This is a genomic window from Terrimonas sp., assembly GCF_003075435.1.
Taxonomy (GTDB): domain Bacteria; phylum Bacteroidota; class Bacteroidia; order Chitinophagales; family Chitinophagaceae; genus Agriterribacter.
Window position 1 is genome coordinate 1 of sequence record NZ_QCZJ01000039.1, and the last position, 43,018, is coordinate 43,018.

35 protein-coding genes are annotated in these 43,018 nt (G+C 37.8%); 22 read left to right on the plus strand and 13 right to left on the minus strand.

What is annotated here, in order from left to right; genetic code table 11:
• Window positions 1-22: 22 nt before the first annotated feature.
• Window positions 23-169, plus strand: a complete 147-nt coding sequence (locus DC498_RS26855) for a hypothetical protein (RefSeq protein WP_370443934.1) — start codon at window positions 23-25, stop codon at window positions 167-169.
• A gap of 376 nt (window positions 170-545) precedes the next feature.
• On the opposite strand, the gene DC498_RS24075 is transcribed toward DC498_RS26855, so the two are convergent.
• Together DC498_RS24075 and DC498_RS24080 are read right to left on the minus strand one after the other, a co-directional pair.
• The gene (locus tag DC498_RS24075) at window positions 546-2,450 is read right to left on the minus strand and encodes a cytochrome-c peroxidase (protein WP_116876679.1); all 1,905 of its coding nucleotides are present in this window, start codon (window positions 2,448-2,450) and stop codon (window positions 546-548) included.
• A 27-nt stretch (window positions 2,451-2,477) separates the two neighbouring features.
• The gene (locus DC498_RS24080) at window positions 2,478-3,818 is read right to left on the minus strand and encodes an alkaline phosphatase family protein (RefSeq protein WP_116876680.1); all 1,341 of its coding nucleotides are present in this window, start codon (window positions 3,816-3,818) and stop codon (window positions 2,478-2,480) included.
• A 371-nt stretch (window positions 3,819-4,189) separates the two neighbouring features.
• Here DC498_RS24080 and DC498_RS24090 point away from each other — a divergent pair, with 371 nt between their 5' ends.
• A complete protein-coding gene (locus tag DC498_RS24090) occupies window positions 4,190-5,401 on the plus strand; it encodes an MgtC/SapB family protein (RefSeq protein WP_165813948.1) in 1,212 nt (403 codons plus the stop codon).
• A gap of 57 nt (window positions 5,402-5,458) precedes the next feature.
• On the opposite strand, the gene DC498_RS24095 is transcribed toward DC498_RS24090, so the two are convergent.
• The 8 genes from DC498_RS24095 to DC498_RS24130 all read right to left on the minus strand — a co-directional run bounded on the left by DC498_RS24095 (window position 5,459) and on the right by DC498_RS24130 (window position 13,263).
• Complete coding sequence (locus DC498_RS24095) at window positions 5,459-6,052, minus strand: cytochrome b/b6 domain-containing protein (RefSeq protein ID WP_116876683.1); 594 nt, start codon at window positions 6,050-6,052, stop codon at window positions 5,459-5,461.
• 82 nt (window positions 6,053-6,134) lie between these two features.
• On the minus strand, window positions 6,135-8,612 hold the full coding sequence (locus DC498_RS24100) for a TonB-dependent receptor (RefSeq protein WP_116876684.1): 2,478 nt from the start codon (window positions 8,610-8,612) through the stop codon (window positions 6,135-6,137).
• 515 nt (window positions 8,613-9,127) lie between these two features.
• Window positions 9,128-9,607, minus strand: coding sequence for a helix-turn-helix transcriptional regulator (locus tag DC498_RS24105; RefSeq protein ID WP_116876685.1), 480 nt, complete (start codon window positions 9,605-9,607; stop codon window positions 9,128-9,130).
• A 261-nt stretch (window positions 9,608-9,868) separates the two neighbouring features.
• On the minus strand, window positions 9,869-11,638 hold the full coding sequence (locus DC498_RS24110; protein ID WP_116876686.1) for a DUF2326 domain-containing protein: 1,770 nt from the start codon (window positions 11,636-11,638) through the stop codon (window positions 9,869-9,871).
• The gene (locus tag DC498_RS24115; protein WP_116876687.1) at window positions 11,638-11,871 is read right to left on the minus strand and encodes an ABC-three component system middle component 8; all 234 of its coding nucleotides are present in this window, start codon (window positions 11,869-11,871) and stop codon (window positions 11,638-11,640) included. The genes DC498_RS24110 and DC498_RS24115 overlap by 1 nt, the downstream gene beginning before the upstream one ends.
• Window positions 11,868-12,329, minus strand: coding sequence for an ABC-three component system protein (locus DC498_RS24120; protein ID WP_116876688.1), 462 nt, complete (start codon window positions 12,327-12,329; stop codon window positions 11,868-11,870). Before DC498_RS24120 ends, DC498_RS24115 begins: the two co-directional genes overlap by 4 nt.
• Window positions 12,330-12,373: 44 nt before the next feature.
• Entirely contained in the window at window positions 12,374-12,811 is a 438-nt protein-coding gene (locus tag DC498_RS24125; protein WP_116876689.1) for a hypothetical protein, read from the minus strand.
• Between the two features lie 35 nt (window positions 12,812-12,846).
• A complete protein-coding gene (locus DC498_RS24130; protein ID WP_116876690.1) occupies window positions 12,847-13,263 on the minus strand; it encodes a helix-turn-helix transcriptional regulator in 417 nt (138 codons plus the stop codon).
• 208 nt (window positions 13,264-13,471) lie between these two features.
• Here DC498_RS24130 and DC498_RS24135 point away from each other — a divergent pair, with 208 nt between their 5' ends.
• The 4 genes from DC498_RS24135 (at window position 13,472) to DC498_RS24150 (ending at window position 16,829) form a co-directional block, all read left to right on the plus strand.
• Entirely contained in the window at window positions 13,472-13,927 is a 456-nt protein-coding gene (locus DC498_RS24135; protein WP_116876691.1) for a hypothetical protein, read from the plus strand.
• Window positions 13,924-14,796, plus strand: coding sequence for a HEPN domain-containing protein (locus DC498_RS24140; RefSeq protein ID WP_116876692.1), 873 nt, complete (start codon window positions 13,924-13,926; stop codon window positions 14,794-14,796). Before DC498_RS24135 ends, DC498_RS24140 begins: the two co-directional genes overlap by 4 nt.
• Before the next feature lie 159 nt (window positions 14,797-14,955).
• Entirely contained in the window at window positions 14,956-16,218 is a 1,263-nt protein-coding gene (locus DC498_RS24145; protein ID WP_133176966.1) for a hypothetical protein, read from the plus strand.
• A 2-nt stretch (window positions 16,219-16,220) separates the two neighbouring features.
• On the plus strand, window positions 16,221-16,829 hold the full coding sequence (locus DC498_RS24150; RefSeq protein WP_116876694.1) for a hypothetical protein: 609 nt from the start codon (window positions 16,221-16,223) through the stop codon (window positions 16,827-16,829).
• A 782-nt stretch (window positions 16,830-17,611) separates the two neighbouring features.
• On the opposite strand, the gene DC498_RS24155 is transcribed toward DC498_RS24150, so the two are convergent.
• On the minus strand, window positions 17,612-18,250 hold the full coding sequence (locus DC498_RS24155) for a response regulator transcription factor (RefSeq protein ID WP_116876695.1): 639 nt from the start codon (window positions 18,248-18,250) through the stop codon (window positions 17,612-17,614).
• Between the two features lie 338 nt (window positions 18,251-18,588).
• Between DC498_RS24155 and DC498_RS24160 the strand changes: the two genes are divergently transcribed.
• The 7 genes from DC498_RS24160 to DC498_RS24190 all read left to right on the plus strand — a co-directional run bounded on the left by DC498_RS24160 (window position 18,589) and on the right by DC498_RS24190 (window position 28,000).
• Entirely contained in the window at window positions 18,589-20,262 is a 1,674-nt protein-coding gene (locus tag DC498_RS24160; protein WP_116876696.1) for a vitamin K epoxide reductase family protein, read from the plus strand.
• Window positions 20,263-20,310: 48 nt separating this feature from the next.
• Entirely contained in the window at window positions 20,311-20,598 is a 288-nt protein-coding gene (locus tag DC498_RS24165) for a hypothetical protein (RefSeq protein ID WP_116876697.1), read from the plus strand.
• An 83-nt stretch (window positions 20,599-20,681) separates the two neighbouring features.
• Entirely contained in the window at window positions 20,682-21,005 is a 324-nt protein-coding gene (locus DC498_RS24170) for a hypothetical protein (RefSeq protein WP_133176967.1), read from the plus strand.
• Window positions 21,006-21,109: 104 nt separating this feature from the next.
• Complete coding sequence (locus tag DC498_RS24175) at window positions 21,110-22,606, plus strand: TlpA family protein disulfide reductase (protein ID WP_133176968.1); 1,497 nt, start codon at window positions 21,110-21,112, stop codon at window positions 22,604-22,606.
• A gap of 60 nt (window positions 22,607-22,666) precedes the next feature.
• Entirely contained in the window at window positions 22,667-24,190 is a 1,524-nt protein-coding gene (locus DC498_RS24180) for a DUF6734 family protein (protein WP_165813949.1), read from the plus strand.
• A 138-nt stretch (window positions 24,191-24,328) separates the two neighbouring features.
• Window positions 24,329-26,581: a peptidase domain-containing ABC transporter gene (locus tag DC498_RS24185; protein ID WP_116876701.1), complete on the plus strand. Its 2,253-nt coding sequence runs from the start codon at window positions 24,329-24,331 to the stop codon at window positions 26,579-26,581.
• Between the two features lie 75 nt (window positions 26,582-26,656).
• Window positions 26,657-28,000 carry an HlyD family secretion protein gene (locus tag DC498_RS24190; RefSeq protein ID WP_116876702.1) on the plus strand — a complete coding sequence of 448 codons (1,344 nt, stop codon included), beginning with the start codon at window positions 26,657-26,659 and terminating at the stop codon, window positions 27,998-28,000.
• A 320-nt stretch (window positions 28,001-28,320) separates the two neighbouring features.
• Here DC498_RS24190 and DC498_RS24195 read toward each other — a convergent pair whose 3' ends face one another.
• Together DC498_RS24195 and DC498_RS24200 are read right to left on the minus strand one after the other, a co-directional pair.
• Window positions 28,321-29,655: a site-specific integrase gene (locus DC498_RS24195; RefSeq protein WP_116876703.1), complete on the minus strand. Its 1,335-nt coding sequence runs from the start codon at window positions 29,653-29,655 to the stop codon at window positions 28,321-28,323.
• A gap of 130 nt (window positions 29,656-29,785) precedes the next feature.
• Entirely contained in the window at window positions 29,786-30,091 is a 306-nt protein-coding gene (locus DC498_RS24200; RefSeq protein ID WP_133176970.1) for a hypothetical protein, read from the minus strand.
• Between the two features lie 1,551 nt (window positions 30,092-31,642).
• Between DC498_RS24200 and DC498_RS24205 the strand changes: the two genes are divergently transcribed.
• The 9 genes from DC498_RS24205 to DC498_RS24245 are packed head-to-tail and all read left to right on the plus strand — an operon-like array spanning window position 31,643 to window position 42,928.
• Window positions 31,643-32,134 (plus strand): hypothetical protein, encoded by a 492-nt coding sequence (locus tag DC498_RS24205; protein WP_133176971.1) that lies wholly within the window; start codon window positions 31,643-31,645, stop codon window positions 32,132-32,134.
• Window positions 32,131-33,024: a hypothetical protein gene (locus DC498_RS24210; RefSeq protein ID WP_116876706.1), complete on the plus strand. Its 894-nt coding sequence runs from the start codon at window positions 32,131-32,133 to the stop codon at window positions 33,022-33,024. Before DC498_RS24205 ends, DC498_RS24210 begins: the two co-directional genes overlap by 4 nt.
• A complete protein-coding gene (locus DC498_RS24215; protein WP_116876707.1) occupies window positions 33,024-33,740 on the plus strand; it encodes an ABC transporter ATP-binding protein in 717 nt (238 codons plus the stop codon). The genes DC498_RS24210 and DC498_RS24215 overlap by 1 nt, the downstream gene beginning before the upstream one ends.
• A 14-nt stretch (window positions 33,741-33,754) precedes the next feature.
• Entirely contained in the window at window positions 33,755-35,899 is a 2,145-nt protein-coding gene (locus DC498_RS24220; RefSeq protein WP_116876708.1) for a TonB-dependent receptor plug domain-containing protein, read from the plus strand.
• A 5-nt stretch (window positions 35,900-35,904) separates the two neighbouring features.
• The gene (locus DC498_RS24225; RefSeq protein WP_116876709.1) at window positions 35,905-37,089 is read left to right on the plus strand and encodes a hypothetical protein; all 1,185 of its coding nucleotides are present in this window, start codon (window positions 35,905-35,907) and stop codon (window positions 37,087-37,089) included.
• A 36-nt stretch (window positions 37,090-37,125) separates the two neighbouring features.
• Window positions 37,126-38,541, plus strand: coding sequence for an ABC transporter permease (locus tag DC498_RS24230; protein ID WP_116876710.1), 1,416 nt, complete (start codon window positions 37,126-37,128; stop codon window positions 38,539-38,541).
• Window positions 38,542-38,551: 10 nt separating this feature from the next.
• Window positions 38,552-39,997, plus strand: a complete 1,446-nt coding sequence (locus tag DC498_RS24235) for a DUF3526 domain-containing protein (protein ID WP_116876711.1) — start codon at window positions 38,552-38,554, stop codon at window positions 39,995-39,997.
• A complete protein-coding gene (locus DC498_RS24240; protein ID WP_116876712.1) occupies window positions 39,997-42,171 on the plus strand; it encodes an outer membrane beta-barrel protein in 2,175 nt (724 codons plus the stop codon). The genes DC498_RS24235 and DC498_RS24240 overlap by 1 nt, the downstream gene beginning before the upstream one ends.
• A 22-nt stretch (window positions 42,172-42,193) precedes the next feature.
• The gene (locus DC498_RS24245) at window positions 42,194-42,928 is read left to right on the plus strand and encodes an MATE family efflux transporter (RefSeq protein WP_116876713.1); all 735 of its coding nucleotides are present in this window, start codon (window positions 42,194-42,196) and stop codon (window positions 42,926-42,928) included.
• Window positions 42,929-43,018: the final 90 nt, after the last annotated feature.

Sequence of the window (43,018 nt, forward strand, 5' to 3'; positions counted from 1 at the left end):
ATCAAAAGAACATAAAAAAAAGCTGCATTATAATATTTACGTAACTAATGTTGGATCTGATATACTACCTCCATCTGAGGTTAGAAAAACCTATTACCTGCGCTGGCAAATAGAACTGGTATTTAAACGTGGAAATCATTCTTTCGCATTAATGAAGTTAAACGGGTAAAAAGAGAAAGACTGGAATGCCAGCTACTGGGCAGGCTGTTATGGATATTGATTAATTGGAGCTTATTCAGCCGTCTCAATAAGCACGTATCTGCCTGTGGACAAACGGTAAGTATGCTGATGTTTTTTAAACGAAGCCGCAAATTTGCTTTTACTTTAAAAATCGTACTATTAAAAAAGTTACCAATAAAAACATGGCTATCCCATACCTATCTCCCGCTGATAATAGATTGTGTATGCATTGCACCAAAAAATAAACAAACGCATTATGAATCCTTACAGTTTAATACAAAGTCTTAGCTTAACGACTATGGTGTCACCACATACCAGTAGGTAAATTTCTATATAACAACTTTATATGAGCAACTCAATAAACTCTATTTGCTTTCCAGGCTTTTCATAAAACCGATAATATCTTTTTTTTCTTCTTCAGAAAGGTTAAGATTTTCTTTAGAAAGCGTTTGATTAGGCAGGTTTATTCTTAACCCGGCGCCCCCCCCGTTATTATAAAAATCCATTACCAGGTCTAAAGTTTGATATACACCATTATGCATATATGGAGATGTTTTATCTACATTCCTTACTGAAGGAATTTTAAAAGCATACTTGTAAGCATCAATGCCAATTACATCATAATAACCACGATCTGTATCCAGCGTGGAATCCGAGAGAGACAAGGGAACACCCAACACCTCTGTTTCACTAACAACATATTTGGGTGGGGTAATACCATTAAATAATGGAATAAAATGACAGGTAGCACACTTCGCTTTTCCCATAAACAAATTAAATCCCTTCAATTCGCTCGCCGACAAGGCTTGTTCATTACCCTGCATATAATCATCAAACCGGCTATTGAGTTTAACAAGACTCCGCACATAAGCCGCTAATGCATTTACTACTTCCTCTGCGTTTATTTCTCTTCCATAATTTTCCGGAAAAATGTTTGTTGAATAATAATTTGAGGAGACAGGATTTGAAAGATTTTTTTTTCCGGGAAAAGCTTTGGAGAATAGTGATTGATAGGTTTTATCCGCTGAAACATATTCTACTATTGTATCCATAGAGCCATCCATTTCCTCTTTATTGCCAATCACATCCCATATCTGTTCTTCCAGCGTTAGCGCTCTCATATCATAGAAGTAATTAGACTGTAAAGCAGCGTTGATTAACGTGGGCGTATTTCTTCTCAATAGCTTTGCGGGATGATGGATGTTTGTATTTTTAGGCAATCCGTCAGCAAAGGCCAATTCAGGGCGGTGGCAGGAAGCACAGCTTCTTGTTCCATTGCCAGATATTGATACATCGTAAAAGAGTTTTTCTCCCAATAGTACTTTCGGTGTGGTTGTTTGAAATTCAGCACCCGGAGCGAATGCATCCACATTGAACGCATTCGTATCAAACAATGTTCTTGCTTCCTGATTCAACATCCGGTTATATTTTATCTTCTCACCGGGTAAACCCTGTTCCAATTCAGCAATTCCGGTACTGATGCTATTTGCATAATGTGAAATAAAATTTGCCCGGTCAAAAGCGTTAAAATCGGTATGTTGATGTAAGTAATTGATGGATTTTTCCAGCTCTTGCAATAAAGTGTTTTTCCGGCCATCCTTTACATAGGCAGGCAGCATTTCTCGCAGGCTTTTTAAAGCTGCCGCCGATTCTTCCATACTTTTCAGAGAGAGTGGATTGTCAAAACCGGTAATCCCCAAAGCAATTATCCTGAATATTTCCAGCTTAGCGGCATCCAGAATCCGCCAGTCGGCAAGCTGTTGATCAGTAAAAAATGACACCAGGTATTTTGTACTATTTATTAAATGATCTACTTCGTTGATCAGTTCCTTTTTATCACCTTCATCGTATATAGGGTAAATATACCCCTCTATAACCTGCAGCCCCATCGGATCAATGGCACGTGCAATGGAAGAATCTAATAAATCCGCATTTTCAATCTCCTGAACAGGCGGTCCATTTAATCTGTCTGTAAGGTCAGCGGCAAAATATGCTGCCGCCCATTCAAATGCTTTAAAGAGTAACCTTGATTGTAAAAAAATACGACGAATGTTTTGTGTATCTACGTGCGCTTTACCGGACTCTGCCAATAAAGAGTCTTTTACATAATCACGAAAGGATACAATATCGTTCAAAATTTTTTCCCTGATTTTCCGTTCTCGTTTGCCCTCCTGTGCTCTTATTGTATAAAATTTTTTATGATGGGGCGTAAAGCTTGCAATGAATATGCCCATAAAAAGAAAGCCCGCTATTCCGATTTTCTTATACATAACACATGAGCTTTTCTGCAACAGTAATTACTTAAATATAAGGGTATTCATGAAGGGATTGGCATTCTTATCACGGTCTGCCAATGGCGCTATTCCCCACCGATGCTCAATAAAAGAAAGTATACTTACTGTTTCATATTGTGTGTGATCGACAAAGCCTTTTTTAGCAAAAGGCCCAATAACAATAGCAGGTATCCGGCTTCCCGGCCCCCAGCGGTCTATAACCGGTGGGGCCACATGATCAAAGAATCCACCAAATTCATCGTAGGTCAGTATCACAAGAGCGTCTTTTGCATTGGGACCCTCTAACACGGCATTAATTAATTTTACCGCCAGCTGCTCAGAAGAATATACATCGGCGCCTCCCGGATGTTCATCATTTCCTCCGCCAGGCTTTACAAAACAAACGCTGGGAAGCGTTCCTTCGTTCGCAGCTTTTAAGAAATCATTTTGATCCCTCATATGTTTTCTGCCTTCTGTTCCTTCGGCATACCCGGCAAAATACAGGAAGGGCTCATGGTTATACGCAAAATTGTTTTTCTTTTCAGCTACAGCATCATCCCATCCTTCTGAATACCAGGCCCAGGATATTCCTTTTTCACTTAATTTATCACCTATAGTTGGCATTGTTTGAGACGGCACTAATTTAGTAGTATCTGATTTAGGAGGATAAGGTTTATTACGGGAAAAAACATGGTTAATAACATACCCATCAGGAGTAACAATTCCATCTTTTATCATCTTACCATTCTCGTCCAACTTTGCAATTAATGATGGCGGAGCATCAGGCCATACCGGCACAGCAGCAGAAATCATATAAACATGGTTAAAGTAGGAACCACCAAAAACACTCTGAAAGAAATTGTCGCACAAAGTATATTTTTTGGCTATCGGGTATAAAGGCAGTTTTTTTGTTGTATAATAGCCCATTGCCAGTCCTTTAGAATCGTTATATGCCGCAAACCTGTCCATTTTCCCACCGTTTATTTGTAACTGGTTATGAAAGAAGCGATGTGTAACATCTGGCGTTTTTTTGTCGGATGTTACGTATTGATCTATATTAAACAGCTTATTAGGCAGGTTAACAGGGAAAGAGTTGTTCCTCGGAATTTCTGGCAGGTATTTATAAGGGTTCCCATTCTCATCCACCTGAACAAAGTTTCCTTTTTGAGCATTTTTAATACCGTTTGCTCCTTTAAATTCACCGTAAAGATTATCGAAACTGCGGTTTTCCATATAAACAACAACTACATGATTAATTTGCCGGATACCCTCATCAAATGAAACTTCCTGCCGTTGCGCTTTTTTACTGGTTCCACAACTGCTGATCAAAGAAATACTAAGAAAAATAAAAAAAAGACGCTGCATATTCGTTCAGTTTTTAGAAGATTTAATGATAAATAAAAAACAGACCATATTGATTCTGGAGATTATCAAAACAAGCCTATTCATAAAAAGATTGCCTGCTTTACTAAAATTCCTGGATGCTCTTGTTATTTTTATAACGATATTTTTCCCTTATGCACAGTACAAACTTACCGTATTTTGTTATACTACTGTTATGATCAATCACACACTAATCAAAAGTGAAGTAGCAACAGAATTCATATTCTACTGAATTAGATAGTATATTTGACGTTTGTAGTAACCAATATTTTTCTACGGAAGAACAATTTATACATTTTAATGTTAGTGCAATTGCTTTAAAAATTGCTGTAGCTGTTGGTATAGGCATGCTGATGGGATTAGAACGCAACTGGTCGCACAAAGAGGCCGGCATTAGAACTTTTTCCATCATTTCATTAATAGGAATGCTATCGGCGCAGGTAAGCAATGCCTTAATTATTGCTGGACTCGCAGGTGTGTGTTTGTTAATTTTAATATCAAACATCAGAAGTTTTTTAACCGAGCGCAATACCGAAATAACTACTTCGGCTGCCATGATAGCCTGCTACATTTTAGGAGTGTTGACCGGCAAGGGGCATATTTTTACTCCTGTGGCAGGTACTATTATTATTACAGCAATTTTGGCATGGAAAGCGGAGCTAAGCAGATTTGCCGGCGGCTTGCAGACTTCCGAAGTAAGGAGTGCAATTTTACTGGGCCTTATCGGTTTTGTGATCTACCCGCTGCTGCCGAATCGTTATATTGATCCCTGGCAGCTTTTTAATCCAAGCGATGCCTGGGTTAGTATTATTGCCATTGCCGGCATTGGTTTCCTGAACTATATTTTCTTAAAAGTTTTTAGTTCTAAAGGACTTTATCTTGGAGCTGTTTTTGGCGGTTTAGTAAACAGTACAGCTACCATTGCAGAAATGACCACCCGTGTAAATGAAGCAGGAACGCCGTACAGAATTACGATGCTATCCAGTATTATTAATATTTCGATGTTTACAAGAAATATGATACTGGCAGCTATTTTTGTACCGCTCTCTCTTACGGCTACATTATTGCCGTTGCTGGCAATGTCCTGCATTGCTGCTCTTTGGATTTGGAAAGATTACAACACTTTTAAAAAGCAAAGTGCGTTGTCAGAAGAATCCATCAAACTTGCCTCGCCGATTGCCATAAAGAAAATCGCGTCTTTCGGCTTACTTTTTATCCTGATACAAGTAGGGGGTACACTAATAACAAGGTTTATGGGAAGTTCGGGCATGATCGTTACCGCTGCAGTTGGCGGTTTGGTTAGCAGCGCCAGTACTACGGCTGCTGCTGCAACAATGGCAATGCATGGCCAGATATCGGCAAACATTGCAGGCAGCGCAGCTATTATATCTTCCATGGCAAGCGCCTTAATTGATTTTCCTATTGTGTGGAAGAATATAAAAGACAAAAAACTGGTAAAAGCTTTTACTTTAAAATTAGCAAGTGTGTTGGCTGTAGGTATAGTTGCTGTAACATTAGATCATGTTTTTCATATTTCGGGATTTCTCATTAAATCATTTCATTGATACAGATAAGCAACACGATTAAAAGCTTTGCCCCATTATAGTGTAAATGTTCCGGTACTATTGCCTGCCGCCATGAATCATTCTGGAAATAATACCCTTATCAGTTCCCATCTCAGCTAAAACCAGCCCTGCTAAATGCAGAAAAATAAAAGCCAGGGAATAATATAGTGATTGCACATGAACGCCTTTCATAGCAGCGTATACACCAGGGTAAACTTTACCAACCAGTTTTATATAAGCGCCGGTAAATAAAGACAGGAACAGGCAAATGTAAAAAATGAGGTATATAGCCGATTTTATCCTTTCTTTAGAAGTGATATTCCTTGAAAAAGGATTGCTGAATACAGGCCCCTCAATCTTCATTACAATCAGCCGGATTATATAAAGCCCCAGCAAAACATAGCCTGCATAGATATGCCAGTCCCACATGGGTTTTCTAACTATTCTTCCAATTTTATCCGCAGTATCTTTAGGCATGTCAACATGATCTGTTGCTGCCTGCAGTATAACAACATCTGCAATATTATGCCGGTTCATCCATCCCTGGCGCAACCACACCGTAAGCAATATAAAAATAAAAGTCAGGGCTATTAGCCAGTGCAATATCCGGTGCGCCCGGGTGTAAGAACTTTTTAGAATAAATTTTGTCATACAGCATCAAAATAATGTATATACTGGAACAAAAAAAATCTCCTGTTTTTAGAAACAGGAGATTTTAGTACATCGCATTTCCTTAAAAGGTATACCCTACACCTACCAGGAAGTTTCTGGGTGTGCCGGGAAACAAACGGGTAAAGGAGTCCGCTCCCAGCCAATATGTTTTATTAAACAGGTTATTAAACGTAGCTGAAAGCTGTATTTTATCAATGCGATAGTAAAGTGCAGCATTTGCTACAGTATATTCAGGAAGTGTTATATCATAAGCACCGGATTCACGTTTTGACTGAAAATTAGCACCCAAAGCAATTCCGAGCCCTTTAACCGCGCCTCTGGTAACATCATATTTTGCCCAGAACCCACCCTGAGACTTTGGCGCATTAGCCGCCTGCTTACCTATCTCGTCTTTATCTTCACTTTTTGTTATCTCAGTATTATTAAAAGCAAGATTTGCCGTGATGCTTAAATTGTACAATATCCTTCCATATACATCCAGCTCAATACCCTTGCCTCTTACCTGGCCTATTTGCCTGAGCAGGTCTGGATTACCAAGGTCATTGGCTGTTTGCAATACATTATTTTGCTCTATTTTATATACTGCCAGCGTTGCAGATAACCGGTCATTTAACCAGCCTGACTTAACACCAAATTCAATCATATTACTTTCCAACGGGTCAAAAGGTCCTCCATATTTCGCAGGATCTCCTATATATCCCGCTTCCTGTGGCTGAAAACCGTAAACATAGGTACCGTAAAGGCTGATTTCCTTTAACGGCGTATATACCAAACCAAAACGTGGTAACAACGCTTTTTGATTAACATGAGTTGTAGCAGGTGTTCCATAACCAGCTATATCTGTATAAAACTCCTGACGCAATGATAGCAATGCTTTGAACTGTTTCCAGCTTAACTGATCCTGTATATACACGCCCTGGGTATAATATTTACCCAATTTATCCTGCTCAGCCGTACTGATATATTTGGCAGGATCGGAAATGGTATAATCCGGGTTGCGCAAATCAACTGACGGAACATTAGTAACCGGGCGTCCGTCAACAATCATATACTTTTCTTTTTTAGCCGGATCATATTTTTTAAGCGCTGATTTACCATCTGCAGACAGGTAACCCAACGCTTCTGCAGTTGTGTTACCAAAGCCATCTGAGCTTTGGATAAAGTCATATCCTGTTAATAAACGGTGCTCTAATCCGCCAGTGTTAAACCGGAAGGAGAAGTAAGAGGTAAGATTATCGGTAATGTTATCCGTAATCCTGTAATTATAACGCATTTCCATCAGGTCGGGAATATCATTACCGTCTTCATCTACTGCATTTTTATTGGCTGTCCGGTGCTCTCTTAAATCTTCATGATACACCCCTTTTAAATAGGAGGCGTTAAATGCAATATGATTGGAAAAATTATGTTGCAAGGAAAGCGTGGAAAATATTTTTTGTGCCTTTACATAATCATTAACCCGAGATAAGGATAAAGAAGTAGGTGTGGCATATAAATCTCTCACGCCGTTTACCGGAGAATAGGACGGTTGCCCCCTGTCATTGCGGCCATTATCGTTAATAAAAACAAGATCAAAGTTAATGCGTGTACGATCTGTTGGCAGAAAAGATACAGAAGGAGCGATTACGAAGGATTGCTTATTCTGTAGCTCACGAAAAGAGCCTGCATTCTGGTAGGCGAGGTTGAGCCTGTATAATAAAGTTTGAGACTGATTCATAGCCCCTGTAAAGTCAGAGGTGATCCGGATAGTGCCGTAGCTTCCAGTAGCAAAATTGATGGCTTTTCTGCTCTCTGCCAATGGCTTCTTGGTTACAATATTCACGGTTCCTCCGGGGCTGGTATTAGCAAATAATGCGCTGGCTGGTCCTTTAATTACTTCAACCCGTTCTACATAGGGCAATATATCTGCGGAGCGCTCACCGGTAAATGTTTTAAGCCCGTTAATGAGCGTTTGCTTTGATTCAGACTCAAACCCTCTTAAAACATATTTATTGTTCGTGTAGGAATTTTGGCTTACACCACTGATATTTTTCAATACATCCATCATCTTAAAAGCCATCTGGTCGTTAATCAGCTCTTTCGTTACATAGCTTATTGATTGTGGAATTTCCCGGATAGGCGTTTCAGTTTTGGTTGCTGTAAAACTATTGGTATTCTTATACCCCGTCTCTTTTCTTCCGGTAATTTCAACCGTTTGAAGATCAACATACTGTTTTTCTAACGTGAAATTCAAATGGGTTTTCTCTTCATTTTGAATAGTGAGGGTTTTGGTCTGGCTGATATAACCCAGCATTGAAATTTTCACCTCATATTCACCGGGAGTTACGTTCTTCCATTCAAATTCCCCATCATGATCTGTAATACCATTCTTATCACCATTATTAATTACCACGCTTGCACCTGGTAAAGGGCCCTCTTGTGATTTAACTTTGATTTTTAATTTTCCGGATTGCGAAAAAGCAGCAAGTGAAAAGCAAAGGAAAAAAACTGAAAACAACATAGTACATAACCGAAACCTGGTAAACGCCCAATTTGTCATTCTAATGGTTTTTTAAGGTGTGAAAACAATGACTCCTGAAAAAAGCCGTCATTGAAAAGTTTATTAATAACGGGCGCAAATGTTATTATAACTAAAGGAATGCGCTGTCGAAATGTGGAAATTTAATTACGAAATAGGGAAATTCATAGATAAACATATATTGTTTTGAACAGCCCTGTAATGTCTCCAAAAGTTCTGTAATGCTGTAAGTTTCGGGTGTTTAAAATGATAAAGAGCAAGTTGTTATGCTTGCTTTTCAATGTTTTTTTAATCAACTTATCCCGGCGTTCACCACAAATACTGCTTAGCAAGTTTAGTTGTATTGCATAAAATGTGAAATAACAATTTTATACTCACCTGAACCCAAAAACTACAGTTAAAAATATTCTGCACTGATTTCCGGAAAAATTTAACCGGGTGTAAAAAGTATTACAGCTAAAGAAGAAACGAGAAGGATGAAGGAAGAAGCAGGGAAGTAGTGACTTTTTAAACCATACAGGTTTATTATAGCGCTACTATGTTAGCGAAAAAAATGCAGTCTTTCTTGCCTGCAAAGCAGCCTGAACTTTAGCCATACCGTAAAAGCGGGATATTTCATTTTGCTCATTGGTATTACCGCGTTCATATACACGCTGTATTACCGCTTTATATTGCTTCTCCCAATCAATCTGTTTTACATCCGTATCCCAAAACAACGTTTTTCTAAACTTTGACAGGTCAGGTGTATGCTTCTTTTCCTTCTCTTTCTCTTTTTTAATATCATACCAGGCTTTCAGAAAAACCAGCGTTCCTTCACCCACTTGTAATTCCTTTTCTATCCTGAGGGCAAGCGCCGTATTTAAACTTCGCTTTCCTTTTGTAATAGCATTAAAAGTTTGGGGATGTTCGGAAAGAGATAATGCGAAAGGACGTTTTTTGATAGAACGCTTTTTTAATTCCCTCTCGAGTACAATACCGGGATGAATGCCCTTATATTTTTCAAACTGCTTGTTCACAAAACAAATGTAATCAAATTTGCTTATATGTTTAAATGTTTTCCGGCATTATCTGTAGCAATGTATCCATCAAATTTTCCCTATTGGCGGGTGTCTCCCATACACCAAAAACAGTCGCGGTAAGTTGCAGTACTCTCCTCTATACTTTATCTTATCTGCCCGGAAAATTGTGCTGGTATGTGAAGGCACATACCAGTAGGGAAAATATGTGATTTTAATTAAATTGTAACCTACTTAAGATACCTTCTTTTATAGGTATTATCAAAAACTAAACCCAAACAGCTTTCCTTCATCACCTGAGTCGTCGAGTGATAAACAAATCTGCTTTGGAGTAAATGTTTTTAAAATCTCCGAAGGAATATCATGTTCTATGGACGTTAATATGTATTGCAGATTGTAGCGTGCGCAATAATCAATAACAAGGTTAATATAATTAGCTTTTTTTCTATTGTCAAGGCCTTCAAGTGCTCCATCATGATAAACAAAGCGATAAAATGATTGTTTATGATAAGCAACGAGTACAGCAATATCAAACGAAATACAAAGTAATTTTTGATATGTGTTTCCTTTTCCTTCAGCTGTTATATCTACCTCATTCTCTTTAGTTACTTCAACCTTAAATTCAACATTCCCTTGACTATTTTGCCGCATAAAAATAATCGCGGAAGAGTTAACGATATATTTAAAAATATTATGGAATATGCGTCTTATTTCAGGATATACTTTATTAATATCGTTTTGATTAATTTCGGCATTAATGTCTTTAATTATGATTTCAAGTTTTTCTGTCAGCTTTTCAGTTGCTTCATTTAGTAACGCAATCTTGTCTATACTTTTCAATTTTTCATCAAGACGAGATATTTCTCCTTCGATCTTGGTTAAATCAATCTGATAGCCTTTGAATTTTTTAAAAGAATCTTTATCCTTCAATACAGATAAGATTTCATTACGTTTATTGTTATAACGTAGTAGGTCGGCTCTAATAGCTTTTAGCTGCTCAGTTAATTCAATTATTTTTTCTTCCAGATATTTATTGCGTTCCGCAGTAATTCTTTTATTGAAGTCCTCAAGGTCTTTATAGTCTTTTATTAAATTTTCTGGAAAGAAAATCTTGGACTCTTCATATATCTGTTTTAACTGGTTAATATCAAAGGAAACGTTTTGAGAAAATGATTCTTTCGTCTTATCAAGATCAAATTCGAGTTTATATTCAATAGAATTAAGCTCCGAGATGCGCCTTTCCACATCTTCTACGAGTTCTTTATTTAATTTTCTTTCTTGCTGATAAAAATTAAAGTTGTCTATTTGTCGTTCAATATCTGCCTGCTCTGCTTTCTTTAAGGATATCGCCCCTCTGATTTTATCAACCTCATCGGAATCTACAGCAAATTTGGACTTTAAACCACTTATAAAAGTTTTTTGTTCGGCTATTTCAGTATCAGTATTGTATTTGCTTATTAGCAGATCTCCATTAAACCCAAGCATGTCAAACATAAACGGTTTCCAATCTACATCTTTTCCTTTTGCAAACTTGGATAGTTGAAACACATCATGATAATCCTTTTGAGATCGGAGAAAGTATGTGACTGATTTTCTAAACCCCCATTTCTGCAGTACATCAAAGGATAAACATTCATTAAGTTTTTCTTCAGCTGCTGCAAAACTTAGATTTAAGTAATCCCACTCATTTTCATCTAAAAGACTAACGGAAACATTCGTTTGTTTGAATGATATTTTACTTGGCGATGTTACAGATCTTCTAATCGTTAGATATTGTCCGCTATTTAATAAGATTTCCAGATAAAATACATAGTCTGCAAATAACTCCTGATACTTCTTAAAAATATGATCCTCTGATAAATTTCTAAGTAACATGAAATCAATTACTGCAATCAATGTTGTTTTGCCAAGATTATGTGAATCTTTATTGAGATCGAGCTTTTTAGTAACCTTTGCCAATACAATATTAAGCCCATCGTTGAATACAATGCTCTTAAACTTTTTATTGGCGTATAATTGACTCAATTTCATTACAAATATTCTATTGTATCAATATCCTTTCGGTACTCAATTTTCCCTAATGCATACAAAAAACTGAGTGTGGGAATGAAAACATCTTTAGCACTTTCTCCTCTTGCCAAAATTACTTTTTTAAGAAGTTCGTCATATTTGATTGCTCCATCTTCTTTAAGGGTGCTAATTATCAATCCACCCAAGTTAAGTACAGATAAATTTAAATTTAGATATTTATGGGGAGCTATCATTTTGTTTTTCCTATATCGCAATTGAAATACATAAAATGTAAAAATACCCTTACAATACTTCGAATATCATGAAGTTTATCTGCGTTGTTCTCAACAACAAAGGTGACTAAATGTTCGATTAAATATTGAAATTCTGTAAATCTATCTCTTTCCAGCAATATTTTGGCTTTTAAATCGCTTACGGTATTACCATACATTCTGGTATACTTATCATTCTTAGGGTCCGTAAGAAATTGATCAATTTCTTTAAAGTATTGATTAGAATGACTTAAAAGAAAATCAAAATAATCCTTGCTGAGATTGTTCAGCTTATTTTTTTCGTCTTTAGCGATAACATCATAGCTTACAATATAGTCTGCGGCATTTTGCGAGATAGCTTTAGTCTGTTCTGAGAATACAATAATGACATCTCTTAAATCTTCCTCGTAAAAACGTAAAGGAGCTGCAAACCTATACAATCCAAACTTATCTGCAATAAAAGGAAAGTCTGTTAGGTATGTATCTAACTGTTCCGCCCTATTATCTCAACATTTTGAATGCCGAGTCCAGTTTGTAGCTGCTCAATAATGATAGGATGCACACCTCCAGGCAATTTTCTGTTAGTAAAAAGCAAATAGCAGTCAAATGGTGTATCTGCTTTTATCTCATTAAGCCTAACAATTTCTTTGACTAGAATTGAGGTTTTGTTTACTGAAAAATCATTATCACTACAACTTGCATTTAATGTCTTTGTGTGTTTCGCCTGCAAATTAAATGTACCTGACCACGGTGCAGACTGAGAGGGAAATTTTTCAGCTGTTCCGGTAAACCAACTATCCTTCGCGCCGTCTTTTCCTATAGAAAATGTTTTGCAGCCAATTCCTAAAATTTCCTTGGCTACCCGAATAACTAGTTCTTCAAACTCCTCATCCGATAAATTCTCATAAGGGAAATAGTTCATCTTTAAGCAGTAATGGTTATTTACAATCGTATTTTTTATTTCACTTTCTCCAAAAGTTTCTGCAAAAGCTCCATTTTCTCCTTTTCGGACTGTAACAACCGCTCATACAACTTTCTATTCTCTGCTATTTCTTCTGCCCATTTATCTAAAGGATTAAAGTTGCATTTATAATTTATAGTTGGCCCTGCATTGACCACAGAGCTATCAAAATTATTCTGAATATTGTGAATTGCAGTTTCCTCATCAAAATTCTTAATCGCTTCCACCGGTACTTTCAATACTTTGGCAACCTGTTCCAGCAGTTCAGGTTCAATAGCTTCCTTTTGTTCGAGTAAGGATATTTTACGCTGGTTCCAGTCATCACCTAATTCATTGGCCAAAGCTTCCTGCTTAATGCCCAACATTTCGCGGAACCGCTTAATATTTCTTCCCTGGTGTATTGTTTTTTCCATAACTTAAAATTATTGTTGCCGTTGTTGCACAAATATAATAAATACCCCTGCTACAATAGCCGGTAATTTACCGGGCTACCTCAATATTATACCGGCTTTTCATATTGCTTAGCGGCATACTTGTTTGGATATTCACGCTTCAACCAGTGTTTGCGGGTAAAACATAACACTTGTTTTTATCGCCATCCAATCAGCAATATATCTGCTCATGAAAAAAACAATCCGGAAAACAAAAAAAAGAAACCCAAAGCCTGAGTTAAAATGGCAGGTAGGGGAATATGCACGTCACGCGGAGTTTCATTTTATACTGCCCTATGGATTTCTTTTAATCTGCCGCCTGTTAGATAAAACGCCGGAACGCATGATCTACGACTTTATGGTTAATGCCGGCGGAACAAACCTGAAAGAAGAAGGCAATATTGCATCAAAAGAACACCTGAGAAACTATTTTATCGCACAGGGCTACGGGCAGCACCATTATACTGAAACTGATATCAGCAATATGTTTAAAGAACTGGATGCTGTAGGAAGTTTATTTCCCTGGAACGGCGGTAATAAAATGATTGACCTATACGCCAAATGGAGAAACAAACATTACCGGTTCTGGTTTAAACAGTGGTACTATAAGATCAGGAGAAAACTACCAAAAAAAAAGGAAGATTGAGACCATTTACTATATACCATCTTTTCAAAAATGCTTTCACCACATTGCATCAGGCTTTAACGGATGCTATGGTTAAAGAATTAAACCCGGAGATGATACTGCTGCTTGGTGCATCCGTGAACCGCCGAAGAACGGAAAGCATATTTCAGCAGGAGAGCCCGACTGCCCAATATATTTCAGGTTGCTTTTTGCTCATGTTGATAGCAGATGCGGATGGTAAACCACTGTATGAATGGCAGGACAGGGTAGAAACCATTTGTAAAAATGTGTTGCCGGTAACAGCTATTGTTTTGCCAACAACTACGCTCAACCAGTGGTCAGAGCAAGGACATTTGTTTTCCCGCCATGTGCAAGTGTCTGCCCTCGTGATATATGACGCAGGGAGGTTTAGCATGCCGAAAAATATTACACCAGTTAGTGAGGAGGTAATAAAGCAATTGCATAAAGATCACCAGGAAGGCATTACACGAGCATGGGTGTTTCTGACAGGTGCGGAGTTTTTTAGCCGCCAAAACCAAAACGCAATGGCAGCATTTATGCTGCACCAGTCGGCAGAACAGGCTTTGCATACTTTAATAAGCGTTGCCACAGGCTATAAAACCACTACCCATAATATTGACAGGCTGCTGCGTTATGGCGCACTGGTATCTTATCAACTACCCGATATATTCCCCAGAAATACCGATAAAGAAAAACAGCTCTTCCAGGTGTTGCAGGAAGCCTACCTGGCTTCAAGATATAAAGACAGTTATAGTGTTACCTCCGAAGATGTATATACACTCATAACAAGAATAAAAACGGTAATAGCAATAGCGGAACTTTCCGGTAAGCAGGCTATCACAAAACATCTTCGATCCCTCTCCCAATAATTTAAAATGATAACGGTACTAATTGTTGCACAAATAGAAATGCATATTTCCTGCTATGATAGGCAGGTAATTTACCGGCTTACCTCATTATAATACCGGCTTTTCATATTGCTTACCGGTATGGCTGTTCGGATATTGAGCATACAAAAACTCATCATCATGAAAACATCCGAAAATTTTACCAATACTACAAACAACCTTCATTCATCATCTGAGCCATTTACACTTTACCTGGATGATGAACCCTATATACTTACTAAATCAGCCATTAAAGAACAATTAGACCCAGGAATTCAGCGAAGCAAAGAAGCGTTTTGGCCTTCTCATATAAAATTGTTGTCACAATCAGGGCAAACTTTAATACTTCAATTAAAAGATAAAAAAACAGTACAGCAAATAACGGTGCTGATGGAACCGGATAAGCTACAGTTCTCCTGCAATTGCAACACAATGGTTAAAACAGTTTGCATTCATGTATGCAGAACCCTGAGCAGATTGCTGCCATCAAACAGCACAGATTATTTTGAACAGTACAGCCCACAGGGCATTGGCTCCATTGCTGTAAAGCATCCTGCATACTTTGATAAACATACAAGCAGTACGTTTATAACGTATAGCCCCAAAAAGCGGGAAGAAGATATTTACCGGTTCTCCCAAACTGAGCTATCATATCTCACCGCAGATCATTTTAAACTACCTGCTTCAACACCTAAACCCATCCGCGATAAAGAAGCGCTGTTTATTATACTCACCAGCTATAGAAGAGAAAGGCTTCCTGCTATTATACCCTGTGCCGGTTTATTAACCAAAGATAGAGAGGGGATAAAACAGTTTCTTCCCTTTCTTTCAGGAGCAGATAAAAAAGATGGATTAATGACGGGTGATCAGCATCAGCTTACCAGCCTTGGGCTTGCCATGTGGAAGCTGGTAGAAAAACTGCCGGGCAGCTTCAGGGATATTACAGCAGAACATGAAGAAGAGCTACTGCAACTTTTTACACTATGGGAAGAAGCCTTACCAATACTATCCCGGCAACAAAGATTATATAGCTACCGTCTTGGATGGGTGAGAGATTTAAAACGCCCACCCCATAAGCAGGATATGTATTCCTGCCGGATATCAATGGAGAGACCGGTTTTAAGCTTTGTACTGAAAGACTGTGGAGCCTGTTATCATTTCTACCCGGAACTGCATGTAAGAGGCAAATGTCTTTCAGGGTTCCTGCATAATGAACCATTTATTGTTTCGCTCAATGCTGTGTATTATTTACTCTCTTCCCTGCGTGATGCCGCACTGGTAGAACTGGTGGAGAAGCAGATTGTGTTTAAAGAACAGTTTGCACAATTTGAGCAGGAGATATTAGCACCTATTAAAGCGCATTACAAAGTAAACCTCATTACTCAAAAACCTAAACGCAAATAACCATGCTATCCGCTATTGAAGAAACACAAACAAAAAATGTAAGTGTATACCAGGAGATAATAGCGACCATAACAAGTCTTGTGCCTGCTGATGCTGTTTACCTGCTTGGTGAAAGACATGCAGGCTGTAGCAGCAATAGCATTTTCTACACCGGAAGGAAACAGGAAAATGAAAGGCTTTCTTTCCTGTATCTCCTTATTATTGCTAACCTTATCAATAAGGCTGCCCACGAATGGCAGGATCAGTTGGAAGCACATTGTAAAAAAATAATCCCCTGCACAACGATCGTACTTAATACAGAAAACTTTCAGCATTGGATTAGAGAAGGACATCCCTTTGTGTGTCATGTATTGAAAACTGCCATGTGCATTCAACAGTCAGAGGGATTTATAAATAATGCGGGCATCGTTCCTCGATACCTGCCATCAATGGCAGAATCTATATTAGCAGAAGGCTTGAATATGTATACAGAGTTTATGGCAGCCGCAGAACTGTTCAGGGTTAGAAAGCAAAACCGGTTAGCCTGTTTTATGTTGCACCAGGCAACAGAGCTTGGATTGAATAGCATTCTTAAAGCTGGTACTGGTTTTCATTACCGACCGCACACATAATATTGAAAGGCTGATTATCTATACCAGTCTTGTTCATGAGGAACTCTTTTACTGGATTAACGGTGCAGAAAAGGAAAGAAAATTATTACACAAATTGCAACAGGCATATTCTGGTTCGAGGTATGAGGAAAGTTTTGCGGTAAGCACCTGCGAACTCACCGACATCAAAGCACTCGTACAACAACTCAACACATATTTCTTAAAAGAGAAAAAGGTGTTGATGACTTCAGTTTGTGAAGAGTGAGCAACGCAGGAGTCAGGAATGGTAACATGAGCAATTACTATTAGATTTGTATATAATACTCTGCGAAATTTTTTATTTTCCATTTTAAAATGAATGGTATTGAATTTAATGCGGAAGCCAATGTAGATTCAAATCGTTACCCGGTATACTATCACATAAGAACAGCAAATTTGCTCTTTGATTTTTTTCCAAAAAAACCGCGGATGGTTCTATCCTTTGGTTGGACGAACCCGTGATGCCTTTGATCCAAACTATTGGCGAGGCTATTGCTGATTACGAAATGAATTGGTAGTTGATATTAATGTAAGTGTAAGTGAAGGTTTTTGAATATCCAATTTTGCTAAACAGCTATTATTGTGTCAAAGGAATATGACAATTGCACTTGAAATACATCTTAAATAAATTTTTGTTGAACGATATATTAATTATGGGATTACTGTAATAATAAAAGATTTTTCAAATTTCAAATATCAACAAACCTAAATTTGTAATGCTCATTGCCAAAAATAGATTCTCTTGTAATTTGAACAGGTATATATTAATCTAGTCCGGGAATTAATATTCTTTTTTCAAGTGCATATTTTATTAACCCGATGGTTGTTTTGGTATTTGTTTTTTCTTTTAATTGATGTTTAATTTTTTCGATTGTGCTTATGCTTAAACACATGGTGGACGACATCTCTTCGCTGGTTTTTTCCTGCCATAGAAGTTGCAGAATTCTAATTTCTGTCACATTTAATTCTATCTTTTGATATGCGAAATAGAATTTATTTTGATAAATTTTGCCTTCTGCTGCAGAATGGATGGCCTCATTTAATTCTTCAGTATCTGATGTTTTCGAAACAAAGCCGAATGCACCTAAATCAAAAATAGTATTAATTACTTTTTGATCGGTCGAAGCAGATAAAATGATAACTCGTATTGATGGATATAATTCTGATAACATTTTTAAAGTCTCTCTTCCGTCCAATTTATACGAAAACAGATCGAGTAAGAGTACATTAATGTCGATAAACTTTTTTTTTAATTCTTTAAACAATATATCACCATCTGTAACATCAAGTACCACTGAAAAAAAGGGCGACTGATTAATATAGTTCTTAAATGTCTCCCTTACCAGTGTATGGTCTTCTACAATGGCAATTTTAATAGCATTCGTTTTTGTTGACGAAAACATAGTAAGCAAACAGTTTAAAAATATGGAAACCCGTAAAAAATATATGGATTTCCTTTCAGTCGGAACGCAGTGAAGTTAATAATTTTATTTAACAAACCGTTTTCATATCAACCCTATAGCATTGGTTAACACCATTTGCGGCGATTTGAATCACTCGCAACAAAATGCTATATGAAGTTATCGGCTTTAGTCCAAGACTTTAGCTTCTACTATTTTTCAGATTGAGAGAAAGTAAAATGTAAAAACATGACGAAGTCACCATTCGACTTTTAGTCGTCAAACCAAACTAGGGATTTTCAATTCATAGTATTTTAGTAACTTAATCTAATTGTTAACTTATGAGATCGTATTTGGAAAATCTATTATTAGGTACGACCAATGGAACGAAAGTCTTGTATTTATTTACCCAAGAAATAAAATTGAAAGTAAGTAGAAGTACTTTAATTGCAGAAAATGAAAGTCATCCTTATTATCCCAGTATTTTAAGTATTAGTGATGTACTTAAAAAGCATGGCGTAGAAAATCTTTCAATGGAACTTCGCCCTGAAAAGCTGATTAACGTTCCCGTCCCATTTATAACATCAGTTAAAGGCAAAAGTTCAATTATGCCTCACTTTAGTATTGTTAAATCGATCGATAAAGCTTTTGTAACAGCTAGTCATCCAGAAAACAATAAATGGGAAACCTTGCCTTTAGAACAGTTTATGTCAAGATATACCGGCACAGTTTTAATTTTCGACACTGAATCACCACGTCATGCTGAGATCGACTATGAAAAAAATTCGAAGATCGAAAAGAAAAAACTGATTGTATTTACGATGGGCTGGGGGAGTGTCACTTTTCTAATCCTTATAAACTATATTTTCGCCTTTCTAAGAGTCAGCTTTGCTGCAACGCTACCGATAATTTTTACATCGCTTGCAATTTTGGGTTGTGTAGTTTGTACGCTGCTGGCATGGTACGAATTAGATCAGGACAATCTCACTATAAAGCAGATTTGTAGTTCGGGAAAAAAAATAAATTGTAACGCCTTGATAAATTCCAAGGCTTCAAAAATTTGGGGTATTAGCTGGAGTACAATTGGCTTTTCGTATTTTATGATGCAGCTGCTAATTTTACTTTTATATGGTATTATAAATGAGCAAATTTTATTTATTGTTGCTTGGTTTAATATTTTAACAATACCTTATATTCCATTTTCTCTGTACTATCAATGGAAGGTAGCTAAGCAATGGTGTGTATTATGTGTATCTGTTCAGATTTTGCTGGGGGTACAATTTTTTGTGACTTTGTTCGCAGGATGGCTTTTCTTGAAACCTTATATGGATATCCAAACAATGTTTGGTGTGTCAATGGTTACCATTACTGTTTTTATTTTGGCGAATATGGTTAAGACAATTCTAGTAAAAGCTAAAGAAAACAAATTGAAAGTAGCTCAACTACGGCGCTTAAAACATGATTCAGACATATTCGAGGCAGTCCTTAAGAAGCAGAAGGTAGTAACAGCGCCTGATAAAAACATAGGAATATCCTTAGGTAACCCTATTGCGAAATACGGAATAATTAAAGTATGCAACCCTTATTGCGCTCCATGCGCCAAAGCGCATCCAGTTCTGGAATCGTTATTACACCAGCATACTAATATAAAATTGCAGATAATTTTTACTGCTACAAATGACGATTCAGACTTAAGATCTTTACCAGTAAAACATTTTTTGGCTATTGCCCAGAGCAAAGATGAATTGCTAATAGAAAATGCCCTCGATGACTGGTATTTGGCTACAGAAAAAAATTACGAGGCTTTTGCCATAAAATTCCCCTTAGATAGTGAACTTGGAAAACAAACAGAGAATATTGAACGTATGAACGATTGGTGCAATAGCATAGACGTCCAATCTACTCCTACTTTTTATATTTCATTACAAGCACAAGAAAACGAGAACCAATTTTATCAACTACCCGATCTATATACAATAAATGACTTGACTTATTTTTTCACAGAAATAGACTAATCTATGGCCATTTTAAAACATATTAGACGCCTACGCTACATTGACTATATGATTAAGCGAAAAGCTACGGGAGATTTAGAAAGCTTTGCAAAAAAAAATAATCTTTGCAAAAGTGCAATGGCGGGGGTGATACAGGAAATGAAAGAATTGGGATTTCCGATTCAGTTCGATAGAAATAGATGTACTTATTATTATTCAGCTAATGGACAAATGGTCCATGATTTATTTGAAATTGATAGTAAAAGCGTATCAATCAAAGAGTCAACAATGATGGAATCTCCCAAAGAGCTATGTTTCTCAGAGATAATGACATTTAAATTGTGTAATGATGAATAATTTTTGCTCGTTCTAAATATAAGAGAACGGCCGTTATGAACTTTGAGTCGCAATACAATTTTCATATCTTAAAAACATCTAGAATGAAAAAATTAAAGTTAAGAGCTCTGGAATTAGGAGCCGAACAAATCCTCTCGCGGGAACAAATGAAGCGAGTCATCGGAGGCGAAGTTGGTAGCTGCGCTGTCTATCTGCCTAATGGAGCGACTAGTGGTTCTGTCTGGTCTAATATCCCCACAGACCCTGATTACAATTACAAGTCAATGACTATTAACAATGGCGTTTGGACGGTTTATGGCGTAACAAAGGATACAGCAAGTGGGCAAGCTGCATCAATGGGAGGCAGTTGGTGTTGTACAAGTTGTAGTAGTGCTAGCTGGTATCATCCACCAGCCGGTTCCTCTTAAACTATTGTCATTGCATAGAAGAAGAATGGGTTTTACCCATTCTTCTTTTGATTGTCAATAAAATAGGATATGCTAACATATTGGTTACTAATTTTACTGAAAATATGAAAGCGACTCTATTACTAGTTTTTCTTTTTTTGACTTCAACTAAGTCGTTTTGTCAAAAAGCATTCTCCTCTGTTTCGTATCCAAAGATTGTCTTGATATTTGATAGCTTACCGCAATATCATAATGTCATATATCCACTTCCTGACTTAACCGTTAATGATTCGCATAAACAAGTAACTATTTTTGACAATTTTTATGAATACGGTTATAATCCTTTGCCACTTGTAAAAGATACTTTAACGTATTTGCCGAAAAATCAATTTATTATTTTAAGTTTTCGTTATGACCTAACAGCGTCTACCATTGATTATTTAATAAATTCAGGTGATACTCTGACAATTAGCTTTTTTAATGGTCTTCCATATGCAAAAAGTCGTTCTTTGTACAGTACTTCTTTTTTGAATTATGAAGTTCAGAGACGCGGCTTAACTGAAAATAACATAAATAATAATGCATATGACATATACTACCATCCTTTTCTTGTTGCCAAAGATTTGAATGATTTAATTAACAATGTAAAAAAAATTAAGGATGATTGGTATGAAAGGGCTCATCGATACATAATTAATGAATTATCGCATCTTGAAAAATACAGAGCCACAAATGAAGTTTTTACGCCTCCATTACTTTTTCTACAAGATAAATTTACTTACCAGCTAGCTAAATTAGAATTCGAGAAGCATAAATTGCCTGTCGATAGTTTAACAGGTTTTCTGGCACGCAACAAAAACGATACTTTAAACTTCCCGTACTCCTACTTTCTGGTTTTTTTAGAAGCTATATCCGATAGTGTAAATGTCATGCAGTCTAAAATTCTGTATTCTGCGAATAAGAATCAAATCGATTACAGGGATGTTTACGAGCGAACAAGCAAGTGGTCAGCGATAAATGATTTTTATAAAAAACTTTTACTCTTTAAATATCTAAAACAAATTGGAGATGTTTTTTCAACATCAGATTTGCAAAAATATCTTGCCAAATTTAAAAAATTCTCTAACGATACACTTTTAGTTAATCAGATTAAGAGAGAGTATCTCATTGTTGAAGATCTTGTTTCCAAAGGAAGCGATTCCTTAGTCCTAATTAATGAAAAAAGCCAGAGCCTTACCTTTCGATCATTATTAGAAATGAATAAAGGAAAGGTTATTTATATTGATTTTTGGGCAAGCTGGTGTATACCTTGTAGACGGGAAATGAAAATGGCTAAACAACTGAGAAATGATTTTGAAAACCAAGACATAGCTTTTGTTTATATATCGCTCGACAAAAGTAGAAGTGATTGGATGGAGGCAGTAAATGTAGATGGAATAAATACTTTAGAACATAATTATATTCTGAAAAAATCGTCGTCTTCCTTTTTGCAGTCAATTAAGTTAGAGTCAATACCGAGATATTTGCTATTTGACAAGCAAGGCACATTGGTTCATAAAAATGCACCGGAACCTAGCTCTAACGAGGTTGTAGAATTGCTAAAGAAATACTTGGGGAAGTAAATATTTAGTAAACCCACGGCACTTATTTACAGGAAATACATGCTCAATAATAGAACTATTATGAGATTTTGTCAAACACTATGGACTAGCGATAAAGATCTTCTTAAGGATAATTTTGGGTGGCTAAGTCCGCAACATCATATCATGGCTTGGGCGCTCAGTTGTCTAAAATTAAAGAAGTACTACCCTGTCGTAAACTTTTATACCGATAAAAAAGGAGTTGAAATTTTTAAAGATCATTTAGCTTTACCTTATACCAACTTTTTTGATGATTATTCAAACATTGATCTGCGCGCCGATTTGTGGGCATTGCCAAAATTGCTGACATACGCAAAACAAGACCAGCCTTTTTTGCATGTGGATGGCGATGTTTTTATTTGGCAACCTCTTAAAAATAATCTACTATCATCAAACTTAATAGCCCAAAATTTAGAGAAGGGGACAGGTTACTATTCTAGTACGTTAAGACCCCTTGCAGAGCAATTACAATATTTTCCATCATATCTCAAAAAGAATTTGTTTTCACATAATATGAAAGCATATAATGCGGGAATATTAGGAGGGGCTGACATACAATTTTTCAAAAAATATGTCGCGATCGCAGAAAAGTTTTTAAAGAAGAATAACGTAGCCAATTTAAAAGGAAACTTTAATATAATCTTTGAACAGTTGTTTTTCTTTTCAATTGCAGCACAAGAAAACAAAAAAGTGGCATGTCTATTTGAGAAAACTTTCGATGACAATGGGTATGGAGTTGAGGATGTAGCGTCCTTTCCAACGGTCGACAAATCGGGATACCTCCACCTAATTGGTCATTTTAAGCGAACCGAAAACATTTGTGAATGGGTAGCTCGTCATTTATACATTGAGGCCCCCATGATTTATTTGAAGATTGTCGCTTTATTCAGAGAACAGCATTTTTTTTATCATTCTAAGATTAAAGACGTGCATAACCTCCCCGGGAGAGGAAATAGAATTTCTTTCCAGTTTAAAAAAACAATGAATCTAATAAAAGAATTAACTCCAAAGGTAACTCCAATTTCAAAATCTCAATTAACAACCTATATTGAAAGCAGTAAGAATTTACTTTTAAAAGAACTCTTTAAGTATGAGCAAAAGCTTAGCCGGATTTGTTCAAAATTTAATAAGCTTAATTCATCAGATCTAAAAGAAGTTGAAATCAAATCCGTTCATTCAATTCATTTCGCCTCAAGAAAAATCGAGGATAAAGAACACTTTAGATTTAAAAGAAATCCAAATCTTGAAATCATTTATTCTACTTTCGATTGGACGTCAATGAATGCCGCTTCGGAAGGTTATGTTTTTATGCGTTTGTCAAAAATGAAAGATATCGTTATAGCTATTGTTCCCGAACTATTTTTTAATGGTTATAGAGAAGTTATTTTAGATCAAATATGTGAGAATATAATTGTTTTACACGACGAGGATATATCCTATGGACAACTATTGAAAAAAATGTTTGCTCTATTTCCACCCTCTGAGGAGAAAACTGGATATGAAGCTTTTTGTAAATTAATTGAGCTTAAAACTACCTATCTCATCCAAAATAAGATATTGATATAAATAGCGATTATTGTTGAGTAGGATTTTTTCAACTTGTTATATTACTGTAGTGAAATTCTAATAATGAATTTTGACTATCGGAGATTGTATTTACGTATCTTAATAAGATTTGGATTAAGTAATCGTATTCTAACTTCTATGCGGAAATTTGTTTTCTATCGACAACTAAATACAATGGATTGTGGCGCCGCTTGTCTTCGGATGGTTGCACAGTTCTATGGTAAGCATTTTAACGCAAATAGTTTACGGCAAATGTCTGGGTTTAACAAGGAAGGAATTTCTTTGCTCGGCATCAGTGATACCGCAGAAAGAATTGGTTTCAGAACAAGGGGGACAAAATTAACTATGGAGCAATTAAGCGAAGCTCCTCCTCCGACAATATTACATTGGAAACAGAGTCACTTTGTTGTATTGGTCAAACAATCCAAACATCGTATTAAGATAGCAGATCCCGGCAAGGGCATTATTGATTATACTATCCCAGATTTCAAAAAACATTGGCTTGCTTCTCAGGATGAATCCTCTAACGAAATGGGTATTGCCTTGTTATTAGAACCTACCCCAAAATTTTATACATTTGAAAGTCAAAAAGAGCAGAAGTTAAACTGGAGTTTGGTTCTTCAATATTTACGCTCTTCCAAATGGCAGCTAATGCAGGTTTTTATAGCGCTGCTCATTACTTCATTGCTTTCACTAATCTTCCCATTTTTAACGCAAAGCATTGTTGATACCGGTATTAATACGAACAATTTACAATTTGTAATTATTGTGCTACTGGCTCAGATAATGCTAACCTTTAGTCAAACCATTGTGAGTATAATAAGAAACAGATTGTTATTGAGAGTCTCGAATATTTTGAATATACAAATTCTTTCCGATTTTTGGATCAAACTCACTCGCCTTCCTATTTCTTATTTTGACTTGCATCATACAGGCGACACTTTACAACGCATAGGAGATCATAGGGCCATTCAAGGGTTTATTACCGGCACTGCACTAAATACATTGTTTTCGTTCTTTAATTTTATTGTTTATGCCATTGTGCTTGTGATATATAGTGCTCAGCTGTTTTTTGTTTTTTGTTTCGGTAGCTTTATTTATTTTGTATGGGTTCAACTTTTCTTACGTATTAGGCGAAAACTTAATTATGAAAACTTTCATCTTTCTGCAAAAGAAAACACCACCACGTTGCAACTTATACAAGGTATGCAAGAGATCCGCCTGAATAACGCTGAAAAGCAAAAGCGTTGGGAGTGGGAAAATATACAGGCCAGTGTATTTAAATTAGGGTTTAAAAGCCTTAACTATAGTCAAATACAAAGTACCGGCGCCACTTTTATCAATAGCATACAAGGCATAATAATTAGCTTTATTGTGGCAAAGCTTGTGATTGATGGGAAGTTAACTCTAGGAGCAATGTTAGCTATTCAGTACGTAATCGGTCAATTAAGTAGTCCGATTCAAGAATGGGTAGGATTTGTTCAAAATTTGCAAGATGCTAAAATTAGCATGGAACGATTGAATGAAATACATCAACTGGTTGATGAGGAAAATGGAGAAAGGAGTTATATCGATCAGTTGCCTAAACAAAAAAGCATTATCATTAAAGACCTCTCGTTTACTTACCCTGGCGCCGGTAATGATCCTGTTTTGGAAAATATAAATTTAACTATTGCTGAAAATAATGTAACTGCTATTGTTGGTAGCAGTGGAAGCGGCAAAACCACCTTAATTAAACTTTTACTGAAAGTTTATGAACAGTATGACGGGGATATAAGGGTGGGTGAATCTCATCTAAAGGTACCTACCTCTCAATTCACTAGCCGGAGAGACGAACCAGTAATCAGTTTGAAATTTGATTTTATTAGTCATAAATATTGGCGCAAATGTTGTGGTGCTGTCTTACAAGACGGATTTATTTTTAACGATAGCATTGCGCGAAACATCGCAGTTGGCGAAGAAAATATCGACGCTCACCGCCTTTTCGAAAGTTGCCGGACGGCCAATATTCATACTTTTATAGAGAACCTTCCTAACGGATATTATACAAAACTGGGAGCTAATGGTACAGGTATCAGTCAAGGACAGAAGCAACGTATTATGATTGCTCGCGCTATTTATAAAAATCCTGATTATTTATTTTTTGATGAAGCCACAAACTCACTTGACGCTAATAATGAAAAGGAAATAGTAGAAAATCTCGGACTTTTTTTTAAAGGTAAAACTGTCGTTGTTGTGGCGCATCGCCTCAGTACGGTCAAAAATGCTGATAAGATTGTTGTGTTAGAAAAAGGGAGAATTGTAGAAGAGGGAACACATGAAGAACTTACAGCGCTAAAAGGAAAGTATTATGAACTAGTAAAAAATCAATTGGAATTAGGGGTATCCTAATTTCAAAAATGGCTTAATCTATAGCGCTTTATGACACAGGTTCTTCTATGAAAAAATACTTCGAAAATAAAGTATATGAAAAATTTGAAAACAGATATAAATAAGGTTTTGGGCGAGGAATTGAAGGATGAATCTAAACATAAGAATTTTCAAGAGAGGTCAGAAATGACACAGCAAATTATTAGTCATAGACTAGATTTCTTTGAAAGGTGGTCGTTAATCATATTTCTTATTTTGTTACTTTCTCTACTGGTTGGCACTTGGTATATTCGTTATCCTGATATTATTGAAGGTATAGCAGTTCTTACTGGAGACAACGCTCCTAAACAAATTATACCCAGACAAGGAGGTCGATTAACAGCACTTTTTGTAGCGAATAACCAAACTGTGAAACAAGGTGAGGTTATTGGCTGGATCGAAAGCAGTGCGTCCACAAAAGAAGTTATCAACTTATCTGAGCAATTAGGAACTTGTATAAGTTTATGTGCGCAAGGAAATACAACAGAAGTTTCGGTTTTGTTTAATCAACGGCTTAAAGATTTAGGAGAGCTTCAAGCCCCATATCAAACGTTTGTCACAGCATGTCAAAAGTATAATGATTATGTAATTAACGGATTTTACAATCGAAAAAGAGACATGCTGGAAAGCGAAATTTTATCGCTCCAGGGCATTCAAGAAAAAACGAATAGTCTAAGGGCTATAACAGAAAAGGAAAACGAGTTGGCAAAAGAAACCTTTAAAATGAAAGATATTCTTTTTAAAGACAAAGTAATCTCCGCTGATGAACATCGGCAGGCCCAAGTAGATTTAATAAATAAACAAAAAAATATACCGCAGTTGGAAGCTACAATTCTTTCTCAGAAAAACCAAATAAGAGATAAGCAAAAAGAAATCGACCAATTGAATCATGATATTCTTCAGCAAGAGAAAATATATGAGCAAGCATTGCATACTCTGAAAAGTAATATAGATGAATGGTTAAGAATTTATACTATCCGGGCGCCCATTGGTGGACAAGTAGTTTTTGTGATGCCCATTCAACAGAACCAATATATTGAACAAGGAAAGTTACTAGGCTATGTTAATCCGCCTGACGTTAAATATTATGCTGAAGTGAAACTTTCCCAATTGAATTTTGGCAAAGTGGATACAGGCATGAATGTACAACTAAGATTTGATGCATATCCTTACCAAGAATCTGGTTTTGTTTCTGGTACTCTAAATTATATTTCTAAAATTGCAATTGACAGCGGTTTTATTGCAACTGTGCGATTAGAAAAAGGATTAATGACAAACCAAAATAAAGAACTACAATATAAGCCTGGTCTAACATCAAAGGCTCTAATTATTACTAAAAATCAAAGATTGCTTGAACGGTTGTACTACAATATTGTAAGGGCTACATCGCTGAATAAGTAGATTTTATTGATTTTTCGATTGAAAGTTGTTGCTGAATATGAGGGCACACAGCTCAAATACTTTTGTCCATTGATCAACATATTTCAACATAGCCAAAGTATTAGAAGTGGTTAAAATAATGGACTCGGAGACAATATCTCTGATGCTCATTCCTGAAACTTTAGTTTCGTAAATTGCTTTTATCTTTAACCCATATTATACAGTAGCGTTATCCGGTGAGACTTATTGGCGGTTTAATATTTTTCCAATATTACATAACAAACCATTATACCATTTTCGCTGCTTGACTTCTACAATTAAATTCATTTCATTACAATTTGCTAGGCCTGCTTTTTGTTAACAATGCTAATATCACCTCGCCGTTCCCAAAGTTCTTTGATCTTAAAACCAGCCTCTTCAGCAGTTATACGGATATATCGATAAAAGTCACAGATATTTTTATGCCCGCTAATCTTCATAATCAAATCAACAGGTGTGCCTGCTAAAAACTCATTCGTGCAGAATGAGCGGCGACACGTATGGGATGTAACCCAGGCATATTTCGGTTTGACCTCTACAATATCTTTATTCCCTCGTTTGTGTGAGAATTTTATCAATTCAGTAATGCCTGCTATTTCGGCAACTTCTTTTATGTAATAATTAAACTTCGAATTAGTGATTAAGGGAATATTCTTCTTAAAATTATTTGTGAATATATGATCGGCTTCGTTCCTTAAAGGAATCACAACCCGATGGTCTGATTTTTCCTGCTTTTTATAAAGCATACCTTTCCTAATATCTTCAGGTTCAATAATTGAAAAATCAGAAAATCGAAGTCCCGTTAAACATCCAAATACAAGAAGATCTCGATATTTTACTAAGTGTGGATATTTACCTAAGTCTGTTTGATATATAAGTGTTATTTCTTCCCAGTTGAGGTAAACAGCATCCGATTCTTCATCCATCACTTTGAAGTCTTCAAAGTTAATTGGAGGAAAAATCTTACGCCTTATCCGGTTATTCAGAAAAATACGGAGTTGTTTAATGGTTTTGCCTATAGTACTGATTTTAAATCCCCTTACCAATTTCTTTCTTCTCCGTTGTACATGTTCGTACGTCATGTAATCTACAAATTCTTCATAGAAATTAATATCAAAAGATTCAAACGTAATTTGTTTTTTTCTATATTTCTCAAATGCTCTTAAAGTATCACGCATGTTATTATAGACGTTAATCATCTTTGGAGTGACTTTCCTTTTTTTGCTCTTTATATATTCTTCAATTTGAAAAAACACATCAAGATTAATTTGGGGGAATGTTATTTCTTGCCCTAATCTTTTTTCTAGGGTTGATACTTCAAAATCCGGGGAGAATGTATTTTTAAGAAATTCAAGGATATCAATATCATTTCTTTTTCTGGCGAAATTCACAATATCCTCTGCGATACGAATGCTTCTGAAAAGCTTATCATTATGTGCTTCAACATTTCCATAGATATTTGGAAGATCATTACTAATGCATAGTTTCTTTTGATTCCAATACTCAGGTGGAATTGCTATTCCCGAATTCAGTAAAGTTCTTTTTTCAACCGAATGGCAATACTGAATAAAGATGACGCTTGTGCCGTCTTTGCGTTTTAGTGCCCTTTTGCACACCGGCTTAATAGGTAGTAACATTTTACTCTATAATTTAGTCTATAAAAAATGCGTCAGCCGGAGTAAAAGTAATTTCTAACAGAGGAGCAAAATGTTTTAATATTTTGAAAAACAGATAATTATAGTTAATTTAAAAAAGATAGAGTAAAGTCTAAAATATTATTTTGTATCCCAGCGGGATCACTTCTTGGGACAAGTGCGAAAAATCGTTACTTGTCCCATTTTTATTATCCTCTAATTCATTATTAAATAGATAGATATATTCAACGACTTCATTTACTTTTTTGGTTCGATGTTGCCCTCCGTCAAAAACCCATTTTTCGGTGAAGATCGAACCAACGATGGAGCGTTGCTCTGCACTTGTACCATTTACAAAAACATCTTCAAATAAAATCAGCTTATCAACAGCCTGATTGATTAGATCATCTACGCCTTTTTCTTTGATATCAGTTCTCATCAGTTTTAACTCCAACTCATTTGCCTAATTCTTTCTTCAGTCGCTTTAACAATTGCTGATTTGAAATCTTTGCAGAGAAGGGCGCCAGCGATTCATCTATTTGGGCAGTTTTTCCAGTTTTGATAGAAATAGCCTTATCCAAATTGTCATTAAGCACATTATATTTCGCTGTTAAGCGATCATATGGGTTTAGAGATTAAGGTATAGACAGCCGAGTTACATACTTATTATTAACTATATATCCTATTTAATTACCACTAAAAAGAAAGTGTCGGTTGTGTGGTGACAATAGTTAAATTATTTCTACCCAAAAAAGGAACAAAAAGCGTTCGGCAAAGGTCGCAGCAAGGTCGAAAGTCCAAGTTCGCAGGTAAAGATTGAGCGGGAATAACCAATCCATAATCAAGAAAATCCTGGAAGGATTGCAGCAGTAAATATTGTAATGCTTCAATGGTGGGAAATGCAGCAGGTATATCCGAAACATTACCGGAAATAACTTCTGCTATGCTTATCAATCCTGACTGATGCTGTCTGACATAATTTTTAAGGAACCCTGCATCATGTTCAGAGTTATATCATACTCTCGTCAAATGAGATTTTTTAAAGGATATTGACAGAATTGATTCTAAAGTTAAACTTCATGAAAAAATATTTGCAATACTGTTGCAAATATTATATTTTAGCGTTTTACTATAATCATCACGTTTGAAGATGCATTTTAACAAGACAGGTAAAAGATTATCAGCGCTGACAATGCTCAGCCTGATGACTTTTATTTTCGTTGTTAAAGTTTTTCATGCGTCTGCACACGATACCTGTGCAAACTTTTCCGTTAATGGCAATGGAGTAAATCACATCTGCACCATTTGCGAATATCACTTTACCAAAGACGCAGATAATTTTCACTCCGTCATCTCAATACCAGATGCGGTTAACTTTTTGTTTTCTGACACGTGCAAAATATCCGCTTACTTTTTTGCCGCTGTTAACATTATTACGCTACGAGGTCCTCCTTTCACTACAGGTATATTACAATAGGTTTTACTTCACACCGGGAGGTGATCTGTTATTTCTTTTATGTTTTAAAGCCAGGGGCGCTTTAACTGCTGATACCAGCATAGTGTTTATTCACTTTAATGCGTCGCTACGCATGATTCACTTCCGGATGAATTATACAGACCTACTGATCATTTAACAAGTATTTTTCTGTTCCATGTATCAGGTTAATGAAGACCTCACCAGAGAGTGTTCTGATGCCTGCTATACTATCAACTCATAGAAATCTCACCTGGTTTCAGGATAATAAAAATGTTGTTGCAATAACGGGAGTATGCCGAAAATCCCCATAAGAGTAGGCGTTCATTTTTCAAATTTAACCACATGCAAAATTCAGAAAAAAAAGCAACCCTGGTTGCGGCTATTATTGCTTTAAAAGCCGTTGGCGGCACGCATTGCAGTAACTGCGGTCACTGCAAAGCAACGCTCTAAACAAGTATTCCGGGAGCAGCGAAATTGCTGCTCCCTTTTATAGGTAATCAAAAAATATATGGTATGAATACCGAAACTATAGCGCTGAACCCTACGCAACTACAAGACATGTTATCCTATCGCAACGAAGATATCCTGTCACGCTTCACGGATATGTTTGAAGTTACCGGCGAAGAAGCGATGGACATTTTCCAGGAAACAAAGAAGTTTTTATATGTATGCCAGGTTGATGGCGTTTTTATTCCTGATGACCTGCTCATCGTAGATGAGATGTGGCACAACTTTATTCTTTTCACCAAAGAATACCATGCATTCTGCAACCGGTATTTCAATCGATACTTCCATCACCTGCCTGCATCAAAAGCAGAAAAAGAGGAGCAAAAACGCAAAAACCTGGAGGATCCTGAAAGTGCACGTAGCATGTATTTACAAAAACTGGAGCATGTGATCAGTACAGTGTATGATCACCTGGGAGAAGCGACCGTCATAAAGTGGTTTCAGCAATATCCTGCAACATACAGTAAAGAAAATATCAAACAACTAAGAAAAGTATGAGCATCTTTCCTAAAAGAAATATACCAGGTTCCACTGTTACCATTCATTGGAACTTCAATACTGCACACATTACCGATGTGCATGTATGTCCTTATGTGCGTATTGGTGTGCAATCGCCTGACGGCACAACCACCATGCTGTTTGAACAGCATGTATTGGGGCTGCCTGCCATTCAAATGCCTGCAGATCCCGCTTCGGGGCAGCAATTGCTGTATTTAAACAAAAATACACCCTTGTTAGTGCTGGCTGATTATTTAAGCACACACCATAAAAGAGCGGAGCTAATACAGATACTTCAAAATATTCAGGCCGGCCGGCATTATTATTTTACCTACCCCATTCCCCAAAATGCACCGTTGGGAAAGTATACATTAATTTCTGAGGTATATAATGGAGGAAATATTAAATACTCTGCAACGGCTTCGGATGATTCGTTTTTTGTAGAGCATATCTCCGTTAAAGAAAATAAAATCATTAATCATTCGTGTGAACCAACGCCGGTTAAGATCGTTACCTGGCAACCGGATAAAAAATTACAACCTGAAAATATAGCGGTATTTGAAATGCAGCCGGGAGAAATCATACCGGTATATGCTTTTCCGGAAAATTCTTTTTTATGCTATAACGAAGAGCGGATTATACTTTCCCTTCAGCGTCCGGATGCTGTTCGCTGCATTCGCAATCAGCAGGCGCTCTGTTTATCTAAAGATGACAGCCTTCATGTACTTCTGCCTGGTAATAATGCATTTACGTTGGAAAATGATGAAAAACTAATCTGGGAAAAAGCAGATGGTATTACTCAGGGAGAAGAAATATGTACTCAGGGTAAGGAGCATCTCTACCGCGAAATGATCGAAAATAAATTAATCATAGAAATAAAAACACAGTGATGACAACACCTGTACAAGATCGTGTGGAAGCGATTGATCTGACTAAAGCATACAATGGGCATACGGCGTTAAACAAATTAAATCTCCGGCTTAAGGCAGGTGAAATTTTTTGCCTGCTGGGTCAGAATGGAGCCGGCAAAACCACAACCATTAATATTTTTCTTGGCTTTATAGAAGCTACTGCCGGAAAGGCGATTATTAACGGGGTGGATGTTAAACCGGGTAATAGCGAGAGTAAAAAACATCTTGCTTATATACCAGAAGTTGTTCAATTATATGGCAATCTTACAGGAATAGAGAACCTTGATTTTTTTAGCCGGCTGGTAGGATTTAATTACCGCCAGGATAAACTGGAGCAATTGCTGCTGCAAGCCGGACTGCAGCAGGAAGCACATAGCAGGAAATTAGTGCATTATTCAAAAGGCATGCGCCAGAAAGTAGGCATTGCCATTGCACTTGCTAAAAATGCAGATGTGATTTTTATGGATGAACCTACCAGCGGACTGGATCCTAAGGCTACACAGGAATTTACAACAATTGTGAAAGCATTAGGGCACAAGGGCAAAACAATTCTTATGGCTACTCACGACATTTTTAATGCGGTTAATGTGGGAACGCATATTGGTATTATGAAAAACGGCACACTTGTGCATACGCTCAAAACGGCGGATATCACGGCGAATGAATTACAAAAACTCTACCTGGAAACTATTTAAAGTCATCTTGATACATGAAGTTTTTTATTCCTCTGACCTTTATGCTGCTATCCTCCTATGCCTGCTTTGCACAAAACGATAGCACGACCCGCGATAGCAGCCGCATATTAAGTGCCGTTACAGTATACGGCAGGGTTAGTATAAAAGCGCTGAAGCAACAGCCATTTAATATTTCGGTAATAGATGCAACACCATATTACAGCAGCAATATTACCGGTGTGGATCTGCTGAGGCAGGCTTCTGGTATTAAGATTAAGCAGAATGGCGGCTTTGGCTCCGGTAACGATTTTTTTATTAATGGCAGCTCCGGTAAGCAGGTAAAGTTTTTTATTGACGGGTTGCCGCAGGATAACCTGGGAGAAACGCAGGCATTGAATATTTACCCCGTGGAGCAGATAGAAAGGCTGGAAGTATATAAAGGTGTGCTGCCGGTGGAATTAGGCGCTGATGCGCTTGGAGGCGCTATAAATATAATAACCAGGAAGGAGCGGGAAGATTATATTAATGCGTCTTACTCCATTGGTTCCTTTAATACACATAAACTGAATTTGTTTGGAAAGAAATACCTGGGCAAACATTTTTTTACCTCGCTGCAGGCAAACTTTAATTATGCTGGTAATAACTACCCGGTGCAGGCAGCAGTTATCAGGTCTAACGGGCAGGCAGATACCATGAATGTCCGTTTATTTCATGACCGTTTTAAAAATTATAATGTCAGGTTCCAGGTTGGTTATAGTGGAAAACGGTTTGCAGATCAGCTAACGCTAACTTTTTTGCAAACAGGCATGTATGACCAATTGCAGCATAGCTTGATGATGCAGCAGCCGTACGGTTTTGTTTACCGCAACGAAAAATTACAAAGCGCCGTGTTGCGGTATCAAAAAGCAGATCTGTTGCCTGAGACGGATGTTGCCGCAATGGTTTCTTACAACAGGGTAAACAGCCTGTTAATGGATACGTCGCGGTATGCATTTTTATGGAATGGAGAAGTTGCTACAGACCTGAACGGACAGCCGCAACGTAAACTGAGTGGTGGTGAACTAAGCTCTTCCGGCCACGAATTATATACCTATACAGATGTATTCAACGGAAAGCTTACTACTGTCTATAAACTGAGTGACCAGGTTAAGCTTGTTTTCAGTAATACTTTCCTGTGGTACAGGCGCACCGGCAGAGATCCTGTTGCGCAAAAGTTCTACGGCGGCATTGATTATTACAGTACACCATCGGAGATGACAAAAAATGTGGGGGGAATTGGATTGGAAGGAAAACTCAATAAATCAAAATGGCGATATCTAACCTCACTCAAACATTATTATACTTCCATAAAAGGATTTGAGATCATAGACCTTCATCAGACAATATCCCGAAAAACAATTGCGAAACTGGCATGGAATGCAGGCTTAGGGTATCAATGGAACGAACGTCTTTTATTAAAACTTTCGTATGAACATGCAGCAAGGTTGCCAGATCCAGAGGAGGCATTTGGAGATTTCACTTATGTAACTGCCAATCCCGGCATTAATGCAGAAGCAAGTGAAAATCTTAACCTGACCGGAATGTATAATACCAACAGGTTGGAATTTGAACTAACAGCATTTTACCGGAATGTGAAAGACCTGATTTACCTGCCGCCTTCCCAATTTTACAGCCGCTATGATAACCTGCTTAACCTTCGTGTGGCAGGTATTGAGGGTGGTATAAAATATCGCTTATGGAAGAACATTATTATCAATGGAAATTTTACCTGCCAGGATCTCCGCAATCAGTCTGATATCAGCAACAGACCTATAGATAATGAACGGTATAGAAACAGCCGCATGCCTAATGTGCCCTACCTGTTTGCCAATGGCAGCATCAATTATAGCATACGGGATTTTTTTAGAACCGGTAATAGTTTTCAATTGTGGTATACGGCCAATTATACGCACGAATACTTTTTATACTGGGCCGAAGATGGAGACCGTGAACTAAAGAACCGCCTGCCCACGCAACTGCTGCACGGAGCCGGTATCTCCTTCTCGCCATACGATGGACTGTCCCTGGCTTTAGAAACAACCAATATTACCAATGCACGTACCTACGACAATTTCAAAGTGCAGCTTCCCGGAAGAGCATTCAGCTTTAAAATAAGATTTTATCAATTCAATAAAAAATAACAAACATGAATACAACCTTCAAATCTATTATCGGACTATCGCTCCTCGTATTATTATTTACGGCATGTAAAAAAAACAACGATCCGGAGCCCAACGACCAGTCGGTTAATTACGCACTATCTGTTACCGGCGGCACATATCCCAATCAAACTACTTACATTTTTGGAACAAAAGCGTTTCCGGCTGGTACGGTTAATACAGGCAATGCGGTGGAACTCAGCAGCTCGGGGCAAATGTTTAAATATGGCAGCGAAATCTATGTGTCCAGCTTTGGAGCTCCTGCCACGTTGCGGAAATACAGTTTTGACGAAACCGGTAAACCAACACAATCAGGTAGTATTGCTGTGCCGGGACTCAACACATTCGGTGCAGTGGAATTTTTAAGCGCTACGGAAGCTTACGCCGCTTCAAATGGCTTTGGCGGCATTCCCCAGATGGTCAGGTTTAATCCATCTACCATGGAAATACTGGGTTATATTGACCTGAGCACACTTCAGTTGCCGGGTGCTTCAGAGATCTATTATCTCGGGTTGGTTGAAAGAGATGATTACCTGTTCATGGGCGTCAATTACCAGAATGCCTCTTTTGAAAACCTGGAAGATGCTGTGTTTGTTGCGGTGATCAATAAAAGTACATCCACCGTTGAAAAATTACTGAAGGACACCCGTACCAATATGATGTGGAATGGTGGCACTACTTCTTCTTTCAGTCCTGCCTGCCTGGTAAAAGATGCCGCAGGAGATATTTATGTAAATGGTTATGCTAACAATGGTAAACCAAGCGGCATATTAAAAATCAGTAAAGGCACAACCGAATTTGATGCTTCTTATTTTTTTGATCTTGACGCTGTAACAGGTGGCCATTGCCTGGGTATTTTTTATTTTGATGATGATCATGTTTTTACTGTTAAATATTCAGATGAATCCGCTTACCCGTTTGATGGCAGCGCAGCCGGAGAACTGTACAAAATAAATCTCTCTGCTACATCCACTTCCGGGAACATCGCTGCCTCATTACCCAAATTTTTTGGCAGCTATACATTTATGACCAAATGGGATAACGAGAAAATTTATTTCAACATAGCAGCGCCCGGCAGCAACGCTATTTATTCTTATAAGATAAGCGACGGCGCCGTAACGAAAGAATTTGATTTGACAGGACAATGCAACGGCTTCACCAAAATAAAATAAGAACGCATCTCCCTTGTAATAACGAAACCGTTAATAATGATGTACAGCATAATCAAAAATGAATGGCTGCAATACAGCAGGGATAAACGCATTGTGTGGCTGATTGCTTTTTTATTGCTGATAAGCGCCTTTGCCTTATGGCATCAGTTGGATTTTCAAAACCAACTGAACAGCACAAGGATGAAAGCGCAGCAGGATTCCCGCAGGGAATGGCTGTCGCAGGAATTGAAACATCCGCATATAGCGGCCCACTTTGGTAACTATGCCTATAAAAAACCGGCATTGCTGCATTGTTTTGACCCGGGGCTTAGCATTTATACCGGCACGTCAGTATATATGGAACCGCACCGGCAAAATGATTTTCTATTCAGCAAAGGACAGGAAAGTGATACGGGAATACGTTTCGGATGGTTAAGTCCGGCATTGATCTGCCAGCTATTGCTGCCCTTGTTAATTATTGTGCTGTCATTTAATAGTATTAATGGTGAGGTTGAAAAAGGAACCATGTCTTTATTGCTCTCACAGGGCATATCATTCAGGCAACTGTTGTTTGCAAAAACGTTGGCTGTGTTTCTTGTTTTTGAAATTTTTGTGACTGCTTATTTATTAGCCACGGCAATAGCGGCAGGTTTACTGTTAAAAGCAGCTGTTGACCCTGCCGGTATATTTTACCTGTGGCTGGTTTATAGCTGCTACTGTATTATCTGGAGCTTATCGGGCGTATATATCTCTTCCCGTATTAAAAATGCAGGAGGAGCTATTGCCGTGTTGCTGTTGTGCTGGATGTTTACCAATATTCTATTGCCGCGTATAAGCGCTAACATAGCAGAAAATGTGTACCCTGTTGCTACCAACTACCAGTTCAGGAAAAAGATTTCTGAAGCCATTGAAAAGGGACTTGACGGACATGATGCGCAAGGCGAAAGAGCAAAACGGATAGAACAGGAATTGCTTGCAAAATACAAAGTAGACAGCGTGGAGCAGTTGCCTTTCAACTTTGAAGGATATATTATGCAGCAGGGTGAGGAGTATAGCAGTAAAGTATATGATAATTATTTCGGTGAAATTTTCAACAGCCTTAAAAAACAAAAGACACTTCAGTCGTGGCTGGGTTTGGGTAGCCCGTTTGTTGCGCTCCGGAATATATCAATGGCTGCATCCAATGCAAGCCTGGAATCAGAAATAGATTTCCAGCAGCAGGCGGAACATTACCGGCGCAGCTTTGTACAGAACCTCAATAATGATATGCGCGACAATTCCGCTTACGGCAGTTTCAATACATATAAGGTAAGCAAGGATACATACGGCTCCATTAGTGATGTAGAGATAAAGAATCATCCGCTTGCCTGGTCCTTTCCCCATATAATACCGGACAATATCGGGTTGCTCTGTTGGCTGCTGGTATTGATCATATTAATGTACAACAGGAGCAATATAACGGGTTACCATTAAAAACAAAAGAATGAAGCTACAGAACAGACATAAAGGAATTGCCTTCAACATGCATTACTGGTTTTTAAAAAAACAACGGGTAAATATTTTACTGTTTACTGTTTTCATGTTGACCGGGCTGTATGGTCTTTACCAGGGTTTTGCCTTTAAGCAAAAACAAATACGAACCATTGATGCTTTCCGGAGTGAAAAATTAAAAGCATTAAATGAATTAAAATCGGGCTTTGCAATGGATACTACAAAGCCCGAAGGGAAAGCAGCCTACGCAAAAGCAACCGGAATTATATCAAGCAACTGGAATATTGTTTTACCGGCAGGTAAAATGCCCTCTGGCGCCGCTGTTTTTAATATAGGCCAGGCTGATATTTTTCCCTACTACTATACAATCAAAAATGAAAGCTTCTTTATGCAGCTTTTTAAGCAGGGAGAAATTGCTAACCCGTTAAGATCGCTTGCCGGTCATTTTGATATCAGTTTTTGGATCGTTTACCTGCTTCCTTTGCTGGTTGTGATACTATGTTTTAATACCTTGTCTGCGCAATATGATAACAGCAACTGGAAACTCATCGGCAGCCAGGGTATCAGTGCCCGGCAATGGGTACTGTCTAAATGTTTGCTGGTTGGATTACTGGTCTGCGCCATGGTAACTGTTATATTCATTATCGGGCTGGCGCTGAATTACCGGGCTTTTAAGCAGGCTCCTGTTGCAGGCGATTTTCTTTTCCTGCTAATTACTGTTGTTTATCTTGCTTTCTGGCTTGCTGTAGTATATGCTATCAATGCATATACAAAAAATACCAGTAGCGCCGCCCTAGCGGGAGGTATAGCCTGGATTGCTTTTTGTTTTATCATTCCCACACTGGTAACCTCCATTGCCGAAAAAACAATCCCCGTTGATAATACCCTGGTAAGCCGGATGTCCAGGAGACCGCAGGGATCGAAATTTGATGATACAACGTTTGCCAAACAAACCATTACGCAGCTTGGTATACTTCGGCCACAGTATAAGCAAACAACGCTGCGTCCTCAAAGTCCCGCTTTTGTATTTGCTACCTATATGTCTTATCATGAATTGATGGATGACACAAATAGAATAGCGGTAAATGATTATTTCAATCGCATAGAGCAGCGCCAGCAGGTAACTAATACAACCACCCTTATTAATCCCGCAGCGGGTATCGATGGAATATTCGCTCATTTGGCTGCTAACGATGCGCAGGCTAACCACGATTTTATATGGCAGGCAAAAGCTTTGCACCAGGGATTACACGATGCTTATTTCCCTCCGCTGTTTTTTGAAAAACGACTGGCGGAAAATGATTATGAAAGGTTCCCGCTTTTCAGTTATAAGCCGGCCACAATTTCGGCAAACAGTATTCTTACCTGTATGGAACTATTGCTTTCAACTGCCTTTATTTTTTTAATCAGTAACAGGAGGCTGAAAAAAAAGTGGTGATGAGAATTACATACCTATTTTCCATGCGCATTTTTTTAATACTATGGATGATGCTGCAAATAAATTGCCTGTTAGCGCAGGATAGCGCTACCGGCAGGAAAACAGATACACTGCAGGAAGTTATTGTGAAAGGCAAAAAGCAGGTTATAGAAATAAACAAGGGGAAGATCGTGCTGAACCTGCAGAACAGTGCCCTTACATCGGGTATATCTGTTTTTGACGCGTTGAAAAAACTTCCTGGTGTTACCATAGGCCAGGATGAAAATATACTGCTTCGGGGTACAAGTGGTATTAATGTAATGATTGATGGAAAAATGACTTACCTGTCTGGCAAAGCATTAACAACAATGCTACAGGGAATGAGCGCTGAAAACCTCAGTAAGATTGAGCTACTGACTGCGCCTTCCGCTGAATTTGATGCTGCCGGTAATGCGGGCATTATCAATATCGTAACCAAAAAGAGAAATGCGCTCGGATATGCAATCGATCTTCGCTCGGGCATCTCCATAGGGAAGTATTGGATGGTAAACGAAAATATCACAGCCAGTCTTAATACAAAAAAGTGGAGCTTATATGGTTCGCTTGACTATAACACGCCACACCGGGTAATGACCGGGAAGAGCGGTAATACTGTTGCAGACAACGGTGAAAAAATGCTGATTGACAGGGCTACGGAGAATGTTTTCAAAATCAGGTACTATACTTACCGCGTTGGCGCCGACTGGCAGGCGGGCCGCAAACACCTGCTGAGCTTTAACTACAACGGGTATTTTGATGATTTTGTGGCAGCTAAATCTTCCCGGCTGAAAATGTATTACCCTAATGGCATGGCATATTCGGATATTTACACACAAAACAATATTGCTGAGCCTTATCATTATGATGCGGCAAACCTCAGTTACAAATTTGATATTGATACATCAGGAAAAAAAATAACCACCGATGCCCATTATATCAGTTACCGAAATTTGTCGGACGGGTTGATGACAAGCCAAACATCAAATGGCGATGGTAACCCAACCAGGGTGAGTACGCTGCGGCAACATCAGCCGGGTTTTATTACCATCAAATCAGCCAAAACGGATATTGATCTTCCTTATAAATCCTTTTCGCTGAAAGCCGGTATAAAATATGCCATTACATCCAACGACAATGCTTACCGGTTCGATTCATTAGCGGCGGGCGGTTTTGTGGAAGCGGAAACAATGTCCAATCACTTCAAATACGAGGAAAAAATATTTGCGGTGTACACTTCGGTATTGCAGAAATTTAATAAGACTGTTGTGGAAGCCGGACTTCGTTTTGAAAATACCTACGCTAAAGGATTTACTGTAAAGCAGGATCTTAATAATACATGGAAATACACCAGGTTATTTCCCAGCCTGTCTGTAGATTATCCTGTAAATAATAATAACAAGATCAATGTTTCTGTCAGCAGGAGAATTAACCGCCCTTCGTATGCCGATCTGAACCCGGTACGCTGGTACAACGACCAGTATTTTTATTATTCAGGCAACCCGGAACTACAGCCGGAAATGGCATGGCTCTTTTCGGTAGCCTATTCGCTGCACAGCAAATATATACTTACCGCAACGTATGGGCTACGTGATCATTACATGGGCAGACAATTGATTGTTGATCCATCAACAGGTGCAATAAAAAGTCAAACAGCCAATTTTAACAATGCTAAAAGACTTGATCTGAATATGTCGGTTCCCTTCAACATTATGCCTTTTTGGGATCTGCAGCTAAACTCCGGTTTGAATTATACTACTTATCCCATTGCTGTCACCGCCGGGCTAAAGCAATTGTCTCAATGGGGTGTAAGCGCTCAGTTACAGCAACAGGTACGCCTGCCGTATGATTTACAATTGCAGGTATCCGGCTTTTTCTATTCTCCTGAACTGCTTGGCATTTATAAAACAGCTACTGTTTTTTTTATGGATGCCGGTATAAAGAAATCATTTTTTAAAAATAACCTGGTGCTGCAACTAACGGGGAGCGATCTGTTCAGCACCAACCGGTATAAGGCAATGTCGCAAACAAACATTACGGATTATTATTACCATGATCGCCCGGACTCAAGGCGTATTGCCTTTTCCATCCGTTATCATATCGGCGGTAAACTCCTGCATAAAAAAGGAAATGCCATTGAAGAACAGGAGCGTTTATAAAAAGATATTTTAGCCTGTTGTTATGCCAGATAAAAGAGAAATGATATTGCAGGATAACCTGTGGACCCTGATGGTAAAAATGTCGCTGCCTGGTATTGCAGGCATGCTTCTCATTGCATTTAACGCTTTTGCAGATGCTTTATATGTAGGCAGGTTTGTAGGCGCGGATGCGCTGGCGGGGGTTTCCATGAGCATCCCTCTTATGGTACTAAATACAGCGTTGCTGAATTTAATTGCAGCAGGCGCTAATTCGTTGTTGAGTCGTAGCATTGGCAGCGGAAATAAAGCAATACAGGAACAGCTATTTGCGCATGTGCTGCTGCTCAGCACCGGGGTTGCTTTACTGTTAATGATACCGGGATTGTTTTTTGCTGCTCCGCTCATCGCGTTAACGGGTGCTTCGGGAAACATATTGCATTACGGCACGCAGTATTATACCATATCACAAGCCGGATGTTTTTTTAGCATCTTCGGATTGGTGAGTTCAGGTCTCATTAGGGCAGAAGGCAACATAAAACGGGCAATGCTTATCAGCTTATCCGGTGTTATGATCAATTTGCTGCTTAATCCTTTTTTTATAGTTTGGCTGCACATGGGCGTGGAGGGTTCCGCATTGGCAACAGTAGTATCCATGTTTTTTTATTGCCTGCTCACTACGCAGTATTTCCTGTCAGGTAAAAGTGTAGTCCGTATCCGAATTAACCGCAACATTTTACGCTACAATAGACCTCTTGTATTAATTGAAAAAGGCATATAATTCATAATTGTAAATGCCAGCGATTAAATTTACTCTTAATCCAAAACGTTTTCTTCTGTTACGGTATCGTTCGCCCAGTATTTTGAATAC

Excerpts from the sequence above, each read along its gene's own strand:
- DC498_RS24095 (WP_116876683.1), bottom strand. The coding sequence starts at position 6,052 with ATGACAAAATTTATTCTAAAAAGTTCTTACACCCGGGCGCACCGGATA.
- DC498_RS24145 (WP_133176966.1), top strand. The coding sequence starts at position 14,956 with ATGAAAACATCCGAAAATTTTACCAATACTACAAACAACCTTCATTCA.
- DC498_RS24110 (WP_116876686.1), bottom strand. The coding sequence starts at position 11,638 with ATGAAATTGAGTCAATTATACGCCAATAAAAAGTTTAAGAGCATTGTA.
- DC498_RS24240 (WP_116876712.1), top strand. The coding sequence starts at position 39,997 with ATGAGAATTACATACCTATTTTCCATGCGCATTTTTTTAATACTATGG.
- DC498_RS24190 (WP_116876702.1), top strand. The coding sequence starts at position 26,657 with ATGAAAAATTTGAAAACAGATATAAATAAGGTTTTGGGCGAGGAATTG.
- DC498_RS24175 (WP_133176968.1), top strand. The coding sequence starts at position 21,110 with ATGAAAGCGACTCTATTACTAGTTTTTCTTTTTTTGACTTCAACTAAG.
- DC498_RS24130 (WP_116876690.1), bottom strand. The coding sequence starts at position 13,263 with ATGGAAAAAACAATACACCAGGGAAGAAATATTAAGCGGTTCCGCGAA.
- DC498_RS24205 (WP_133176971.1), top strand. The coding sequence starts at position 31,643 with ATGAATACCGAAACTATAGCGCTGAACCCTACGCAACTACAAGACATG.
- DC498_RS24245 (WP_116876713.1), top strand. The coding sequence starts at position 42,194 with ATGCCAGATAAAAGAGAAATGATATTGCAGGATAACCTGTGGACCCTG.
- DC498_RS24230 (WP_116876710.1), top strand. The coding sequence starts at position 37,126 with ATGATGTACAGCATAATCAAAAATGAATGGCTGCAATACAGCAGGGAT.
- DC498_RS24160 (WP_116876696.1), top strand. The coding sequence starts at position 18,589 with ATGAGATCGTATTTGGAAAATCTATTATTAGGTACGACCAATGGAACG.
- DC498_RS24180 (WP_165813949.1), top strand. The coding sequence starts at position 22,667 with ATGAGATTTTGTCAAACACTATGGACTAGCGATAAAGATCTTCTTAAG.
- DC498_RS24125 (WP_116876689.1), bottom strand. The coding sequence starts at position 12,811 with ATGAACTATTTCCCTTATGAGAATTTATCGGATGAGGAGTTTGAAGAA.
- DC498_RS24200 (WP_133176970.1), bottom strand. The coding sequence starts at position 30,091 with ATGAGAACTGATATCAAAGAAAAAGGCGTAGATGATCTAATCAATCAG.
- DC498_RS24225 (WP_116876709.1), top strand. The coding sequence starts at position 35,905 with ATGAATACAACCTTCAAATCTATTATCGGACTATCGCTCCTCGTATTA.
- DC498_RS24155 (WP_116876695.1), bottom strand. The coding sequence starts at position 18,250 with ATGTTTTCGTCAACAAAAACGAATGCTATTAAAATTGCCATTGTAGAA.
- DC498_RS24115 (WP_116876687.1), bottom strand. The coding sequence starts at position 11,871 with ATGATAGCTCCCCATAAATATCTAAATTTAAATTTATCTGTACTTAAC.
- DC498_RS24100 (WP_116876684.1), bottom strand. The coding sequence starts at position 8,612 with ATGACAAATTGGGCGTTTACCAGGTTTCGGTTATGTACTATGTTGTTT.
- DC498_RS24135 (WP_116876691.1), top strand. The coding sequence starts at position 13,472 with ATGAAAAAAACAATCCGGAAAACAAAAAAAAGAAACCCAAAGCCTGAG.
- DC498_RS24215 (WP_116876707.1), top strand. The coding sequence starts at position 33,024 with ATGACAACACCTGTACAAGATCGTGTGGAAGCGATTGATCTGACTAAA.
- DC498_RS24090 (WP_165813948.1), top strand. The coding sequence starts at position 4,190 with ATGGGATTAGAACGCAACTGGTCGCACAAAGAGGCCGGCATTAGAACT.
- DC498_RS24235 (WP_116876711.1), top strand. The coding sequence starts at position 38,552 with ATGAAGCTACAGAACAGACATAAAGGAATTGCCTTCAACATGCATTAC.
- DC498_RS24150 (WP_116876694.1), top strand. The coding sequence starts at position 16,221 with ATGCTATCCGCTATTGAAGAAACACAAACAAAAAATGTAAGTGTATAC.
- DC498_RS24165 (WP_116876697.1), top strand. The coding sequence starts at position 20,311 with ATGATTAAGCGAAAAGCTACGGGAGATTTAGAAAGCTTTGCAAAAAAA.
- DC498_RS24210 (WP_116876706.1), top strand. The coding sequence starts at position 32,131 with ATGAGCATCTTTCCTAAAAGAAATATACCAGGTTCCACTGTTACCATT.
- DC498_RS24075 (WP_116876679.1), bottom strand. The coding sequence starts at position 2,450 with ATGTATAAGAAAATCGGAATAGCGGGCTTTCTTTTTATGGGCATATTC.
- DC498_RS24195 (WP_116876703.1), bottom strand. The coding sequence starts at position 29,655 with ATGTTACTACCTATTAAGCCGGTGTGCAAAAGGGCACTAAAACGCAAA.
- DC498_RS24080 (WP_116876680.1), bottom strand. The coding sequence starts at position 3,818 with ATGCAGCGTCTTTTTTTTATTTTTCTTAGTATTTCTTTGATCAGCAGT.
- DC498_RS24220 (WP_116876708.1), top strand. The coding sequence starts at position 33,755 with ATGAAGTTTTTTATTCCTCTGACCTTTATGCTGCTATCCTCCTATGCC.
- DC498_RS24170 (WP_133176967.1), top strand. The coding sequence starts at position 20,682 with ATGAAAAAATTAAAGTTAAGAGCTCTGGAATTAGGAGCCGAACAAATC.
- DC498_RS24185 (WP_116876701.1), top strand. The coding sequence starts at position 24,329 with ATGCGGAAATTTGTTTTCTATCGACAACTAAATACAATGGATTGTGGC.